The organism is Mesorhizobium montanum, assembly GCF_033977145.1.
GTDB classification, from domain to species: Bacteria; Pseudomonadota; Alphaproteobacteria; order Rhizobiales; family Rhizobiaceae; genus Mesorhizobium; species Mesorhizobium montanum.
Genome location: NZ_JAVIJF010000008.1, coordinates 113,996 through 167,996, shown reverse-complemented (window position 1 = coordinate 167,996; position 54,001 = coordinate 113,996). Strand labels below are relative to the sequence as shown.

Here is a 54,001-nt window from a genome sequence, read left to right as displayed (position 1 = left end):
CCAATACCGGCAGGCCCGATCTCGGATTGACGATCGAAGCCATCTTGCGGGCGGTGATGGAACTTGTCGGAACGATCGAACCGACCGCTTTCGGCTTGTCGATCCAGCCTTTGAAGAACTTCAGCTCGTCGTCGAACTTTTCCGCCAGCGCTTTGCGCAACCCGGGACTACGTGCCATGCGAGCTCTCCTCAACGCTCCCCGACCCGCTACTTAGCAGGTAGGTGGGACAAGGCAAGGCGTCAATCTGGCATAAGGTGTTGATGACGCTTGGGAAGTGCGCCAGCGGGCGCTGCCAGCCAATGCTCTTTGTTCAACAGGCGGCGGGATCAGCCCTCGCCGAACGACTCGAAAAAGTCCTTCATGCGCGCGAAAAAGCCGCTCGACTGGGGCGAGTTGTCCTTCGAGGACAGCTGCTCGAACTCTTCCAGCAGCTCGCGCTGCCGGCGCGTCAGGTTCTGCGGCGTCTCGACCGCCGTCTGGATATAGAGGTCGCCGACATTGGGCTGGCGCAGCACCGGCATGCCCTTGCCCTTGAGGCGGAACTGGCGGCCGTTCTGCGTGCCTTCCGTCACCTTGACCTTGGTCTGGGTGCCGTCGAGCGTGGCGACCTCGAAGGAGCCGCCAAGGGCTGCCGTCGTCATCGAGATCGGCACTTTGCAATAGAGATCGGCGCCGTCGCGCTGGAAGAATTCATGCGGCTTCACCGCCAGGAAGATGTAGAGGTCGCCGGACGGTCCGCCGCGCAGGCCGGCCTCGCCCTCATTGGCAAGCCGGATGCGGGTGCCGTCCTCGATGCCGGCCGGAATGTTGACCGACAGCGAGCGCTCCTCGGTGACGCGACCCTGTCCGGCGCATTTCGGGCAAGGGTCCTTGATCGTCTGGCCGCGGCCCTGGCATTGCGGGCAGGTGCGCTCGATCGAGAAGAAGCCCTGCGTTGCGCGCACCTTGCCGTGGCCGTGGCACATCGAGCAGGTCGCCGGCTGCGTTCCGGGTTTGGCGCCGCTGCCGGAGCATTCCGAGCATGAGATCGAGGCCGGCACGCGGATCTGCGCCGTCTTGCCGGAGAACGCTTCTTCCAGCGTGATTTCCATGTTGTAGCGCAAGTCGGCGCCGCGTTCGCGGCCGCCGGAAGAACGGCGCTGCCGGCCGCCCATCATGTCGCCGAAAATATCCTCGAAGATATCGGCGAAACCGCCGGCGCCAAAGCCGTGCGCGGCGCCGTTCATGCCGCCCTGCTCGAAGGCGGCGTGGCCGAAGCGGTCATAGGCGGCGCGCTTCTGCGGATCCTTCAGCGTCTCGTAGGCTTCGTTGATTTCCTTGAACTTGTGCTCGCAGGCACCGTCGCCGGGGTTGCGGTCGGGATGGAACTGCATGGCGAGCTTGCGGAAAGCGCTCTTGAGTTCCTTTTCGTCGGCGCCTTTTTGCACGCCCAGCGTTTCGTAGAAATCAGCTTTCATTTTTTCCCGCTGTCCGGATGCTCAATGTCTTCAAGCATTGTTGGCGACGTTGCCGGCACGTTCTTGGATTTAGGAGCGATGCTTCCCGGATGCTAGTACTAAGCCGGGCTCGCTCCGCGTTTTTCCGTCACTTTTTCGGACAGGCCCGTACTTTTTCAACGAAGGTTGCAAAAAAGCCCGGCTTTGTGCCGGGCTTTTGCACTTATACGCCGCCAGCCGGCTCAGGCCGACTTCTTCTTGTCGTCGTCTTCGTCGATTTCCTCGAAGTCGGCGTCGACCACGTCCGAATCCTTGGCGGCATCCGCCTTGGCGTCGGCTTCGGCCGCTTCCTTCTGCGAGGCCTCGTACATGGCCTGGCCGAGCTTCATCGAAGCTTCGGCAAGCGACTGCGACTTGGCCTCGATATCGGCCGCGTCGTCGCCTTCGGCCGCGGCCTTCAGCGCGGCGATGGCGTCGGCGATCGCGGCGCGGTCAGCCTCCGAGACCTTGTCGCCATACTCTTTGAGCGACTTCTCGGACGAATGCACCAGCGCTTCCGCCTGGTTGCGTGCCTCGACGAGGCCACGGCGCTTCTTGTCCGCCTCGGCATTGGCCTCGGCGTCCTTCACCATCTTCTCGATGTCGGCGTCGGACAGACCGCCCGAAGCCTGGATGCGGATCTGGTGCTCCTTGCCGGTGCCCTTGTCCTTGGCCGAGACGTTGACGATGCCGTTGGCGTCGATGTCGAAGGTGACCTCGATCTGCGGCACGCCGCGCGGCGCCGGCGGGATGCCGACCAGGTCGAACTGGCCGAGCATCTTGTTGTCGGCCGCCATTTCGCGCTCGCCCTGGAAGACGCGGATCGTCACCGCCGACTGACTGTCCTCGGCGGTCGAGAAGGTCTGGCTCTTCTTGGTCGGGATCGTCGTGTTGCGCTCGATCAGCCTGGTGAACACGCCACCCAGCGTCTCGATGCCCAGCGACAGCGGCGTCACGTCGAGCAGCAGGACGTCCTTGACGTCGCCCTGCAGCACGCCGGCCTGGATGGCGGCGCCGAGTGCCACGACCTCATCCGGGTTGACGCCCTTGTGCGGCTCCTTGCCGAAGAACTGCTTCACGATCTCCTGGATCTTGGGCATGCGGGTCATGCCGCCGACCAGAACCACTTCGTCGATCTCGGCGGCCTTCAGGCCGGCATCCTTGAGCGCCGCCTTGCAGGGCTCGATGGTGCGCTGGACGAGGTCGTCGACCAACTGCTCGAACTTGGCCCGGGTCAGCTTCATCGTCAGGTGCTTCGGGCCGCTGGCGTCGGCGGTAATGAAGGGCAGGTTGATCTCGGTCTGCGTCGTCGACGACAGCTCGATCTTGGCCTTTTCCGCGGCTTCCTTGAGGCGCTGCAAGGCAAGCTTGTCGTTCTTCAGGTCGATGCCCTGTTCCTTCTTGAACTCGGCCGCCAGGTACTCGACGAGGCGCATGTCGAAGTCTTCGCCGCCGAGGAAGGTGTCGCCATTGGTCGACTTCACCTCGAACACGCCGTCGCCGATTTCGAGCACCGAAATATCGAAGGTGCCGCCGCCAAGGTCATAGACGGCGATGGTCTTGCCGTCCTTCTTCTCCAGGCCATAGGCGAGTGCCGCGGCCGTCGGCTCGTTGATGATGCGCAACACCTCGAGGCCGGCGATCCTGCCGGCGTCCTTGGTCGCCTGGCGCTGGGCGTCGTTGAAATAGGCCGGAACGGTGATCACCGCCTTCTCGACCTTCTCGCCGAGATAGGCTTCCGCCGTTTCCTTCATCTTCTGCAGGATCATGGCCGAGATCTGGCTGGGCGACTGCTTCTTGCCGCCGGCCTCGACCCACGCGTCGCCGTTGTCGCCCTTGACGATCTTGTAAGGGACAAGCTTCTTGTCCTTCTCCGTCACCGGGTCGTCATAGCGGCGGCCAATCAGGCGCTTGACCGCGAAGATGGTGTTTTCCGGATTGGTGACCGCCTGGCGCTTGGCCGGCTGGCCGACGAGACGTTCGCCGTCATTCGAGATGGCGACGATGGAAGGCGTCGTGCGCGCGCCTTCAGCGTTCTCGATTACCTTGGGGTCCTTACCATCCATGATGGCGATACAGGAATTGGTAGTGCCGAGATCGATACCGATAACTTTTGCCATTGTTCTAGTCTCTCCTCTAAGCAGGCTCTCAGGACCCTGAAAAGGCGTTCCGACGAAAGCCCCTGTTCATAAGAAATCCCGTCCCGGTCCCGCTTTTCGGGGCCGAACGGCTTGGCGCGTATATAAGAACAGCCGACACGGGGCGCAAGCATTCTGCGCAAGCTGTCCATTGTCTCGACTGGAGTCGGGAAGCGACCACCGCCGGTTGCGGCGGGATCGGCGTGAGACGGCGCTATCGCCTTGTTCCGGCTCGTTTTTTCAAAATCGATGCCGCCGGCGACGCGCGGATTTTCCGTCCGGCAGGGGCAAGGTGTGCCCCGGCGGACGTGACTTTCGGTCGCGAAAGAACGGAAAATCAGCGCTGCCGCCCTGGCGACAAGAGTTGAGGAGCGCCCGGCGCTCGAGGAGAATCCCCCTCCCGGACTCGTTCGCCCGGTAGGGGGATTCCGCGCTTAGAGCCCGTTGTCCTTGAGGATCTTGGCGGCATTTTCCTTGGTGATCTTTTCCGTCGGCAGCGTGATGGTCTTTTCGACCTTCTCGCCGTTCAGGAACTTGATTGCCTGGCGCAGACCCTCGGCGCCCGGCGTGACATAGGTGAAGGTCGCCGTCAGTTCGCCCTTGTTCACCATCTGCACGCCTTCGTTGGGCAGGCCGTCGATGCCGATGAACTTGATGTCCTTCTCGCGGCCGACATCCTTGGCGGCGAGATAGGCGCCGTAGGCCATTGGGTCGTTGTGCCCGTAGACGAGATCGATCTTCTCGTTGGTCTTCAGCGCGTTGGCCATGATGTTATAGGCCTGGTCCTGCTTCCAGTCGCCCGACTGCTGGTCGAGCAGGTACTTGATGCCCGGCTCCTTGTCGGTGAATTCATGGAAACCGTCATGGCGGTCATGCGCCGGCTGCGTGCCCATGCCGCCCCAGATCTCGACGACATTACCGGCCGCCTTGCCCTTGCCGCCGAGAAGCTCGACGGCATATTCGCCCGCCGCCCGGCCGATCAGCGCGTTGTCGCCGCCGACGAACTGGGTGTAGTCCTTGGTTTCGACATTGCGGTCGAGCACGAAGACCGGGATCTTGGCGTCGATCGCCTGCTGCACCACGCCAGTGAGACCTGCCGATTCCTTCGGTGACACCAGCAGCGCGTCGACTTCCTGGCGGATCAGGTTCTCGACATCGGCGACCTGCTTTTCGGTCTTGTCCTCGCCATCGGTGATGATCAGCTCGACTTCGGGGTGCTTGGCGGCTTCCGCGATGATGTCCTTGTTGAACTGGGCGCGCCAGGGTTCGATGGTCGTCACCTGCGAGAAGCCGATCTTCCACTTCTTGTTCTGGGCAAAGGCATGGTTGCCGGAAAAGAGCGCGGTGGTCGTCAGAAGTGCCGCCGCGAAGGTGGCGAGCTTCAGCATATCACGTCGTTTCATGGTCCTGTTTCCTCCGGATTATAGAGACGAGGTCTCCTGTGACGGCCGCTTGGCTGCGGCCGTTTCCTTTTGCGCCGTCCGTCCGCCGGGCAGGCGCAGATAGCTTAGAAGGTCGCCGGCGTTGCGCTCCTGCACGAGCACGGTGCCGATGATGATCGCCCCCTTCAGCACCAGCTGAAGGTTCGAATTGATGTTGTGCAGCTGCAGGATGTTGGAGAGCAGCCCGAAGATCAGCACGCCGCAGAAGGTGCCGATCAGGCTGCCGCGCCCGCCCATCAGGCTGGTGCCGCCGATGACCACGGCGGCGATGGCGTCGAGCTCCAGCCCGGCGCCGGCATCCGGCTTGCCCTGCCGGTATTGCGCCACGTAGAGCACCGCCGCGATGCCGGCGAGCAGGCCCGACACGGCATAGGTGACGATCTTGACGCGCCCGGCGGCGATGCCCGAAAGCCGTGCCGCCTCCTCATTGCCGCCGATCGCATAGACATAGCGGCCGAAGGGCGTGAAGCGCAGCACCGCGCCGTAGATCACGATCGCGCCGAGGAAGAACAGGCCGGGCATCGGCACGATGCCGAACACCAGCGAGCGCAGGACCTCGAATTCGGCGGTGGCGTTGGAGCCGGTATAGACCGGCAGCACGGCGTTGTTCTGGCCGGCCGTCAGCCTGGCGATGCCAAGCGCCGTCACCATCATCGCAAGCGTGACGATGAACGGCTGCAACCGCCCGGCGACGATGATGAAGCCGTTGATGGTGCCGAACAAAAGGCCGACGCAGGGCGCCGCCAGAAGCACGCCGAGCACGCCGAACTTGGTCTCGACCTGCGGCAGCAGGTACCACAGCGAGAGGCAGCACAGGATCACGCCGACGACGCCCGGAATGACCAGTCCGCGCGCCTTGTCCAGCCGCACGTCGCGGCCGGCTTCCGCGCCGGCGCGGGACTTCTCGATGTTGAGCAGGATGAAGCGCGTGGCGAGGGCGCCGAGGCACAGAGCGACCAGCGCGACCGTCGGCACGCCGAGCGCCGCAGACGGCGTGAAGCCTGGCACGGTCAAAAGCATGGCGCAGACGACCGAGCAGATCGCCATCAGCGAGCCGACGGAAAGATCGATGCCGCCGGTCAGGATCACCGCGGTCATCCCGGTGGCGATCAGGCCGGTGGTCGACACTTGGCGCAGCACGTCGAGCAGATTGCCGTAGGACAGAAAGATGTTGTTGCCCTTGGAGCTGATCGGCGATCCGAACACGCCGATCAGGAAGATGGCGATCAGCCCCCAGTAAAGCTTGGTTCGGGAGAGAAGGCTGATGAGGTTCATGCGGCAGGTCTCGCTGAGCGTCTTGGCGCGGCAAGCCGCATGATCGCCTCCTCGCTGGCTTCCGCGCGGGAAAGAATTCCGCGCTGGCGGCCCTCCGCCATGACCAGGATGCGGTCGGCGAGATGCAGAAGCTCGGGCAGTTCGGAGCTGATCACGGCAATCGCCAGCCCGTCGCCTGCCAGCTTGAAGATCAGGTCGTAGATTTCGCGCTTGGCGCCGACATCGATGCCGCGCGTCGGCTCGTCGAGCAGAAGCACGCGCGGCCGCGTCGCGAGCCACTTGCCGATCACCACCTTCTGCTGGTTGCCGCCGGACAGCGTGCCGGCCGCCTGCTCGATGCTTTCGCAGCGTATGCCGAGCGCGCTCACCGCCTCTCGCGCCAGGCCCTGCTCGCCCGAGCGCGAGCGCAGCCCGAAGCGCGCCAACGCGCCGACCAGCGGCAAGGCGACATTGTCGGTGATCGAGGCCTTGAGATGCAGGCCCTGCGTCTTGCGGTCTTCGGTCACCAAAGCGATGCCGAGCCGGCGGGCATCGCGCGGCGAGCCGATGTCGACCGGCGCGCCGTCGAGCCGGATCTCGCCGCCGGTGCGGCCATCGCTGGAGCCGAAGATCGCCTCCAGGATTTCGGTGCGGCCCGAGCCGAGCAGCCCGCCGATGCCGAGGATCTCGCCGGCGGCGAGGTCGAAACCGACGCCATCGATCACCGTGCGCCAGCCATGCCGGTCGGGCTTCGAAAGCGACAGATCCCTGACCGAGAGCGCCACATTGCCGCCGGGGCCGCGTTCGTGGCCGGAGGAAGCCAGAAGGTCGCGCCCGACCATGGCCGAGATGATGGCGTCTTCGTCCAGTCCTGTCATGTCCCGCGTCAGCACATGGCGTCCGTCGCGCAGAACCGTCACCCGGCTCGCCAGATGCATCACCTCGTCGATGCGATGCGAGATGTAGACGATCGCGACGCCGCTTGTCGCGAGCTGGCGGATGATACGGAACAGCCTCTCGCATTCGGCCGGCGAAAGCGCCGAGGTCGGCTCGTCCATGATCAGGATGCGCGCCGACTTCGACAGCGCCTTGGCGATCTCCACCAGTTGCTGCTCGCCCACCCTCAGCGTGCCGACGCGCGCTTCCGGATCGAGCTCGATGCCCAGCCGCTGCAGCAGCGCGCTGGCAGTGCGGCTGCTCGCCTTGCGGTCGACGACCAGCCCGGCGATCAGCTTCTCGCGGCCGAGGAAGATGTTGTCGGCGACGCTGAGCTCGGGGACGAGGTTGAGCTCCTGGTGGATGATGGCGATGCCGGAATCCTCGGCGTCGCGAACGCCGGTAAAATGGACCGGCCGGCCGTCGATGGCGACTCCGCCTTCGTAATCGGTATAGACGCCCGAGAGGATTTTCATCAGCGTCGACTTGCCGGCGCCGTTCTCGCCCATCAGCGCATGCACTTCGCCGCGCCGCAGCTCCAGGCCGACGTCGGACAGCGCCGTGATGCCGCCGAATCGCTTGGAAATACCGGTCGCGCTCAGAACGACGGCCGGACCGTCGGCCGCCACATTCCCCGTCGTGATGGGCCCTGTCGTGTTGGGGTCAGCGCGCTGCATGACAAAAGACGGCCTCCCTCCGTCGTCGTCGACTGCTCGAACGCTAATCGAAACGTTTCGAATGTGTCAAGCGCATATCTGGTAACCGAGGATTGATGCATTTCAATTCTTGCGAGAAACGCCGGATTTACGTAGGCTTAGCCAAACAGGGGCGACTAAACGTTTCGAAAATGACAGTACCCGGGCAGAAAAAGCAGCGGAAATCCACGGCGCCGACCATGCTGCACGTAGCGGAGGCGGCGCGCGTGTCGGTGGCCACCGTGTCGGCGCTGATCAACGGCACCGCGACCGTCAGTCCCGAGCTCAGTCAGCGTATCGCGCAGGCGATCCGCGACATCGGCTACAAGCGCAACGCCATTGCCCGCAGCCTGAAGATGGGCACTACGCGGACCATCGGCCTGACCGTGCCACATATCACCAACCCGTTCTTCACCGATGTCGTCTCGGTCATCCAGCAGGCGTTCGACCGCGCCGGCTATGCCGTCATGCTGTGCTGCACGGATGAGGACCTGAACACGCAGGACGAGCAGATCCGCCTGCTGCTCGACCGCATGGTCGACGGGCTGATCGTGGCGCGCGTCGGCGACGGCGGCATTTTGAAGCGCATCGTCGAGGACGCCAATGTGCCGGTGGTGCTGCTCGATCGCCTCTGCGAAGGCGTCGACACCGATGCGGTGGTGCTGGACAACCAGCGCGCCGTGTTCGACGCCATCACCTATCTGGTCCACCTCGGCCACCGGCGTATCGGCTACATCACCGGAACATCCGACATATCCCCCATGCATGGCCGCATGACCGGCTACCGCGAGGCGCTGCAGGCCGCCGGCCTGCCATTCGAGAGCGAGCTGGTTCGTCACGGCAATTTCCACGAGGTCGACGGCTACAACGCGTCGATGCAACTCCTGTCGCTCCACGACCGGCCGACCGCCGTCTTCTCGGCCAACAACCCGATGGTGATCGGCACCATGAAGGCGATCCGCGATATCGGCCTGTCCTGCCCCGAGGACATTTCGGTCGCCTGTTTCGACGATTTTCCGTGGTCGGATGTGTTCGTGCCGCAATTGACCACCGTGGCGCAGCCGGTCCAGGCGATCGGCGAGCAGGCGGCGAACCTTTTGCTCGACCGGCTGGCCGGCAACCGCGACGCGCCGCCACGCAAGCTTGTCCTCAAGGGCCGACTGATGATCCGCAATTCCTGCCGGCCGCTGGGCGCGATCGTGCAGACCGTCAGCGCGTAGGTCCGAACGAGGTCTCGCAGAGCAGTTGCAGCCTGGGGAAAATGTGCTTGCCGCCGGTGATCACCTGGGTGCCCTTGCCGATCACGGTCTTGGGGTCCGCTTTCATCACCGTGCCGCCGGCCTCTTCGACCAGCAGCATGCCGGCGAGACAATCCCAGGCGTTCATGTGCTCCTCGAGATAGCCGAGCAGCCGGCCGGAAGCCGCATAGGCAAGCATCAGCGCGCCCGAGGCATTGCGGTAGAAGACGCCGCCCTCGGCCATGATCAGGGTGATGAGCACGACGACATTCTTAGTCGAGGCGCGGTTGGAAAGCCCGGTGCCGACCGAGCCCTCGGAAAGCGAGGCCGCATTGCTGGCCTTGATCGGCTTACCGTTGACGAAGGCGCCGCCGCCGCGGCGGCCGTAAAACGTCTCGTCGGTCGAGGGCTCATGGGTGACGCCCACGATCGTCTCGCCATCCCTGGCGCAGGCAATCACCACGCACCAAGCGGGAATGCCGCGCACGAAGTTTGCGGTGCCGTCGATCGGGTCGATCACCCAGACATGACCGGTTGTTCCGGTCACGGCCGCGTGCTCCTCGCCGACGATGCCGTCGTCCGGATAGGCTTCGGCGATTGCCGCGCGGATGAACAGCTCGACCTCGCGGTCGCCCTCGGAAACCAGGTCCTGATGGCCCTTGCTCTCGACGGTCAAATTGTCGAGGTCGCGAAAATATTTCAGCGCCAGCTCGCCGGCGCGCCGCGCCAGGTCGATGGCAAAATGCATGCGGTCGTCGAGATCGTCGGTCACGTGAAGGCTCTCGCTGGGGACGGGCGCCCGCCCTTAGCAGAGGAATATGTCAGGCAAAAGCCGTGGTTCGGATCAGGCCGCCTTCGACATCGCTTTATGCACGTCGGCGAGAATCTCGAAGGAACGCACGCGCGCCGCGTGATCGAAGCACTGCGCGGTCACCATCAATTCGTCGGCGCCGGTGCGGCGAATGAAGGCGTCGATGCCCTGGCGCACCGTTTCCGGCGAGCCGACGACGGCGCAGGACAGCGCCTGGGCAAGCATGCTTTTCGCCATCGGGTCGAGATCGCGGTCGTAATTCTCGACCGGCGGCGGCAACTGGCCGGGCCGGCCGCTGCGCAGGTTGACAAAGGCCTGCTGCAACGAGGTGAACAGCAGCTTCGCCTCGGCGTCCGTCGGTGCGGCAAAGACGTTGAGGCCGAGCATGACATAGGGCTTGTCGAGCTCAGCCGAGGGCTGGAAGCGCGTGCGGTAGACCTCCAGCGCTTGGTCTAGCTCGGCCGGCGCGAAATGCGAGGCGAAAGCGTAGGGCAGGCCGAGCAGCGCGGCGAGTTGCGCGCCGTAGAGGCTGGAGCCAAGGATCCAGACCGGAACCGTCTGGCCTTCGCCGGGCACGGCGCGGATGCGCTGGCCTTCTTCTGCCGGCTGGAAATAGCCCATCAGCTCGACCACGTCCTGCGGGAAATTGTCGGCGCTTTCGAGGTTACGGCGCAGCGCCCGCGCCGTCAGCATGTCGGTGCCGGGCGCACGACCAAGGCCGAGGTCGATGCGGCCGGGAAAAAGCGCCGCCAGCGTGCCGAACTGCTCGGCGATCACCAGCGGCGCATGGTTGGGCAACATGATGCCGCCGGCGCCGACGCGGATCGTCTTGGTGCCGCCGGCGACATGCGCGATCACCACGGACGTCGCGGCGCTCGCAATGCCCGGCATGTTGTGATGCTCGGCCAGCCAGTAGCGCGTATAGCCCAGCCGCTCGGCATGGCGGGCAAGATCGAGCGAATTGGCCAGCGACTGCGAAGCGGTGCTGCCTTGCGTGATCGGCGACAGGTCGAGAACCGAAAGGGCCGTCATTGATCAGGTCTCCACGATGTGTTTTCCCGCAGCCTCACCTCGAAGGCGGCGCGGTCGGGAATGACGATGGCGAGCTTGGTGCTCCAGCACGTCGGCGAGCTCGGTGGCCGTCGCGATCTCGCGCTGTTCGCTGGGCCGCCGGCATGATGCGTCGACAGCCGGTTGTTGCGCAGCGCGAAGCGCATCGAGGTCGAAGGTGGCTTTGGCCACGGGGGAGATGGGGGTCATAAGGAAGTCCGGCTTGACCGGTCCGATATAGGCACTGCCCACTGAGGTCGCAAACAATGGCCAAGCCTTGCGATTGGGCCACACGCTAGGATGGTTTGTGATTGTTTTCGGCAGGTTCCTCCTCAACGGCCATGGACTGCTGTGCCGCGAGGAAGTTGCCGACATGGCTCAAGCCGTCGAAGTGGTCGCAGAACACCTTGATGACGACCAGCAGCGGCACCGCCATCAGCGCGCCGACGAAGCCCCACAGCCATGACCAGAAGGCGATGGCGATGAAGATCGCCACCGCGTTGATCTCGAGGCGTCGCCCGACCACCATCGGCGTCACGAACTGGCCTTCGACGATGTCGCACAACATCACGAAGGCCGGCGCCAGCAGCGCAAAGGAGATCGTGTCGAAGCTGATCAGCGCGATGACGGCAACGAGCAGGAAGGTCATCAGCGCGCCGACATAGGGCAGGAAATTGAGCAGCGCCGCCGCCGCGCCCCAGACCAGCGGATTGGGCATGCCTAACCCCCAGAGACCGAGGCCGATCACTGTGCCGAGGCCGGCATTGATGACGGAGACCGTGAGCAGATAGTGCGAAATCTCGCGCTCCACGTCGTAGACGACACGCAGCGCCCGCTTTTTCTGGGTCATGCTGGTGAAGGACTGGACGATCTTCTCGTAAAACAGCGTGCCCGAGGCGAGCAGGAACAGCGACAGCACGAAGACGATGGTGATCGAGGTGCCCGCCTCCAGGATATTGCTGGCGGCCGTGGACAAGATGCCGGACGGCGCCACCGCGACCTTCTGCACGCCAGGCTCCTGCGAGGTCTCGGTCAGCGCTTCCAGCTGATGCGCGAGATCCATCACCCGTTCCAGCGGCCGTCTGAACGGCGCCAGCCGCTCGGTGAGTTGCTGGCCGATCGAATAGCTGTTGTTGATGAGGTCGATGACCGGACCGCTGAGCAGATAGCCGGCACTGACGAAGATGAAGATCGACAGCAGCACCAGCAGCGTCGCCGAAACCACTTCCGGAATGCCACGCTTGCGCAGAAAGCGCACGATCGGCGTCAGCGTCAGTGCCAGCAGGAAGGCGAGGATCACCGGCATGAAGAAGGAGCGGGCGAAATAGAGCGCGGCGATCGTCATCAGAATGAAAATCCCGACCACCAGCGATCGCATCAGGCGCATGTCCGCCCGCGCACCGGCGCGCGGATCGGCGGTCTCGGCTACGCTAGCACCCGAAGCGATCGGTTCGGCTTTCATCGGTTCCCTCGGGCACCGCAACCGGTGCAATCGACGGGGAAACGTGCTTGCCGCGCCAAGGTTCCGTTAGCCGGCGATCATGCAAGGCCCTCGGCGACCGCCGCTCAGACGAGCGGTGCTGCCACTGCTTGTGCCGCCTTTGCCGTCTCCTTGCGCACGATCGGCGCCACCTTGGTGCCGTAGAGCTCGATCGCCTTCATGATCTTGGCGTGCGGCATGGTGCCTATGGCCATCTGCAAGAGGAAGCGGTCGTTGTTGAAGATCTTGTGTTGGGCAACGATCTTTTCCGCCACCTGCTCCGGACTGCCGACGAACAGCGCGCCGTTCGGGCCGCGCGCGTGGTCGAAATGCGCGCGCGAGGTCGGGCCCCAGCCGCGCTCGCGGCCGATGCGGTTCATCACTTCGGCCTGCGGTCCGTAGAAGTCGTCGGCCGCCTGCTCCGTCGTCTCGGCAATGAAGCCATGCACGTTGATGCTGGTGGCAAGCGAAGCCGGATCGGTGCCGGCGCGGCGCGCCGCCTCGCGGTAGACCTCGAACAGCGGCGCGAACCGCGCCGGCTCGCCGCCGATGATGGCAAGCGCCAGCGGCAGGCCGAGCACCCCGGCGCGGGCGGCGGACTGCGGCGTGCCGCCGATGGCGATCCAGATCGGCAGTTTTTCCTGGAATGGACGCGGATAGACGCCGCGGCCGTTGATCGGCGCGCGCAGCTTGCCCTGCCACGTCACTTCCACCTGGTCGCGGATGGCAAGCAGCAGGTCGAGCTTCTCGGCGAAGAGCTCATCATAGTCCTCGAGATTGTAACCGAACAGCGGGAAGGATTCGATGAAGGAGCCACGTCCGGCCATGATCTCCGCGCGGCCGCCGGACAACAGGTCGAGCGTCGCGAACTGCTGGAAGACGCGCACCGGATCGTCGGAGGAGAGCACGGTGACTGCGCTGGTAAGGCGGATGCGTTTGGTCCGCTCGGCCGCGGCAGCCAACGCCACGACCGGCGCTGAAGCCGCGTAGTCGGGGCGGTGATGCTCGCCGAGGCCGAACACGTCGAGGCCGACCTGGTCGGCCAGCTCGATTTCCTCGATGAGGTTGCGCAGCCGCTCATGCGGGCCGATGGCGCCGGGACCGGGCTCCGGGCTGACGTCCGCGAAAGTATAGAGACCGAGTTCCATGTTGCTGTCCTGGGTTGGTTTCGGCGCTAGAAGTAGCGATCGGCCTTGCCGCCCGCCAGTGGCATCGATTGTGAACAGTCCATCGCGATGCCCGGCCGTATCCTTGCGGCAACAGCGCAGATTTTCATGGCTGGCATACCGTTTTGGCGCTTGAACTCTCGGTTTTCGCGCGTATGTAAGCGTCGCGAATTGACTTCAGGGAAGTGGACTTGGCTATCTACAGGGAAAAAGACATTTTCGAGCGGCGCAATGCCGCGAACGAGGCAAAGAAGGCGCTTCTGGAGCGCTTCAAGTCAAAGCCGGCGGCGGACGATCCCGCGGTGCAGGCCAGACAGGCCGAGCGCAAGGCGATCCTCGAGGCTCGCGCTGTCCGTGAGGCCGAAAAGGCTAGGCTGAAGCAGGAAAAGCTGGCACGAGAAGCGGCCGAGAGGGCCGAGCGCGAAGCGATTGCCGAGGCTGCACGGCTTGCGGCGGAAGCGGCGGCGGCCGAAGAGGCCAGGCGCCGCGAGGCCGAGGAAGCCGAGCGCATCGCGGTCAGCCTTGCCGACGAGGCCGCGCGCAAGGCCAAGCGTGATGCACGCTACGCCGCGCGCAAGTCGCGCGTCGGCAGAACGCCTCCGGGCTTCTCCGCTCGCTAGAGCAATTCCAGGAAAACTGCGTTGCGGTTTTCCGTCCGGAATTGCTGGAAAATGATTCAGGGTCGCCCCAAGCGGCCCTGAACGCGTATGTACTCAGGCGACCAGTTTCAGGCCGACGATGCCGCAGACGACCAGGCCGATGCAGGCGAGCCGCACGATGGTCGCCGGTTCGCCGAGCAGCCAGATGCCAAGCAGCGCCGTGCCGACAGTGCCGATGCCGGTCCATACCGCATAGGCCGTGCCGACAGGCAGCGTCTTCAGCGCCAGACCGAGCAGGCCGAGGCTGACGATCATCGAGGCAACCGTGAGCACGGTCGGCAGCGGCTTCGAGAAGCCGTCCGTATATTTGAGACCGATCGCCCAGCCGATCTCGAACAGGCCGGCAAAGAAAAGAAAAATCCACGACATCGCAAACGCTCCACATCGGATGTCCGATGTTCGAAGTGGCGGGTCGTCCCAGCCGGTTTTTCGGGGAGGCGAGGTCGTCCTCGCCGCGTAAATATACGCGGGTCCTGGTTCCCCGATCAACAATTGACCGGCAGCATTGTCATGCCACCGGTCCAGATCTGCGCCGAAACGGCGGCCGAGCTCTACTTTTCCTTGATGCGCATCGCCTTGACCGGCGGCGCCTTGAGGGCCGGGGCCGCGGCTGGTTTCTTCGCGTCCTTCTTCGGCTTGCGGGCTTCCTTGCCCGCCTTCATCGCACCTTTAGCCATGATTCGCTCCTCCGATTTGTGGGCAGCCTGAGTGAAACAAGAGAAACGCGGAATCGCAAGAGGTTAATGCCTGCCGTTATCGTCTGCCGGCCGCCTTCAACCGGTTTCTAATCTGCTCGTAAATCCTGGCGGTACGTGCCATGGTTATCTTCGCACTGCAGCATCGGCATGCTTTCGCCTGGCGATGGCCGGGCAGGCCGGTCAGGACGACAAATGCGAATCCACATCGGCTGCGAGATGAGTTTCGACTTCCCGCAGGAAACGTCGCTGATCGCGATGCTCAACGTCCATTATTCCCGCGCCTCCGATCTCGAGCGTCCGGATTTTTTGACGTCAAACCCGCCAGTGCCAATTCAAAGCTATCGCGACAGTTTCGGCAACTGGTGCAATCGCTTCGTCGCCCCGCCCGGCCGTTTCACCTTCGGCACCGACGCGGTGATCCGCGACTCTGGAACCTTCGAGATGGGCGACTTGATGGCCTGGCAGCATGAGGTGCGCGACTTGCCGGCCGACACACTGCTGTTCCTTCTGCCCAGCCGCTATTGCGAAAGCGATCTGTTGGCGAGCGAGGCGTGGCGGTTGTTCGGCCAGACGCCGCTCGGAATTCCGCGCGTCCAGGCGGTCTGCGATTTCGTCCACAATCATATCGTCTTCAACTACGGCAATGCGCGGCCGACACGCACTGCCGCCGAAGCCTATCGCGAGCAGAGCGGCGTCTGCCGCGACTTCGCACATCTTGCCGTCACCTTCTGCCGGGCGCTCAACATCCCGACGCGCTACTGCACCGGCTACATCAGCGACATCGGCCTGCCAAAACCATGGGCAAGCATGGATTTCGCCGCCTGGATGGAGGTCTATCTCGGCGGCCGCTGGCATGCCTTCGACCCCCGCAACAACGCCCCTCGCATCGGCCGCATCCTGATTGCCTCCGGCCGTGACGCGGCGGATGTGCCGCTGACCCATATTTTCGGTCCGGGCACGCTTGCCGGCTTCAAGGTGTGGACGGACGAGATCGTGGCGTAACCGGGTTTTTGCCGGTTTGTCCTGAACGACCCGGCAGCTCAGGCGTTGCCATACCTTGTGGAGCATCGGCTGTTCGGCCGTTAGACTGGTTTGCTGAACGGGACAACACATCATGGCCGGGCATGGCGGGTCGAAAAGGGTGATCTACGCCGCGCTCGCCGGCAACCTCGCGATCGCGCTGACCAAATTCGCCGCCGCCTTCTTCACCGGTAGCTCGGCCATGCTGTCGGAAGGTGTGCATTCTCTGGTCGACACCGGCAACGGCACGCTCCTGCTCTATGGCATGCACCGCGCCGCGCGGCCGCCCGACCGCACCCATCCGCTCGGCCATGGCCGCGAACTCTATTTCTGGAGCTTTATCGTAGCGCTTCTGGTGTTCGCGCTCGGCGCCGGCATTTCCTTCTATGAAGGCGTCATCCACATCATGGCACCGGAACCGGTCGTCAATGTCAGGGTCAACTACATCGTGCTCGGCCTGTCGTTCCTGTTCGAAGGCAGCTCCTGGCTCGTGGCATTGAGGGAATTTCGCCGGCAGAAGGGCAGCCAGGGCTGGTTCGAGGCCATCCACCGAAGCAAGGATCCCAGCGTCTTTACCGTGCTGTTCGAGGACAGCGCCGCCCTTCTTGGCCTGATTGTCGCCTTCGCCGGCATACTGGCGGCCGAAATCCTGGACATGCCCGCGCTCGACGGTGTCGCTTCGATCGGCATCGCGCTGATCCTGGGCACCACGGCGATCTTCCTGGCGCGGGAAAGCAAGAGCCTGCTGCTGGGCGAGCCGGCCTCGCCGGAGGTCCAGGAGCAGGTGCTGGCCATCGCCCAGCAGGATCCGGCCGTGCAGCGGGCGAACGGCATATTGAGCGTCCATATCGGCCCGGAAGAGATCGTTGCGGGCTTGAGCATCGAGTTCGAGGACCATCTCACCGCGCCCGAGATCGAAGCCTGTGTCGAGCGCCTGGAAGCACGGTTGAAGAAGGAGATGCCGCAGATCATCAGGCTTTTCGTCAAGCCGCAGACCACTGGCACATGGGAGCAGCGGCGCAAGGCCATCGCCGAGGCTTCCGAGGAGGATTAGGTTCTGAAGCAGCGAAATTGTCAGGAGGAAGACCGATGAAGATCGACGGCGGATGCCATTGCGACGCTATCACATACGAGGCGGAGGTCGATCCGGAAAAGACCTCGATCTGCCACTGCACGGATTGCCAGCAACTGACCGGGACGGCGTTTCGCGTCTCGGTGCGGGTGCCGGAGGAGGACTACCGCATCACCAAAGGCGAGCCGAAGGTCTATATCAAGACCGGATCGACCGGCGCGAAGCGGGCGCAGGGCTTTTGCGGCGATTGCGGCTCACACCTCTACGCCACCTCGGTCGGCGACGGGCCGAAGGTCTATGGCATCAGGGTCGGTACGGCGCGGCAGCGCGACCAGTTGGTGCCGAGGACGCAGTACTGGCACCGCTCGGCGCTGCACTGGCTGCCGGAGTTCGAGGGGACGAGGATCGTCGAGGAGCAGTAGGGATCGCTCGCCGGTAGTCCGTAGAGCAACCGCGAAGATTGGCGACGCCTCCCCTCCCTTCGTCATCCTCGGGCTTGACCCGAGGATCCATGCCGTGACTGATGCCAAAGGATGCGGCGGAGCAAAATTCTGAGCCCCCGCATCGCCTTAGCCTCACGGAATGGATCCTAGGGTCTGCGCGCGTCGCTTCGCTCCTTGCTCCGCCCTAGGATGATGAAGGCGAAGCTTCGGTCAATCGCTGATGCGCGAGAACCGGCCTAGTCGTCGCCCTCAACAACCCGCAATCGTAACTGGCCCGTCTTCGAATCGGCCACGCGCGCTTCGGCCTTGGCCGCACCATCGCGTGGCGGCTCGGCCTCACCCTCCGCGAATTCCAGCGCCTCGATCTTCTGGCCGCGTTTGGTCACCTTCGACGTCGAGACGAGGATGTCGTCGATGTCCTTGGTCGCCTGGCCGAAATGCGTCTGCAGCCGGCGCACCCGCTCGTCGACCCGCGCCACATCCTCCATCAGCCGGATGACCTCGCCCTGGATCAGATGCGCCTGCTCGCGCATGCGGGCATCCTTGAGGATCGCCTGGATGACCTGGATCGACAGCATCAGCAGCGACGGCGAGACGATGATGACCCGCGCCCGGTGCGCCTTCTGCACCACCGCCTCGAAATTCTCGTGGATCTCGGCGAATACCGATTCCGACGGCACGAACATGAAGGCGGTGTCCTGCGTCTCGCCCTGGATCAGGTATTTCTCGGCGATATCGCGCACATGCACCTCGATGTCGCGCCGGAAAGCCTGTGCCGCCGCCTTCTGCATGTCGGCGCCCTCGGCGGCGCGGATGGCGTTCCAGGCTTCCAGCGGGAACTTGGCGTCGATGGCAAGCGAAGGCGCGCTATTGGGCATCCGTACCAGGCAGTCGGGCCGGCTGCCGTTCGAAAGGCCTGCCTGGAATTCATAGGCGCCGTGCGGCAGGCCGTCGGCGATGATTGCCTCCATGCGCGACTGGCCGAAGGCGCCGCGCGTCTGCTTGTTGGAGAGGATCGCCTGCAGCTGCACGACCTGGCCGGCTAGCGACTGGATGTTGCCCTGCGCGGTGTCGATCACCGCCAGCCGCTCCTGCAGCTTGGCCAGGCTTTCGTGCGTCGACTTGGTCTGCTCGGTCATCGTCTGGCCGAGGCGGCCGGTCATGGCATCGAGCCGTTGTCCCAGCGACTGGGTGAGCTCGGCCTGCCTGGCGCCGAACACTTCGGCGATCGCGCCCATGCGCCCCTGCATCTCGGCCTGGCTTTGCAGGATATCGGCCATCCGCGCCTCGGTGTCGCGGGCATGATCAGCCGCCTCGGCCGCGGCCACCGCGCGCCCATTGGCCGCGCGCCACAAGGCGACGGCCAACGCCAGAAACAGCGCCACCAGCAACATTGCGCCGAAACCCAGCGCCTGGCCGAGCGTGATCGTGGTGGCGCCGAGCCGCGCGACCGGTTGCGAAAGGATGGAGGTCATGTCGTTCATGAGGGGCAGCATAACCGATTCGGCCTCGTGGCACAGATCAAAACGTGAACAGGTCAATTCCGCACTGGTTGACGCTTTTCCAACGACGTCTTAGGTGAGACGCCATGTCGATCAAGCCGCTCATCATCCTTCCCGATCCCATCCTGCGCCAGGTTTCCAAGCCGGTGGAGCGCGTCGATGCCGACCTGCGCAAGCTTGCCGACGACATGCTGGAAACCATGTATGACGCGCCGGGCATCGGCCTTGCGGCGATCCAGGTCGGCGAGCCGCGGCGGCTATTGGTCATCGACCTTGCCAAGGAAGGCGAACCGCCTCAGCCGCATGTCGTCATCAATCCGGAGATTCTCGAAAGCGCCGACCAGCGTTCGGTCTATGAGGAAGGCTGCCTGTCGATCCCCGACTATTATGCCGAGGTCGAGCGCCCGGCTTCCGTGCGGGTGAAATATCTCGACCGCGACGGCAAATTGCAGGAGATGCAGGCGGAAGGCCTGATGGCCACCTGCCTGCAGCACGAGATCGATCATCTCAACGGCGTGCTGTTCATCGACCACATCTCGAAGCTGAAGCGCGACATGGTGGTGAGGAAGTTCAAGAAGCTCGCCAAGGACAAGGCGCCGGGCAAGATGGTAGGCTGACATCCGCCTGAACTCGCTGCCTTGAGCGCAAGCTCTTAGTATGATATCGCTGATATCAAAGGCGGAGAAACGCTAATGGGCGACATGCTGATCCGAGGCATTCCCGAACCTTTGAAGCGGGAAATTGAGCAAGCTGCTCGCAAGGGCGGCCAGAGCCTGTCAGGCAAAGCCATCGATCTTTTGCGCAAAGGTATCGTTGCGGAAAAAGAGGCTACGCCTGAGCGGGGCGTTTCGGCTTGGGATGCGATCCGCTCGGCATTCGTCGCTGAAAACGCCACCGACGAGACGTTCGTAGCGATAATGGACGAAATCGAAGCGGAAAGGAAACGTGACTTTGGTCGCCCGGTCGAGGATTTCGAGTGATCGTCCTCGACACCAACGTAATTTCCGAAGCCGGCAAGCCGGCGCCCGATCCGGTTGTTGCCGAATGGCTTCGCAAACAGGACGTTCTCGAACTTTACGTGTGCGGCCCGGTTATCATGGAGCAATCTTTTGGCGCGGAAAGATTCCTGAACAGGACTGGGTCTGATCGTTACATCCGTGTCCTGGATCATCTGATCTCCCATCAGTTTGCCGGTCGCATTGCGGAGTTTGCTGGCTCCGCCCCTCGTCTCGCCAGCAAGCTACGGGCCATGCGCGAACGAATGGGCCGCCCAATGAGCCTGCCTGACGCGATGATCGCCGCGATCTGTCTGGCGCATGATGCGACGCTGGCGACGCGCAATGTTCGCGACTTCGACGGGCTCGAACTCAAACTCGTAAACCCGTTTGAAGCAGACGCCTGAGCGAACGAGCAGGGCACGGACAGATCGGAAGAAAAATGCCGCTTCGCGTCATCTTCATGGGCACCCCGGATTTTTCCGTGCCGATCTTGCGCGCCGTCGCCGGGGCCGGCCACGAGATCGTGGCCGTCTACACGCAGCCGCCGCGCGCCGCCGGCCGGCGCGGGCTGGAACTGACGCCCTCGCCGGTGCAGCGCGAGGCCGAGCGGCTTGGCCTCGAAGTGCGCACGCCGATATCGCTGAAGGGCGAGGCCGAGCAGCGGGCCTTCGCCGCCTTGCAGGCCGACGCCGCCGTGGTCGTCGCCTATGGCCTGCTCCTGCCGAAAGCGGTTCTCGAGGCGACAAGGCTCGGCTGTCTCAACGGCCATGCCTCGCTTTTGCCGCGCTGGCGCGGTGCTGCTCCCATCCAGCGCGCCATCATGGCCGGCGATGCCGAAACCGGCATGATGGTCATGAAGATGGAAGAGGGTTTGGACACCGGCCCGGTGGCAATGGTTGAAAAATGCGCCATCGCACCCGATATGACTGCCGGCGAATTGCATGACCGCTTGATGGGCATGGGCGCCTCCCTGATGGTGGAAGCGCTGACGCGGCTGGGGATAAATTGTCTGACATTTGCCCTGCAGGCGACGGAAGGGGTGACCTACGCCCGAAAGATCGATAAATCGGAGACACGCGTAGACTGGACGCGGCCTTCTGGCGAAGTCCACAATCACATTCGCGGCCTCTCGCCCTTTCCGGGCGCGTGGTGCGAGGTCGACATTGGCGGCCGCATAGAGCGGCTGAAACTGCTTCGCTCGACGCTCTTTGATGGCGTCGGCGAGTCGGGAGGAATTCTCGATGACCGGCTGACGGTCGCCTGCGGGGCAGGCGCGGTCAGGCTGGTCGAAGTTCAACGGGCGGGCGGAAAGCCAGCCGCCGCGCAGGAGTTTTTGCGCGGCGCCAAGATCGAAAAAGGAATGAAACTCAAATGAGCATGATGTCGATACGCGCGGCGACGCCGCGGGATCGCGAGGCGATCCGTCTCGTCGAAGAACATGCCTTTGGCCAGCAGGCGGAAGCCGGCCTGGTCGACGCGCTGGTCACCGGCGGCGATGCCGTCGTCGAACTGGTTGCCGAGGAAGACGGCCAGGTCGTCGGCCACATCCTGTTTTCCAGGCTTTACGTGCAGAATGGCGGCAAGAGTTTCGGGGCAGTCGCGCTGGCGCCGCTCGCGGTCGAGCCGTCCTTCCATGGCACGGGCATCGGCGGCGCACTGATCCGCGAGGCGCATGTCCGCCTCAAGGGAGCCGGCGAGACGCTGGCCGTGGTTCTGGGCGATCCGGTCTATTACGGCCGCTTCGGCTATACCCATGCCCGCGCGGCAAGGTACGAGAGCGAGTATCAGGGCGAGGCGCTGCAGGCTCTGGCCTGGGGCGACGTGCCCGAGACCGGCAAGCTGGTCTACGCCTCGGCCTTCACCGCGCTCGCCGCCTAGGCGAGCGCGAACCAACCGCAGAACATGCCGCGTTTTCGGCTCGATATCGAATATGACGGCAGCCAGTTCGCCGGCTGGCAGCATCAGGCCGACCAGCCCTCGGTGCAGCAGGCGATCGAGCAGGCGATCGAAAAATTCTGCGGCGAAGCGGTAAGGTTGCGTGCCGCCGGCCGCACCGATGCCGGCGTGCACGCCACCGCCCAGGTGGCGCATGTCGACCTGGCCAGGGACTGGCCGGGCGACAAGGTGCGCGACGCCGTGAACGCGCATCTGCAGGCGGCCGGCGCGCGTGTCGCCATCCTCAAGGCGGGCGTCGTCGCCGACGGCTTCGACGCGCGCTTTTCCGCCACCGGCCGTCACTATCTCTACCGCATCCTCAACCGTCGCGGGCCTTCGGCGCTGGAGAAGGGCAAGGTGTGGTGGGTGCCGAAGCATCTCGATGCCGAGGCCATGCACGAGGCGGCCAAAGTGCTGCTCGGGCGGCATGACTTCACCACCTTCCGCTCCACCCAGTGCCAGGCCGAAAGCCCGGTCCGCACGCTGGATCGCCTCGACGTCAGCCGCAATGGCGACCTCATCGAGGTGCGGACCTCGGCGCGCTCTTTCCTGCACAACCAGGTGCGCTCGATGGTGGGCTCCTTGCGGCGCGTCGGCGACGGCTCCTGGGGCGCAGCCGATCTCAAGGCGGCGCTCGAAGCACGCGACCGCGCCGCCTGCGGCCAGGTAGCCCCGCCGGATGGGTTGTTTCTTGTCGGGGTGGATTATCTGGAAGCCGTCTGAAGGACGCGTCGATCAGCTGGCGTCGTCTTCAGCAAGTTCCGACCAATTCGCTCCGCCATAGAACAGGCGCAGAATCACGACCCGCTCAGGCTCCACGACGAATGCAACGGTTACCCGGCGCTCAAATCCGACGACGCGAAGGTCCGGCCGCACATCATCACGGCGTGTGCCGCGCTCGGAACCATGTTCGAGGCGCTCGCAGAACGCCCGTACGCGACTGTCGTAGCGGTCCGCTATGGCGGGGCTGCTGGCTTCCGCAATGAAGGTGTGGATGCGATCGAGATCGTCGCCGGCATCCAGCGTGTAGATGACGGTCCGACGCTTCATGGTTTCTTCTACGAATGGGTCTCGTGGCGCTTACGTGCCCGTTCGGCCATTTCCTCTGGCGAAATGCCTTTGTCGGGATTTGCCTTCCACGCATCATAGGTCGGAGCGACCTCCTCGCGGAGCCAACGCTCTACCGCGGCGTCGCGCTCCTGCAGTGCGCGAAGCCCGGCGCGGATGACTTCGCTGCTGGTTGCATAGGTGCCCGAGCGGACGAGCCGGTCGATGAAGGCGGCTTGCTCCGCCGGCAGGCTGAACGTGCGTTTTTCGGTGGCGGACATGTCTTTCCCTGCGCGAAGAGAGGGTATGAAATTATCATACCATTCCGGCCACAACATACCATTCCGGCCACAAATTGAAAGAGGTCGTGAGTCGGGCAAGATCAGCCCGTCGATCTGTCCGGGAAGTCGATGCCGAGCAGCGCCTGCAGGCCGAACAGGACGAGCAGCGAGGTAATGAACATGCCGACAAAGACGGCGGTGCCCACGGCGGCGCCCTTGCCGATCGATGCATTGGTCATGCGCCAGGTCAGCACCATCGACAGCGCGAACAAAAGCAGCGACGCCAGGCTGCTGAACTGGCTGGTGGAGGGAAGGAAAAGTCTGAGCAGCGCCGAGGGCAGCATCAGCCAGGCTGTGATCGCCGAGGTCCAGTTGGAAGCAACGACATAGTGGACAAAGCGGCCGCCGATGCCGGCACGCGGGGCGACCAGCGCAAGCGCCACCAGCGGCAGCACCCAGGAGCCGATATCGACGGTTGCCAGCCGGATCAGCATGCCGAGGCGCCCGGCGAAGGCATCGGGGTCGCCGATCTCATTGGCAATCCCGACCCAGCCGACGATCAGCGCCGGCGCCGCCACGATAATGGCGAAGAAGGAATTCCAGAAACCGTCCGCCGAAAGGTCGAGCAGGCGCAGGCCGTCGGCCTTGCCGAACATCAGCCGCCAGGCGCCGGCCAGCGAAGCGTAGGTTTCGTCCGCCGAAAGCATGGTCACGAAAGGCCTTGTCCGAACCAGTCTTCGATAAAGCGTTCATAGATTTGCGTCAGCGTCTCGAGATCGGCAAGGGCGACGCGCTCGTCCACCATATGCATGGTCTTGCCGACCAGCCCGAACTCGACCACCGGGCAATAATCCTTGATGAAGCGCGCATCCGACGTGCCGCCGGAGGTGGAGAGCACCGGCGTCTTGCCGACCACCGCCTTGATCGAACTGCTCAGCGTATCGATCAGTCTGTCGTCGCGGGTAAGGAAGACGTGGCTCGGCCGGTCGCGCCAGACAAGCTCGTAGTCGACCGGCGTCTTCTTGCCCGGCCGGTATTTCTTGCGCCCTGCCGCCTGGTCGAGCCGGTTGTGGATCTCGGCCTGGACCGATTCTGCATCCCAGGTGTCGTTGAAGCGGATGTTGAAAATGGCCGTCGCCTTGGCCGGGATGACGTTGGTCGCCGGGTTGCCGACATCGATCGACGTCACTTCGAGGTTGGTCGGCTGGAAATCCTTCGTTCCCTTGTCGAACACCGGATAGAGCAGCGCATCGACCAGGCCCATCAGCCCGCGCACCGGGTTGTCGGCAAGCTGCGGATAGGCGGCATGGCCCTGGCGTCCGTTCACGGTCACGCTGCCCGACAGCGAGCCCCGCCGGCCGATCTTGATCATGTCGCCGAGCGCATCGGGATTGGTCGGCTCGCCGACGATCGAGGCGTCCCACTTCTCGCGCTTGGCCGCCGCCCAGTCGAGCAGCTTGGCGGTGCCGTTGATCGCCGGTCCCTCCTCGTCGCCGGTGATGAGGAGGGAGACAGAGCCTTTCGGACCGCCGTTTTTTTCGACATGGCGCGCCACCGCGGCGACGAAGCAGGCAATGCCGCCCTTCATGTCGACGGCGCCACGGCCATACATCTCGCCATTGGCGATTTCGGCGGCGAAGGGCGGATGCGTCCAGGCCGCCTCGTCGCCCACCGGCACGACATCGGTATGGCCGGCAAACATCAGATGCGGGCCGTTGCCCGAGCGACGCGCATGGAGGTTTTCGATGTCCGGCGTGCCGTCTTCCGAGAAGACCGGCCGTTCGACCGAAAAGCCGAGCGGCTTCAGCATGTCCTCCAGCGCGGCAAGCGCGCCGCCTTCGGCGGGCGTCACGGAAGGACAGCGGATCAGGGCGGCAAGGTTCGCGGCGGGGTCTGTCGGCAATGTCATGGGCAAAGCGATAGTCGAAAGCGTTTGTCGTGTCACGGTGGCAGATGATCGCCGGTCATGCCGCCGACAATATGGTTTTCATGGCGTATAAATGCATGTCGCCCGGAAGTGTGCAGCGGTTCCGGGAGAACGACGCGCACTATAGCAAGTTGCGAGGCAAGCAGGGACGAATGCATGGCCAGTGAAGCAAGGACCATTGCGATAGCCGGCGCCGGCAGCATCGGTTGCTATGTCGGCGGTTGCCTGGCGCTTGCCGGACGCAAGGTGGTTTTCCTCGGCCGCGGCCGCATCGTCGAGGCCATGCGCCAAGGCGGCCTCCGCGTCAGCGATCTCGACGGCCGCGACCGCCGCGTCGAGGCGCAAGCGATCGCGGCCACCGACGATCCGGTCACCGCGCTGCACGAGGCGGATGTCATCCTGGTGACCGTGAAAAGCGGCGGGACCGAGGACATGGCGAAGCTGGTCGCCGTTCACGGGCGTTCGGATGCCGTGGTTGTCAGCCTGCAGAACGGCGTCGACAATGCCGACCGGCTGCGCGCCGGGCTCCGCGGCCGCCGGGTGCTGACCGGCATGGTGATGTTCAACGTCGTCCAGTCGCCGGACGGCGAGGTGCCGTTTCGTGTGCATCGCGCCAGCCAGGGCGAGGTGATGATCGATGACGGCGTCGACGGCCTTGTCGATCTGCTCAACGTCGACGGGCTTGCCGTCGAAGCACGCGCCGACATGAAGGCGGTGCAGTGGAGCAAGCTCCTGATGAACCTCAACAACGCGCTGGTGGCGCTCTCCGACCTGCCGCTGGCGAGGCAACTGGCGAACCGAAGCTGGCGCCTCATCCTGGCCGCTCAGATCGACGAGGCGCTCGCCGCCATGAAGGCGGCGGGCATTGCGCCGGCGCGCATTACCGGCCTGCCGCCGGCGCTGCTGCCGAAAGTGCTGCGGCTCCCCGACTGGCTGTTCGACCTGTTGGCGCGGCGCATGCTGGCGATCGACCCCGAAGCGCGCTCGTCGATGTGGGACGACCTGAAGCGCGGCCGTCCGACCGAGATCGACGAATTGCAGGGCGCCGTCATTCGCCTGGCGAAGCAAACGGGCACCCCGACACCGATAAACCAACGCGTCACGGCGCTGGTGCGTCAGGCCGAAACGGAAAAGTGCGGTCCGCCGAAGCTGACGCCGGACAAGGTAGAAGCAATTGCGGGAAAAGTGTGAAGCGGTTGGGTTCGGCGACTTCGCCGTAGCCGCCGTTCGGAATTGCATCAAACGAAGAGAAAGGGCGGCTTGTCGTTTCCTTGAACGATGAACCGCTCTAACGGCGGTCCTCGATCAGCGTGATCTTCTGCCAGATCTTGCGCGACAGGTTGGAGGCCAGGTTCTCGATATCATTGACGCCATTGACGACGACATCGTCGTTGACCGACTGCGCGAACAGCGCCGCGATCTTGCCGGTGATCGACAGCATTTCCGAGCAATAGTCGAGATAGCGCGCGAGATCGGCCGCGTTGGTGATGCGGATCGGCGAGTGCGAGGTCGGCTTGAAATCGGCAGACAGCGTCGCCGGGTCCTTGGTCAGCTGATGCATGTCGATGACATGGATCAGCGAGCGCAGCCCGTGCAATTGCCGGAAGACCTTCTTGCGCTTGATCCGCTCCTCGGTGCGGATCAGCGCCAGCAGCCCGAGCACGGCGAGGATGACGGTGTTGATCGTCGCCTCGATGCCTTGCATCGACTGCACGGCGTCGTCGGCGCCCGAAATGCGGTCGAGCGGCAGGATGGTGCCGACGAACAGGAACATCGCCACGCCGGCGATGAAGGCCGCGGCGATGACACCGCGTAGCCACCAGATCGGCGCCTCCAGCTCCTTGGCGGCCTTCGCCAGATCGCGCGACAGCGACACCAGCTCGGCGGCGACGCCGCGCAGGTCGGCTTCCGGAAAACGATCGCCGACCCGCACCTCCAGCCTTTCGGCGGTCTCGATGATCAATTGCGGATCGAGCGTGCGGTAGCGCATGGCGGTTTCAGGAATCGCTCGGCGCGTTGGTGCGCCTGCCGAAGCGGTTCGGTCCGGGATCGCTGCGGAAACAGGCGAGGATGACGAGCAGGATGGGACCGATGACCAGCGAGATCAGCGCAAAATAGGTTGGCTTGCCGAAATCATGGAAGCGCTTTGCCGTCACCGCGAACGTGGCCCAGGCCGAGATCAGCAGCACGCCCCAGCATATCATGGCCCAGTTCTGGCTGGCCGAAGTGTTCAGTTCAACCCGCGCGAACTGGTAAAAAGGGAAAAACTGGACAAGCACAAGCAGGATCCCGGCCAGCGCATACGCGACCGGGCTCAGCCGCCCCGAAAGGCTGAAGAACAGCCAGAGGAATTGCGATCTTTCAGACAATGGCGTCCGCTCCGCTGTGGAGGATCAATCGCGCAGCAATTCGTTGATCGAGGTCTTGGAGCGGGTCTTGGCGTCGACCCGCTTGACGATGACGGCGCAGTAGAGGCCCGGGCCCGGCTCGTTGTTCGGAAAGGCCTTGCCCGGCATCGAGCCGGCGACGACGACGGAATTCGCCGGCACTTCGCCATAGAAGACCTCGCCCGTGGCGCGGTCGACGATCTTGGTCGACTGCCCGATGAAGACGCCCATGCCGAGCACCGAGCCTTCGCGCACGATGCAGCCTTCGACCACTTCCGAGCGCGCGCCGATGAAGCAATTGTCCTCGATGATGGTCGGGCCGGCCTGCATCGGCTCCAGCACGCCGCCGATGCCGACGCCGCCGGAAAGATGGACGTTCTTGCCAATCTGGGCGCAGGAGCCGACCGAGGCCCAGGTGTCGACCATGGTGCCCGAATCGACATAGGCGCCGACATTGACGAAGGACGGCATCAGCACGGCGCCCGGCGCGACATAGGCCGAGCGGCGCACGATCGACGAAGGCACGGCGCGGAAACCGGCCTTCTCGAAATCGACGGCGCTCCAGCCGTCGAACTTCGACGGCACCTTGTCCCACCATACCGCCTGACCGGGGCCGCCCTTGATGATCTCCATCGGATTCAGCCGGAAGGAGAGCAGCACCGCCTTCTTCAGCCATTGGTTGACGTGCCACTTGCCGTCATCGCGCCGCTCGGCGACACGCACGACACCGCGATCGAGCAGGTCGAGCGCCGACTGGATGGCCTCGCGCGTCTCGCCGCGCGTCGCGGTCGAAATCGTGTCGCGCTCCTCGAAGGCCTTCTCGACGGTCTTTTCGAGGCTCGCCAGATCGGGCTTCGACATGATTTCGCTCCATTACCAAGCTGTTAAGGGGCTGCGCCTTAACCTGTTTAAAAGTCGCGCGGACCCTATGTTAAGGCTCAATGGGGGTCAATCGCGCCTGCGTCACGGGACGGCGCAAGTAAGGGAATTGGACGGGTGGATTCGATGACTCCCATGGAAAAGGCAGGGTGGACGCCGCTGCCGCATTCGGACGAGGACCTGGAGCGCTCGAAAAGTGTGCCGGATACGCCGCAGACACGCGCCGAAACCTACCGGCTGGCCTGGAACGACCCCGACTTCATGACGCGGCGCGAATTGCGCGCCGTGCGGCTGCAGCTCGAACTGCTGAAGCCGGAAATGATCCTGGCCGAACGCGGCATCCGCTCGACCGTGATCCTGTTCGGCGGCGCCCGCCTGCCCGAGCCCGGCGGCGAGGCCTGGGCGGCCAAGAACGAGACGCAGAAGAAGAACCTCGAGGCCAACAGCAAATATTACGAGGAAGCGCGCAAATTCGCCCGGCTGTGCTCGTTGCAGTCGGCCACCTCCTATTACCGTGAGTACGTCGTCGTCACCGGCGGCGGGCCCGGCGTCATGGAGGCGGGTAACCGCGGCGCCGACGATGTCGGCGCGCCGTCGATAGGCTTGAACATCGTGCTGCCGCACGAGCAGGCGCCCAACGCCTATGTCACGCCGGAGCTCTGTTTCAACTTTCACTACTTTGCCATCCGCAAGATGCATTTCGTCATGCGCGCCAAGGCGGTCGCGGTGTTTCCGGGCGGCTTCGGCACAATGGACGAATTCTTCGAGACGCTGACGCTCATCCAGACGGGGCGGATGGAGCGCGTGCCGGTGATCCTGTTCGGCAAGGCGTTCTGGCAAAGGGCGATCGACCTCGATTTCCTCGCCGAGCAGGGCACGATCTCGCCCGGCGATCAGGACATCATCGATTTCGTCGATACCGCCGAGGAAGCCTGGGACATCATCCGACGCTTCTACAAGTTCTAGAGCCGGTCAGGCGACAGACCGGCCGCCTGCTCACACCGGCAGCTCGACCAGCCAGCCATTCGAGTGCGCGAAGCGCACGATGGCCGCCCGTGTGCGCAGCTCGAGCTTCTCGGTTGCCCTGGTGCGATAGGTTTCGATGGTCTTTATGCTGAGGTTGAGCCGGGACGAGATTTCCTTGTTGCTGTAGCCAAGCGCCACCAGCCGGATCACCGACCGCTCCCGTTCGCTGAGATTGCCTGGATCGCCCTGTGAGGCGCTGCGTGGGCTCAGCAGGCGTGCCGCAAGCGCCGGATCGACATAGTTGTCACCGGCCAGCACGCATCGGATGGCCTGCAGCAGATCCGTTGCGGTCGACCGCTTGACCACGAAGCCGCGCCCGCCGGCCGCAAGCACCTGGCGCAGGCAGCCGGGATCCTCATGCGCCGTCAGCGCGATGCAGCTGACTTCGGGAAAGCGCTCGCCGAGCCGTTCGATCAGCGTGACCCCGTTGACGCCCGGGAGCGATATGTCGATCACGGCGACATCGGGCAGCGTCTTGCCGATCCCTTCAAGGGCGTCGTCGGCATTCCCGGCCAGCCCGACAATTGTCAGATCGTCCTGGCTGTTGATCATCGCCCCGACCCCGGAAAGGATGATCGGGTGGTCGTCAACCACAAATATCCGCCTGCAGCACACCTTTAAAACCTCCATCAGTCGATGAAAAAGCCCTTCACCTGGAAGAGCCCCTCTTGTCCTTGATGGTCTAGGCAACTGCCCCGCCTCATGCGGGACGCCCGTCTGTCTCGGCAAGCCGTGAGGCGGCCGTAGCGGGCAAAGCCATCCCCCGCCTAACCCTGATGCCCGGACTGTAAGCCGGGACTAAAGTCCGGGATGTGCGGCGCTTCACTTAACCCTTACGTAACATGAAGACGCCGTTTCCAGTTTGTCACATTGCTGTAGGTGAGAACCCGTCAATCAGCCGGTCAGCGGCACATCGGCGTAAAGGGTGGTCCCCTTGCCCCCGGCGGTTTCAATCGACAATTTGCCACCCACCAGCGCAAGTCGCTCTTTCATTCCGGCAAGTCCCAAATGGCCCGGGCCAGGCTCGGCGGTGCCGTCGAAGCCGCTGCCATCATCCTCGATTGCCAGGCGCAACCGATCGTCCTGAACGTGCGCAGTCACGCTTACGCGGCTCGGCGCGGCATGCTTGCCGATGTTGGTGAGCGCCTCCTGCGCAATTCGGTAAAGCGTGAGCGCGATTTCGGCGGGCAGCGGGCTTGAAAGGGCTTCGAGATCCATCTCGCATGGAATACCGAGCTGGCCGCAAAGCACGCTGGCCAAGTCCTCGACCGAGGCTCGCAGGCCGAGACGATCGAGATCCGCTGGTCTAAGGCTCCAGGCGGCGTCATGCACCCTGGCGCTCAGTTGGTCGATAAGCATCGCGGCGCGCGCGAGACGAGTGTCCATCTCATGCGAGTCGGCGCGAACGATGTGCAATTCGAGCGCGATGCTGGCCAGTATCTGGCCCAGGTCGTCATGCAACTCGCGCGACCAGCGCAGGCGCTGCTCTTCTTGAACGACAATCAAACGCCGCGCCAGCCTACGGCGCAGGGCCTTATCGTCCTTGCCTGTGGTCATACCCACCCACATCAACCCTTCTCTTCCCATTGCCGTCGCGGGGGTCGCAAGTCACCTGCGGGTCGGCGAGAAAAGGCATGAATGTCTGCACAATATACACCCTGCTGATGCGGTTGTGCCTGTCAGTTTTTTCCCGATTACTTCAACTTTTCCTGACACGGGGATCAGCAAAAAAACCGACGACACCTGCCGATCAACCCGAATGTATCGGCGCTATTTCTGCGTGCATCCTTCAAGCGTCCTCCCGGTCATCTTGAACTGGCCGGGAAGCTCAACGCAAACCAAGGAGAACGTCATGAGAAAGATCATCCTGGCCGCGGCTGTCCTGGCGGCTCTGACTGGCACGGCATCCGCAGTGTCCATCGGTAGCGGTAACGGTAACGGCAACGGCAATGTCGGCGTCGGCAACGGCAATGGCAACGGCAATGCCAATACCGGCGCCTTCAACGGCAACTTCAACGGCAATGGCAATTTCGGGTTCGGCAACGGCAATGGCAACGGCAATGCCAACATGGGCGCCTTCAACGGCAACTATAACGGCAACCTCAATGCCGGCATCGCCAACGGCAACGCCAACGGCAACGGCAACTTCGGCCTCGGCAACGGCAACCTGAACGGCAACGGGAACTGGGGCGTCGGAAACGGCAATGTCAACGGTAACGGCAACGCTGGTATCGGCAACGGCAACGGCAATGGCAACGCCAACCAGTAGCACCGTCCAAACCGCCGGCGTCGCCAAGCTTTGACTTGAAAAGACGCTGACGTCTCTGGGACCGCCGAGCCACGCGCCCGTCCCCCGCGCAAGGCTATCGCGACATGCGTCGGCGGTCCCAGTCCTTTTCCAAGCAGAGAGAGTGCCTTTCCGAGCAGAAGTCCCTTTTCAAGCAAAAGCCATGGAAGGAGTTCGCACATGAAACGGTGTGTCATAGCGGCACTGTGCCTCGCGCTGTTGAGCGCAACCGCGGCGAGGGCCGACACCACGACGGGCAGCCAGGCCTTCAGCATGTCCCGCGTCCAGCAAACCGCCGGCCAGTACGGCCAGTATATCGGTTCGAACGTCAGGAGCATGAACCCGCTCGGCAGCCTGGGCGGCAATGTCGGCTACAAGAACAGCGGCAGCGGCAATGTAGGTGCCTTCAACAGCGGTACCGGCAATGTCGGCGCGTTCAACGGCAACGACAACACGTCTTCGACCAGCGGCAACGGCAATATCGGCTCGTTCAACGGCAACGGCAACACCGGCGAATATGACGGCAACGGCAACATCGGGGCCGGCAACGGCAATTTCAACGGCGGCTCGTTCAACGGCAACGGCAATGTCGGCGCCTTCAACGGCAACGGCAACGGCCTGGGAAACCACCGATGACCAGCCTGAAATCATCCGGGTCGCCTCGGCCCCGCAAGCGCCGGGCGGCCGCTAGGCTGCTTGACGGAAACGGCTTTGCGATCGGCACGCTGCTTGCAGCGATGCTGGTTGCCGACGCCTCGACCCTGGTCAGGGTTGCCGACCTGCCAATCGGTTCCGGTGTCGCCAATGGCCTTGGCAACTCCGGCAGTTTCAACGGCAACGGGAATTCCGGCAACTTCAACGGCAACGGCAATCGCGGCAATTTCAACGGCAACGGCAATGCCGGGAGCTTCAGCGGCAACTTCAATGGCGGCAACTTCAACGGCAACGCCAATTGCGGCAACGGCTTCGGCAACGGCTACTCGTCGGACGGCAACGGTAACGGCAAGGGAGCCGGAGGCACTCCGGCCTGGTGCCGGTTCCTGAAGGACTTGAATGGCCGGCTGCCGCCCGGCACGGTTCCGGACTTCGACTGAAGCGGCTCGGCGTTTCACACGATCGCCGAACCCTCCGGGTGGCGCGCCGGCAATCTGGAGTTGGTTCAGGCCATGACTTCGACGATCGCGGTCAGGAAACCGGCAAGATCATCAGTGACGAAATCGACGTCGTCCTCATTTGCCGGGTCGCGTTCCCAGATCTCCGAAAAGGTCGGTTCGAAATTGCGCGGCACCACCAGCACGGTCGTCATGCCGAGCGTTTTCGGCACGGCCAGATTGCGCGCCAGATCCTCGAACATCACCGCATTGTGGCCGGTCACGGAGTGCAATTCGGCGAAACGCTCATAGGTCTGGCGCTCCGGCTTGGGATTAAGTCCCGCCGCGACGATGTCGAAGATGGCGTCGAAATGCTCCAATATGCCGAGCTGGCGCGCGGTGCGTTCGGCATGCCTGCGGTCGCCGTTGGTGAAGATGAATTTGCGCCCGGGAAGCTGGCGGATCGCAGCGCCCAGCACCGGATCCGGCACCAGCCTCGAATAGTCGATATCGTGCACCTTCTCGAGAAAATCGTCGGGATCGATGCCGTGCCGCTTCATCAGCCCGTTCAGCGTCGTGCCGTATTCCAGGTAGAGCTCCTTCTGCAGCTTGCGCGCCTCATCGCGCGAAAGAGTCAGCAGCTCGCCGACATAGGCGGTCATCTTGACGTCGATCTGCGCGAACAGGTTCGAGTGGTGCGGATAGAGCGTGTTGTCGAGGTCGAACACCCAATCCGTGACATGGGCAAAGCGGGCGCGATCGGGTGTCGTTGTCATGGGTTTCTTATGGCATGCCGACGCAGAACTTATCCACAACTTATACGCGTCACGAAGTGCGAAAATGGCGTCTCACTTCAAATTTTAAAAGTCCCGGAAAGGTCGCCTTTAACGCTTGCTGGCACAGAGGCTATCCGTTGGGAGCAAGTGATGAGTCGCATATTCCTGAGAGCCGCTGCCGTAGCGTTCGCTTCGGTCGCCGCCTCGCTGTTGTTGACGCTGATTATAGTTCCGGCAATGGGCTTTCCGATGAGCCGCGCCGTCTGGCTGGCGTCGACGGTTTGCCCGCTGGTGCTCGCCTGGGCTGCCAGCGCCGGCAGCTTCTGGCATAGCGACCGGTTGCAGAATGCACATCGCCAGCTTGCCCGCGCCCACGCGCAACTCGCCGCCGCGCACAGGCGCCTGTCGGAAAAGGCGAGCCGCGACGACATGACCGGCATGCTCAACCGCGAAACCTTCTTTGCCGTGCTCGACGGTTCGCGGCGCAAGAGCGATCGCGGCGCGCTGCTCATCATCGACGCCGACCACTTCAAGAGGATCAATGACAGCTACGGTCATTTGACGGGAGACGAGGCGCTGCTTCTGATTGCCGGCGCCATCGAGCGCGGCATTCGCAGCGGTGACGTGCTTGGCCGCATCGGCGGCGAGGAATTCGCGGCTTTCCTGGTCGGCGCCGGCGAGCCGGAGGCCAAGCATATCGCCGAACGCATCCGCCGCGAGGTCGAGCTGATCCGTTTCCGCCCTGTCGATGAGCGCACCGTGCCGCTCACTGTCTCGATCGGCGGCATAACCTGCCGCGAGAGCGCCGCCGTTTCCGATTTGATGCGCGCCGCCGATCGCAGGCTCTACGAGGCGAAGAATCGCGGCCGCAATCTTTCGATCCTCGACCGCGAACTTCCGGAAGCGGCATGAAGCTCGCCGCGGGCGTTAGGAAAGCCTTAACCATGTCCATATTCAACCGCGCTAAACGTCCTCGTGTAACGCCGTTTTCACCTGGGTTTGGCACGGAATTGGCCTTCTCGGCGGCATGTGTGCCGTTCAGGGACGGCATGCGTGGATCGGGGTTCCTATCGAGAGACGTGTCATGAGCTTCATGAAAAGAATGTCGCGCCGCGCGATCGTGCAGGCGCTGATGGCCCTGCCCGCGCTGTCGCTGTTGCGCAACCAGCCAGCCGTGGTCGACGCCGATGAGATCGTCGAGATCAATGGCTGGATCCTGCGGCGGAGCGACCTTGCATGATCTTCGACAGCTACGAGGCCTATAAGCAGGTCGGCTTCAGACCCAGGGCCTGCATTCTCGGTTCCGGCCCGGCCGGCACGACGATCGCCAGGAAGCTCGGCGCCGCCGGCGTTCCGGTCGTCGTCATCGAGGCAGGCTCGCGCGAATTCAGCGACGAGTCGCAGGATTTCTACCGCGGCAAGACCGTCGGCGATTTCTATTTCGACCTCGACATCACCAGGTTGCGCTTCATGGGTGGCTCGTCCAACCACTGGGCCGGCTGGTGCCGCGTGCTCGACAGCCAGGATTTCGAGTCCAAGGCATGGGCTCCGGACACCGGCTGGCCGATCAGCCGCGCCGACATCGAGCCCTATCTCGGTGAAGTCCACGATATCCTCGAGCTTCCGGCCTTCCGCCCCGATGTGCCGGTTTCGGACGACATCCGCTGGGTCCAATTGATCAAGAGCCCCGCCGTGCGCTTCGGCGAGAAGTTCGCCGACGAGCTCGACAAGAGCACGAACATCGCCGTCGTGCTCAACACCTACGCAACCGAGCTCGCCGGCGACGGCAAGCGCGTCACCGGCGCGAAACTCTGGTCGAACGGGCAGGACGCCGGCACCTTCGCGGCGGACTATTTCGTCACCTGCACCGGCGGGCTGGAGAACTCGCGGCTGCTGTTGTGGTCGAACCAGCGTTCGAATGGCGGCGTGGTGCCGAACGCCACCGCGCTCGGCCGCTACTGGATGGAGCATCCGACCTTCGAGGGCGGCAACGCCATCCTCGCCAATTACTCGGAGTTCGAGGTCGACGCTTCGAACGAAGCCTTCTTCTCGCCGACGCCGGCGGCGATGGAGCGGCTGCAGATCATGAATTTCGGCATCCGCCTGATCGAGAGCCCTTATCCCAATGTCAAGAAGCTGATCGCCGACCTCGCCTGCACGGCGCCCAACATGGCGGAGTGGATGTCCTCCCAGTTGGACCAGAGGCTGCATTGCGCTGCTCAGCTTTACGTCGCCTGGGAGCAGGCGCCGCTTGCCTCCAACCGGATCCAGCTGTCGAAAGCCGATGTCGACCATGCCGGCGTGCCGCGCATCGAACTGCACTGGAAGAAGTCGCCGCTCGAGCGCCGCACGCTGCTCGAAGGCCTGAAGCTTTTCGGCACCACGCTGGCGCAGAAGAATCTCGGCCGCGTCCGCATCGACGACTGGATCGGCAATGGCGCCGATTACCCGACCAATGAGGAAACGGCCGGCCACCACCATATGGGCGGCACCCGCATGGGCAGCGATGTCTTGAAGAGCGTCGTCGACGCCAATTGCAAGGTGCATGGCATGGACAATCTCTATATCGGCGGCTCCTCGGTATTCTGCACTTCCGGCCAGTGCAACCCGACCACCACCATCACCGCGCTCGCCTGCCGGCTGGGCGAGCATCTCGGCAAGGTGATCACCGTCTGAACTCTCGAAAAGCAGACGGCGCCGGCACCTGGATTGGCCACCGCCGCCGTCATGGCGCGCCTTTGGGTGAAATTGCGAGGCTACAGCCCGTGGATGGCAATGCGCGCCAGAACGGCCGCGGCGGCCAGCGCCACCAGCAGGATGCCGAGGCCGATGGGCGAACCCCAGCCATACCATTCCATCGCCAGCTTGGCGTATTTGTACTCTTCGGCCGGGGTCATCGGCGCGCGGGTGGAGGTCTCGAACATTTGCATTTCTCCGGTGTGGCGGCCGCTGCTCCTGGCTCTTGCGTTGTGGGAGTCGCGGCCGCATATTGCTACTCTCGTCTTAATGTTAGACAGATTGATAATTAGATGGTCGAACTAAATTCGTCAAGCACGAAACGCGATGAGCTGACAAAGGCCGTCGGCCTCGCCGTCATGCGCTGGCAGGACGCGACACAGGCCTATGACGAAGCGGTGGGCGCACGGCTCGGGCTGATCGCGGCCGAGCGGCATTGCCTTGGCCTGCTCTATGCGGGGCCGCAATCGGCGGGCGCCGTGGCAACGGCAACCGGGCTGACGCCGGCCGCCGTCACCGCATTGATCGATCGGCTGGAGGCGCGCGGATACGTCACCCGGACGCGCAGCCTCGAGGACAGGCGCAAGGTGGTGATCGAGGCCACCGAGCGGACCAGAGAGCTGTCGGAGCGCTACTACGGCGCTATCGCACGGGAGGGCGAGAAGGTGGTGGCGAGCTTCAGCGATGCCGAGCTGGCGACCGTGCTGCGCTTCATCAACGCCGCGCTCGACCTGCAGGGCGAGCAGCTGGCCAGGATCAAGGCCGAGCCCGACAAAGCGTAACGATCCGCAAAAAGCTCAAAGCGGCCCAGCCGCCTGATTGCAGCTGAACCGCCCTGAGCGTCGGTTGGGCGAAAAACCGACCTCAGACCGTCGCCGGGTCGAGCGCCGGCTCGTCCTTGAACCGCGCCACGATGCCGGCAAGGTCGGCACCGCCGAAGGCATCGCGCAGCACGTCGAAGGACGGCAGCACGAAATAGGCGCGCTGGAACTTGTCGATCTCATAGCCGGTGCGCATCACTGTCTCGAGCTTGAACGGCACATGATGGGCGTCCTTGCTTTCGACCGCGAATTGCAGCTCGGTGAAGGACGACATCAGCCCGGCGCCGAAGGCCTTCAGCGGCTGGCCGGCTTCCTGGATGAGCCCGTATTCGGCGCTGTACCAGTAGAGCCGGGTGATCATCTCGTCGCCGCCAAGCGCAATCACATCCTCGGCCTTCTCGCCATACATCTGCATGAAATCGGCGAACACCGGCTGGGTCAGGATCGGCACATGGCCGTAGAAGTCGTGGAACATGTCCGGCTCGACGATGTAGTCGAGCTCTTCTTTCGTCCGCAGCCAGTTGGTGACCGGGAAGCGCCGATTGGCGAGATGATCGAAGAACGGGCCGGCAGGGATCAGGCCCGGCACGGCGACGATCTCCCACCCCGTCAGCCTGGTGAGCTTCTCGCTCACGTCGTCGAAATCGGGAATCCTGTCGAGCAGCCCGAGCGCGGCGACGCCGTCGAGATAGGAACGATGCGCGAGCTTCCGCGTCAGCTTCGTCTGGCGGTCGCACAACGTGCGCCAAACCGCCTGTTCCTCGGCTGAATAGTCGTATCCTTGAGCCACTGTGAAATCGGCGCGGCAGACCGAATAGTCGCCGCGAAGCCCCTGCGCCGCGCAGTCGCGGGCATAGTCGGCAACGCTCATCGTCGTCATGGTTCTTCTCCCTGCAAAGCATGAATGCGCATTGTGCCTTGAGGTTAACCGAATTCGGCGAGGGAAATCGGCTTTGATGATGGCCTGAATGAAGCAATCGAGATAGCATTCACTCAATCCGTGCCCAAGAGGAGTGAAAATGCCTCAACTCGATGATTTCGAAATAAGGATGCTCGACATCCTGCAACTTGACGGCCGCAAGCCGGTTTCCGAGCTGGCGCAGGAGATCGGCCTGTCGACCACGCCTTGCGCGCGCCGCTTCGAGGCGTTGCAGGAAGCCGGCATCATCAAGGGCTTTGCCGCCGTGCTCAGCCGCCGCGCCGTCGGCCTGACGGTCGAGGTGTTCGTCCAGGTGCGGCTGGTCAGCCACAGCGACGGCTCGCCGGAAAGCTTCATTGCCGCCGTGCAGCGTATGGACGAGGTCTCGTCGTGCTGGACGATGACCGGCGACTACGATTTCCTGCTGCATGTCATGGTGCCGTCTGTCGACGACCTCAACGCCTTCATCATGCACCGGCTGATGCGGCTGCCCGGCGTGCGCGACGTCCACACCCAACTCGTGCTGCAAAACATCAAGGGACCGGGCCACGTGCCGCTCAGCCACCTGCGGCGCTGACGCGTTCAAATCTCGCGAAAAGCTGCTTGGAAACTGCTGAACCGCGCCAAGGCGGCTTCGACATCGGCAACTAGCACAGGCGGACCAACCACCATGGAGGTCCGCCTTGAACATCGTGCTGATCAATCCGCCGCACACGGCCATCGGCAGCCGCGTGCCCGACGATCATCTGCCGCCGCTCGGCCTTTTGGCGATCGGCGGCCCGCTGATCGATTCCGGGCATCAGGTGCGCCTGGTCGACGCCGAATTCGGGCCGATGCCGCTTTCGGTGCTGGTCGATGACGCTCTCGGCGGCGATCCGGATTTCATCCTAATCGGCCATTCCGGCTCGACCTCGGCGCATCCGACTGCCTTGAAGATCGCCGAAATGATCAAAGACCGCGCGCCGGGCGTGATGGTCATCTATGGCGGCGTCTTCCCGACCTATCATTGGCGCGACATCCTCGCCGCGACCGACGTCTTCGACTTTATCGTGCGCGGCGAGGGCGAGGCGACCGCCACGGCGCTGGTCGAGGCCATCGAAATGCGCCAGCCGGTGGCAAGCGTTGCCGGTGTTGCCTATCGCGACGACCTCGGCCGCCCCGTCGCCACCCAGCCGGCCATGACGATTGCCGATCTCGATGCCTATCGCGTCGGCTGGGAGCTGATCGACCATCGCCGCTACTCCTATTGGGGCGGCAAGCGGGCCGTGGTCATGCAGTTCTCGCGCGGCTGCCCGCATCTGTGCAACTATTGCGGCCAGCGCGGCTTCTGGACCCGCTGGCGCCATCGCGATCCCGTCAAATTCGCCAGGGAGATCGCCTGGCTGCATCGCGAGCACGGCGTCGAGCTGATCAACCTGGCCGACGAAAACCCGACCTCCTCGAAGAAGGCCTGGCGCGCTTTTCTGGAGGCCATGATCGCCGAGAACGTGCCGGTGCTGATCGTCGGCTCGACTCGCGCCGACGACATCGTGCGCGACGCCGATAGCCTGCATCTCTTCCGCAGGGCCGGTGTCATCCGATGGCTGCTGGGCATGGAGAACACCGACGAGGAGACGCTGTCGCTGATCCGCAAGGGCGGCAGCACCAAGTCCGATCGCGAGGCGATCCGGCTGCTTCGGCAGCACGGCATCCTGTCGATGGCGACCTGGGTCGCCGGCTTCGAGGATGAAGGTTTTCGCGACCTTTGGCGCGGTTTTCGTCAGCTCATCGCCTATGACCCGGACCAGATCCAGGCACTTTACGTGACGCCGCATCGCTGGACGCCGTTCTTCCGCATCGCCAAGGACCGCAAGGTGATCCAGCAGGATGTCCGCCTCTGGGACTACAAGCATCAGGTTCTGCACATGACCAGGCTGAAGCCGTGGATGCTGTTCTTCGCCGTCAAGCTGATCGAAGTCGCCGTGCAGTCGCGCCCAAAGGCGCTGGCGCGCATCCTGTTCCATCCCGATCCCGAGCAGCGCCATTCGATGCGCTGGTACACCAGGATGGGCCGTCGCGTCTGGTTCCGCGAAGTCTGGGGTTTCCTGGCCCGCGACGGCCGCGTGACGGATGGGCCGACGCTCGCCGAGTTCTGGGGCGCGCCGCAGGACGCCGAGGAGGAATCGATGATCATCGGTCGGCCGGCCCGAAAGCCGGCCGTGGTCATTGAAGATCAGAGAAGATTAGCCGGCTGATCATGGCAGTTCACCGAACGGTGAACTTGCCCTTTCTAGGGAACGATCAGCGTACCGGCGCCATGCTCGGTGAACAGCTCGAGCAGCACCGAATGCGGCGTCTTGCCGTTGAGGATGACGACACCCTCGACGCCGCGCTCGATCGCCTCGATGCAGGTCTCGACCTTGGGGATCATGCCGCCCGACACCGTGCCGTCCTTGATCAGCGCCTTGGCTTCGGCGACCGTCAGCTCGTCGATCAGCTTCTTGTTCTTATCGAGCACGCCCGGCACGTCGGTAAGGAACAGCAGGCGCGAGGCGCGGCACGCGCCCGCGATCGCGCCGGCAAACGTGTCTGCGTTGATGTTGTAGGTGTGGCCGTCGCGGCCGGGCGCCACCGGCGCCAGCACCGGGATCATTTCCGAGCGCGCCAGCAGATCGAGCAGCGTGCGGTCGACCTCGACCGGCTCGCCGACGAAGCCGAGATCGAGCACCCGTTCGATATTGGAGTCCGGATCGATCATGGTCTTGCGCGCCTTTTCGGCGAACACCATGTTGCCATCCTTGCCGCAGAGCCCGATCGCCCATTCGCCCTCGGCGTTGATCAGCGCCACGATCTCCTTGTTGATCGAGCCGGCCAGCACCATTTCGACGATCTCGACCGTCTTCTGGTCGGTGACGCGCAACCCGCCCTCGAACTTGGATTCGATGCCCATCTTGGAGAGCATCGCGCCGATCTGCGGCCCGCCGCCATGCACGACGATCGGATTGACGCCGGATTGCTTCAACAGCGCGATGTCGCGGGCGAACGCCTTGCCGAGCTCATGGTCGCCCATGGCGTGGCCGCCATATTTCACCACCACCGTCTTGTTCTCGTAGCGCTGCATGTAAGGCAGCGCGCGCGAGAGCAGCGCGGCCTGCATTTCGGCGGTGGCGGCGATGTCCGTCATCGATGTCGATCCCAGCTGAAGCATGTCTCCCGAAAGTGGGAACCGGTTTCGGGACGAAGACATGCTTGAAATCAGAGGTTAAAGCGTGAACGGCGGCGTCTTAGCGGGAATTGCCGCTGGCCGCAAACGGCTTTGCGGTCACAATGACGAAATCGGCGGGTTTCAAGGTCTGTCGAGATTCAGGTCAGGCCGAGTCGAGAATGGCGGGTTTCGAGAACCGGAACGGAGCGTACTTTCTGGTACGTGAGTACCGGAAGCGCAGAAAGCCGTCGTTCGCAGGCCGGCATCACCTAAATATCGGCAGACCTATCCAGGCACCTTGAGCGGCGCCCGCCGCTGCAGCCAACCCGAAAGCTTCTCCATCTGCGCGGCGAAGGACAAAAGCGTCTCCTCGTCGCCGGGCCGGCCGGCGGCCTGGATGCCGAGCGGCAGGCCGTCCGCCGTGACATGCACCGGCAGCGCGATCGACGGCTGCCCGCTGACATTCTGGATCGCCGGCCAGTGGGTGAACCACAGGCTCTTGTCCATCAGTTGGCCGAACAACGCCTTGACCTTGAGCAGGCTGGTCAGATGCAATTTGTCGAGCAGGTTCTCGATGACTTCGTCGGCGCCCTTGGGGTCCATCGAACCGCAGGCTAAAGGCGGATGCGCGATGATCGGCATCAGCACGGCGTCGTAGCGCGCGGTCTCCTCGATCAGCTGGCGCGCGGTGGCGTTGAGCCGCTGCACGCCCTCATAGACCTCGCCGGCGGACAGCATTTCGCCGAGCCGGCCGAGCACGCGCGTCGCGCGCTCGACATCGCCGGTCACCGGACGGCCGATGCGCTGCGCCTCCGCCCGCATCGTGCCGGCAACGGCGGAAGCGACCGTCTTGCAGAAATCGGCGATGAAGTCGCGACCGATGAAAGGCAGGTCGATCTCCTCAACCGTGTGTCCGCCTTCGCGCGCCAGCGCCACCCCGGTGTCGAGCGCCTGGAGCGTTTCGGCCGAGATCAGCAGGCCGAGCGGCGACTTGCGGTAGACGGCGAGGCTGAGCTTGCCCGGATCGCGCGCCGCGGCGGCCGCGAAGAAACCCTTCGGCGCTCGTGCCGCATAAGGCGAGAGCGGATCGGCGCCGTGCGTCAGGTCGAGCAGCAGTGCGGTATCGCGCACCGAGCGGCTGACGGCATGGTCGACGACCATGCCGTACCAGCTTTCGCTGACAAGCGGCGTCAGCGGCACGCGGCCGCGCGAAGTCTTCAAGCCCACCAGCCCGCTGCAGGCCGAGGGCACGCGGATCGAGCCGCCGCCGTCGGAAGCATGCGCCGCCGGCACCACGCCGGCCGCCACCAGCGCGGCGGAGCCGCCGGACGAGCCGCCGGTCGTGTGGCTGGTGTTCCAGGGGTTGCGGGTGATGCCGAAGCAGGCGGACTCCGTCATCAGCTTGAGCCCGTGCTCGGGCGAGGTGCTGGTGGCGATCGGGATCAGGCCGGCGGCGAGATAACGCTCGACCATCACCGAGTTGAAATCGGCGGTGAAAGGCGGAATGCGGCTGCCGCCATGGATAGGCACGCCCTTAATGCCGAGGCCGAGATCCTTGAGCGCGAATGGCACGCCGGCCAGCGGCAGCGTGCGGTCGATGGTCTTGGCCCGTGCGCGCGCGTCGTCGTAAAGCGGCGTGGCAATGGCGTTGATATCGGGCCGGGTCGCCTCGGCGCGCGCGATCGCCGCGTCGACCAGTTCCTGCGGCGCGATTTCTCCCCGATGCACGAGCTCGCCCAGCCCGGTCGCATCCTGTTCCCAAAGTACGCGTTCGATCGACATCGCTGTTCCCCGCCCATGTTTGGCGAGGCTAGCGGTGCCCGGCTTGCTTGGCAACGGCTCGGCACCGAAGTGCGGAGCCTACCGGCAACCCTTTGGTGAACAAGGCTTTCGGTACCCGTTGCAATTAAATCGCAATCTTCTAATTTGCCGCCATGGCGCCGCAGGACATCAGCAAGCTGATCGTCCGGACTTCGATGAAGGACCGGGCTGCGTTCGATCTGCTCTACAGGCAGACAAGCGCGAAACTTTTGGGCGTCTGCCTTCGTGTATTGAGGGACAGGGGAGATGCGGAAGAAGCGCTGCAGGAGGTCTTCGTCAAAATCTGGACGAAGGCGGATCGTTTCGCGGTTTCCGATCTGAGCCCGATTTCCTGGCTGGTGGCCGTTGCGCGCAACCATGCGATCGATCGCATCAGGGCGCGGCGCGGTCCTTCCGCCGACATCGATGCAGCCCTCGACGTCGCCGACCCAGCGCCGGGACCCGAGGCCATGGCTGTGGCGGGCGGCGAGACCGAACGCATCCACCACTGCCTCGACGAACTGGAGAAAGACCGGGCGGCGGCCGTCCGGGGCGCCTATTTGAGCGGCGAAAGCTATGCCGAGCTGGCGGAGCGCTTCAAGGTTCCGCTGAACACGATGCGGACCTGGCTGCGGCGAAGCCTGCTCAAACTTAGAGAATGCCTGGAAAGATGACGCTGGCGGAAGACAACGGACCGGAACGTGGAGGCGACGACCTGCTCGCCGCCGAATACGTTCTCGGCGTTCTGGCAGCCGACGAACGCCAGATCGCCTCCCGAAGGATCGACACGGAAACGGCATTCGCCCATCTGGTCGATGCCTGGGAAGTCCGCTTCGCGCCGATGGCTGCCGCCTATGCCGCGGTCGAGCCTCCGGCCTCGGTCAAGGCGGCGATCGATCGGCGCCTGTTTGCATCGTCGGCTGCTACGTCCACGGCGCCCGGCAGCGGCCTGTGGTCGAGCCTTGCCTTCTGGCGCGTCCTTGCCGCCGCGGCCATTGCCGCTTTGGCCGTCTATGTCGCCCTGCCTTACGTCAATCCGCCGGTCCCGCAGCCCGGGACCAGGCTGGTCGCCTCGCTGGCCGCCGACAACAGCCCTGTCAAATACCTCGCCGTCTATGACGCTGCCCGCCACGAAGTCGGCCTTTCGCTGGTTTCGGGCGATCGCGGCGCCGGCAAGGACTTCGAGCTGTGGATGATCGAAGGCAAGAACGCGCCGGTGTCGATGGGCGTCATCCCAGCCGGCCAGACCGCGCGCATGGCGGTTACCCCGGCCGTCCAGCAGAAGCTGGCGCAAGGCGCCGTTCTCGCCGTCAGCCTCGAGCCTTCGGGCGGTTCGCCGACAGGCCAGCCGACCGGTCCGGTCGTCGCCGCGGGTGACCTGAAGGGCATCTGATCGCTTCTTCGGGTGAAGCGCATTTTCAAAGACTAATTAAAGGATGTCCGCTGCATTCGGCGGATCGAAAAAGTGTGCCGTCGCCACAATTGGAGTAGGCAAAATAAACCGGGTGGAGAAACAAATCTCGCGACGTTCGTGAAACTAACTTTTTCTTGGCCCGTATCTCCTCGCGTTCCCAAGAATGGGAAAAACAACCCGAGGAGACTGACACCATGCGTAAAATAGCCACCCTTTTGCTCGCCTCTACGCTCGGCCTTTCCGCGCTCGGCGCCGTTGCCTATGCCGCCAATCCGATGGTCGGCGGCGCGCCGATGTATGCCAAGAAAAACATCATCGAGAACGCCGTCAATTCGAAGGACCACACCACGCTGGTCGCCGCGGTCAAGGCCGCCGGCCTGGTCGACACGCTGCAGGGCGCCGGTCCGTTCACCGTCTTCGCGCCGACCAACGAAGCTTTCGCGGCACTGCCGGCAGGCACCGTCGACACGCTGCTCAAGCCTGAGAACAAGGACAAGCTGACCAAGGTCCTGACCTGTCATGTCGTCGCCGCCAAGGCGCTGGCCGCCGATGTCGCCAAGATGGCCAAGGCCGATGGCGGCGCGCACCAGGTCAAGACGGTCGGCGGCTGCGAACTGACGCTGAAGGCGGAGAAGGGCAAGGTCACGGTCACCGACGAGAACGGCAACGTCGCCCATGTCACCATCGCCGATGTTCGCCAGTCGAACGGCGTCATCCACGTCATCGACAAGGTTCTCTTGCCGAAGATGTAACAAAGCGGGCCTAGCCGGCGAAGACATGGCTGAGCGCCGGCCGCATCATTCAAGATCCGCGCCGCCGGCAAGAGAGTGTGCTCCGCGTCGTCCCGCCAGGGCGGCGCGGAGCAGCATGCTCAAAACAAGGATGGGGCGTCACCGGGTTTTGATTTCCGGGCGGTGCTCTATCTTGGCAAAATGCGTCAGGAGGAATGGCCATGAATCGTCGCGACTTTCTCTGGAGCGGGGCCGCCGGCGCCGCTCTTATCGTCGGATCCGCAGCGATGCTGCGCGTCGGCGGACCGAAGCCGGCTTTGGCCGCCGAGACCTTCGAGGTCACCAAGACCGACGCCGAATGGCACGCCATCCTTTCGGATGCCGCCTTCGACGTGCTGCGCAAGGAAGGCACGGAATATCCGGGCACGAGCCCGCTGCTCAACGAGCATCGCAAGGGCGTCTTCGCCTGCGCCGGCTGCGACCTGCCGGTCTATTCGTCGGAGACGAAATTCGATTCCGGCACCGGTTGGCCGAGTTTCTACCAGGAAATTGCCCACTCCATCGGCAAGACCGAGGATCGCTCGCTCGGCATGACGCGCACCGAAGTCCATTGCCGGCGCTGCGGCGGACATCTCGGCCATGTCTTCGACGACGGCCCGCCGCCCACCGGCCTGCGCCATTGCATCAACGGCGTGGCGCTGAGCTTCAAGCCCGCCGCTGCCTGATCGGGGGCGTCGAGATCGGCTTCAATTGAGGCCGAACATGCTGATGCTGGGCTTGGTCAGCATCAGCCAGAAGATGGCGATTACGGCGAGAAAAGCCGGAAAGCCGAAGGCGAACCAGATCCGATAGAGCCGGTCGAACCCGGGCGGTAGCGCGGATGCTTCGGCCGCCGCTTGCCTTGCCATGTTGCGCAGCCGGATCTGGATCCAGACCACTGGCAGCCAGAACAGGCCGACGACGACATAGAGGGCCAACGCCAGCAGGATCCATCCCTCGTTGAGCGGCCAGCCGATGCTGCGCGCCAAGCCGTAACCGGTCAGCGGCTGCATTACGACCGCGGTTGCCGTGAAGACCGTGTCGGCGATCACCACAATGCCGGTGACATGGGCGATGATCTGGGGATCGCGGGTTCTGACGGCCATCACCATGAAGAAGGCGATGGCGAGCCCGGTGCCGAACAGCACCGTCGCGCCGAGCACATGCAGAAGTCGAAGCACCTCTTCGATCGCCATCAGCGTTCGTCCAGGGTGGCAAGGGCCACCAGCGTCAGCATGATCGACGGGACCACTTTGACGAGGGGGCCTAACGGATCGAGCCAGAGCACGGGTTCGGCGAATGTCGCGGCAAGCAAGTAGGCGAACGTCAGCAGCAGCATGCCGATCAGAGCGCGCCGAGCCCAGGGGCGGAAAAGCACCGCGAGCCCCAGCCCGATATCGGCCAGACATGTCAGCGTCACCATGAGGCTCGCGGCACTGTCTGGCAGAAAACCTGCGAAATGACTGCGCGCCGCCGCGAAGGCCAGGAATGGCGCGAGGCCCGAGTACAACCAAAACAGCGCGAGCGTGACGATGACAGGCGCCTTCAACAGGTACAGGCGGGCAAACCACAAATCCTGCACGCCCGAAGGGGCGGCGGCGAGCGTCTCAGTCGCTGACGCGAGATGCTGGCCTTTGCTCGGCTGCGGCCGAACCTCGACTCCGCCCGACATCACCGCCATCGCCGTGGAGCGGAGCGGCGAGCGCCAGCCGAGCCGGCCGGCGAGATCGGCGAGCCATGTCACCGGCCTGGCGACCAGGGGCGGCACGTCGAGCACTGCAGCCGGAGGAAGGCCGAGCCAGCTGCGATGCAGGAGGGCGATGTCCTTCAGCCTCAGCCCGTCATCGCGGCCCAGCGCGATATCCGAGCCCAACGGCAGCGTGCCTTGGATGGCGGCGCTGACGGCGCTCGCGACATCATCGAGTGCAACCGTCATGATCGGGCTGTCGGCATAGGCCAGCGGGATCGCGAGGGGAAAGGCCGCAAGCGCCCGCAGCAGAGCGGATCCGCCATGGGCGTTGCGGCCGAGCACCAGCGCCGGGCGCAGGATGACCTGGCGCACGCCGCTTGCCGCGAGCGCCGCATCGGCTCGCCTCTTGGTATCGAGAAATGGCAGGTCGCGGCCGGTGCCGTCGGTTTCCGCCGATATCTGGACAATCAGCAAGTCCCGGTCGCGCGCAGCCTCGTAGAGGGCGAGCATCGCCAGTTCCTGGGTGGCGCGGAGGTCGTCGGCGTGCCCGTCCTGCAGCGCGCCGGCGCAATTGACGACAGCCTGCTGGCCATCCAGCACGCCCAGCCAGTCCTCGCGTCGCGTCATGCCGGCGAGATCAGTCTTCAGCCAGCGGCCATGCGGCATCTTCAGCACCGAACGCGCGGGGTCGCGACCAAGTCCAGTGACCTGATGGCCGTCTGCAACGAGTTTCCGTGTGACGGCCGATCCGATGAAGCCAGTGGCGCCGAGAATCAGGATGTTCATGCCGGAACTCTAGTGCATGTCGGCCAGAAGTCTGCAGCGTTGGGGACTCTGCAGCGTTGGGGACAACAACACGCATGGCTCTCGGCCACTGATTCAAAAACATAACCCCGGAAATCGCTGCCGATTTCCGGGGTTATGTATGAGGGCGCCAGGCGGGGGTTCCGGCTCCTCAATGGCCTCCGCCACCGCCGCCCTGCTGGGCTGGCTTGTTGATGAACAGCACGAAGAACCCGAGCGAAGCGAACAGCGCCGTCAGCATCAGGAACACGTCGATGAACGACAGCAACGCCGCCTGCTGATGCACCATGCCCGAGAGCTTGGAGATCGCCGCGCTTGTGGCATCGAGGCCGGCGGTCTGCTCGAAGTTCAGCGTCATGTTCTGCAGCTTGGTCTGCGCCGCGGCACTCCCCCACTCCACATGCTCGGCAAGCCTGGCGTAGTGAAAGGCGTTGCGGTCGATCAGCACCGTGTTGATGACGGCGAGGCCGACGGCGCCGCCGAGATTGCGGGTCAGGTTGAACAGGCCCGACGCATTCTTCAGCCGCTCCGGCGGCAGCGTGCCGAGCGCGATGTTGTTGATCGGCACCATGCACAGCATCATCGAGCAGCCGCGCAGGATCTGCGGGATCAAGAGCTCATAAAAATCCCAGTCGGCGGTGAGATGCGTCATCCACCAGGTGCCGGTGGCGAAGCCGAAAAAGCCGATCATCATCATCAGCCTGAGATCGATCTTGTTCGACAGGATGCCGGCAACGGGCGCGGTGAAGAACATCGCCAGGCCGCTGACGAACAGCGCCTCGCCGATCATCATCGAATCGTAACCGCGGATACGGCCGAGGAACACCGGATAGAGATAGGTGAGCCCGTAAAGGCCGATGCCGACGACGAAGGAGAACAGCGAGCCGAAGGCGAAGTTGACGTTGCTGAAGGCCCTGAGGTCGACGATCGGCTCCTCGGCGGTGAAGACGCGCCAGAAGAAGATGACGCCGCCGATGGTCATGATGACGGCGCAGGCAAAGACAGCCGGCTCCTGCAGCCAGTCGTGGTTCGGACCTTCCTCCAGCACATATTCCATGCAGCCGAGGAAGGCGGCCATGCCGGCGAGGCCCCACCAGTCGAACTTGCTGAACAGCTTGAGGTTCGGCTTGTCGAAATCGATCAGCGCCCAGGCCGCCGTCGCCACCAATATGCCCGGCACGACATTGATCAGGAACAGCCAGTGCCACGACATGGCATGGCTGATATAGCCGCCCACCGTCGGGCCGATGGTCGGTGCCAGCGTCGCCACCAGGCCGATCATCGGCGAGACCACGGCGCGGCGCGAGGGCGGAAAAATGGTGAAGGCGGCCGCGAAGACGCTGGGGATCATGCCGCCGCCGATGAAACCCTGGATGGCGCGGTAGACGATCATCTGGTCGATGTTGGTGGCGGTCGCGGCAAGCGCGCTGGCGGCGGTGAAGCCGGCCGCCGCGGCGGTGAACAGCACGCGCGTCGACAGCATGCGGCTGAGGAAGCCCGACAGCGGGATCATCACCACTTCGGCGATCAGGTAGGCGGTCTGCACCCATGGGATCTCGTCGGAGCTGGCGCTCAGGCCCGCCTGGATTTCCGAGAGCGAGGCCGAGACGATCTGGATGTCGAGGATCGCCATGAACATGCCGAACACCATCGCCAGGAAGGCGATGACGCGGCGGACCGGCATGTGATCCGCGGGCAGGGCGGGCGCGGCGGCAGCTGCCGGACGTCCCGGTACTGATCCTGCGGTAATGGTTGCGGTTGCCATGTCGTGGCCTCCCTAAGCAATTCCAGGAAAGGCGCGTAGCGGGTTTCCGTCCGGAATTGCGTCAAAACAGATATCTGGAGCGGACGCGCCGCTCTGAAGCAGGCTGGGCGGCTCGGCGCTCAATTGGCCGCCAGGCCGCCCCCCCATTGCTTAGTTGGTCGTCGAGGCCGGCGCGGTGCGGCTGTCGACCGCGACGACGACGCTCAGGCCGGCGCGCAGCTTGCCGGTCTTCAACACGTCGGCCGGCACGTCGATGCGCACGGGAACGCGCTGCACCACCTTGGTGAAGTTGCCGGTGGCGTTTTCCGGCGGCAGCAGCGAGAACACCGCGCCCGAAGCCGGTGCCAGCGAAGACACCGTGCCTTCGAAGGTCTGGCCGTCGATGGCGTCCACCGTGATGCGGACCTTCTCGCCTGGCACCATCCGGCCAAGCTGCGTCTCCTTGAAGTTGCCGACGATGTAGAGCTTGTCCATCGGCACGACGACGGCGAGCTTCTGGCCGGGGCTGACGAGGTCGCCCTGTTCGACCGAGCGGTTACCGACGACGCCGTCATAAGGAGCCTTCAGCACGGTGAAGGACAGGTCGCGCTGGGCCTTGTCGCGGGTGAGCTGCAGCGAGGCGAGCGTCGAGGCCTGCTCCGCGCGCTGGGCCTCCAGCACTCCGATATTGGCCTGTGCGGCGGCAATCTGCGCGTCGGCGCCGACAAGTGCCGCCTTGGCCTGGTCGAGCGCGGTCTGGGCGTCGTCGAGTTGCGCCTGCGAGCCGACACGGGTCTTGAGCAGCTGCGCTGCGCGCAACTGGGCGCGCGCCGCATTGTCGGCGGCGGCCTGGTCGGCGATCTTCTGCGCCTGAGCCTGCGACAGCGAGGCCTGGGCTGCCTTGGTCTGCGCGTCGATGCGGTCGAGCGTCTTTGCCAGCGTTGCGATCTGCGCTTCGGCCTGGGCGACAGCGATCTTGTAGTCGCCATTATCGATGACGAACAGCGGATCGCCGGCCTTGACCTGCTGGTTCTCGCTCACCAGCACCTTGTCGATGTAACCGGAGATTTTCGGCGACACGAACGACATATCGGCCTGGACATAGGCGTCGTCCGTGGAAATCATGAACCGGCCGTCGGTCCAGTAGTTATACCCATACCAGGAGCCGGCGCCGAGCAGGGCCAGGCCGATGATCGGCAAAAGGAAGGAGCGCACCGAACGCTTCTTCTTGGCCGGCGCTTCGGTTGCGGGAGGCGCAACCGGGGTGACGGGTTGGACAGGTGCTTCCGGCGCTTCGGTCGACGGTTGGACCTTGGCGTTGGGAAACGTGCGGACTTCGGCGGTGGCGGGCGCGTTGGAGGACATGGTATTCTCTCTGGATTGTCAGTCAGACTGAACCGTTCGGTTCGAATTGGAGATTGACATAGCGCGGAAACAGGACCATATCAAGAGGAAATCGAACCGGGCGGTTCGAATTATTTTCTAAGGAATGACTTCCATGGTCGACACGACAGCCGATAGCGATCTGCTCGACTTACGCAAGGGTCGTCCGGCGGCCGGGCAGGACCCGGTCAAGCGGGCCCAGATCATCGAAGGCGCGCGCCGCGTTTTCATAGACAAGGGCTTCGAGGCCGCCTCGATGAACGACATCACGCGCGAGGCCGGCGTCTCCAAGGGCACGATCTACGTCTATTTCGAAAACAAGGAAGAGCTGTTCGAGGCTCTCATCGAGGAAGAGCGCGGCACCATCTTCAAGAACATGTATGAGGTGCTCGATCATTTCGACGACCTGCGCAAGACGCTGGTGAAGTTCGGCATGGTCCTCTCCGCCAAAATCACCTCGGCCAAGGTCATCCAGGCCCAGCGCACGGTGGTCGGCGCGTCCGACAGGATACCCGAGCTTGGCGCGCGTTTTTACGAGCGCGGCCCGAAGCGCGGCCACGACAAGGTCATGACGTTCCTCAGTGAAGCCGTCGAACGCGGCCTGCTCAAGATCGACGATGTCGACCTTGCCGCCTATCAGTTCACAGAGCTCTGCCTCGCCGGCCTGTTCCGCCAGTGCATCTTTTCCTACCGCACCAAGGCGCCGAGCCTGGCGGAGATCGAGCATATCGTGACGTCCGGCGTCGATGTGTTTCTCAAGGCCTACGCCACGGAAAAATTCCTCGCCGAGGAAAAGGCGTTGACATCGGCCTGACTGTCCGGACAAACGAAACGTCGATCGGCATCGATCTGCGAGCGCCTTCGGAAGAACCTGTTAACCATCGCTTTCTATGTCTCGGGACACGTTCAATCGGCGAGTCTCGAGTATGACATTCATGCGCTTTCCCCGTGCCAATCATTCCGGCGATTCCGCCTACGGCAACGACGACGACCACCGTCGCGCGGAGGAAACCGGGCGTCGTGACGCGGTCCCGCGAACACAGGCGCAAGCGCGGCAGGTCGTGACGTTGCAGACCTCGGTTGAAGGCGAACCGAATGCCGCTCCCGGTACATCGTTCGATTCGGCCGATGGCGGTGAATTCAGCCGTCCGGCCTGGCAGGACTATTTCTTCCTTGCGCCGAACGTGCGTTTCACCCGCACGCCGGATACCGATCTCGCCAAGCGATCCGCCCAGCAGACGGAAGATGCCGCGCAGAGCAAGGCACCTGTCGGCGAGCCCCTCCGGCCCGCGCCGGCGGCCCCGGCGGCAGCCAGTCCAGCCCGGGCAAGCCCCGCCGCCGCTCGCGCCGTGCCGCCGACACAAACCAAACCGGTCCGCGCGCCTTCGGTCGTCACGCCCGCCGCTCCGGTTGCGCTCCAGGCCGCCGCCGCTCCGACGCCGAAGCCGCACCCGTCCGGATTGCGCTGGTCCTATCTTTCCGATCATGCCTTTTTCGAGTTCGGCATGCCCTTCCTCGCCGAGCGCCTGGCGCGGGCGCGCCTGAACGAGGCGGGACAAGTGCCCGCCGTTCCGGCGTCGCCGGCCGTCAAGCCAATGCCGGCGCATCGTCCGGTTGCACAGCCAACCCAGCCCCATGTCGCTTTCCTGGGCGAGGCGACGTCATTTTACCGCGTCATCGAATGGCGCAACACCGTGGACGCAAGCCCTGCCTCGACGCCAGGTCCGGCTCCGGCGGCCGCCCAACCCAAACCTGCAGCGGCCGTGCCGATTTCCGGCGCGGTAAGAAGGACCAACAGGCCGGCGCCTTCCCTGCCCGTTGCCGGTGCGGTCACGCCACCGTCCGCTTCGGCCGGCTACGCGCTTCCTTCCGAGGACCTTTTGCAGATGCCGCCGGAAGGCCAGGGCTTCTACATGTCGCAGGAGCGGATGGAGCAGAACGCCGACCTGCTTGAAAGCGTGCTGGAGGATTTCGGCGTCAAGGGCGAGATCATCCATGTCCGGCCGGGCCCGGTCGTCACCCTCTACGAGTTCGAGCCGGCGCCGGGCGTGAAGTCCAGCCGCGTCATCGGTCTCGCCGACGACATCGCCCGCTCCATGTCGGCGATTTCGGCGCGCGTCGCCGTGGTGCCGGGCCGCAATGTCATCGGCATCGAGCTGCCCAACGAAACCCGCGAAACGGTCTATTTCCGCGAGCTGATCGGATCGGCCGGCTTCCGCAACACCTCCTGCAAGCTGGCGCTCGGTCTCGGCAAGACGATCGGCGGCGAACCGGTCATCGCCGAGTTGGCCAAGATGCCTCATCTGCTGGTGGCGGGCACGACCGGCTCCGGCAAGTCGGTCGCCATCAACACCATGATCCTGTCGCTGCTCTACCGCATGAAGCCGGAGGAATGCCGCCTCATCATGGTCGACCCCAAGATGCTGGAACTCTCCGTCTATGATGGCATCCCGCATCTTTTGACGCCGGTCGTCACCGATCCCAAGAAGGCTGTCACCGCCCTGAAATGGGCGGTGCGCGAGATGGAGGACCGCTACCGCAAGATGGCGCGCCTCGGGGTACGCAACATCGACGGCTACAACCAGCGCGCGGCAGGCGCCCGTGACAAGGGCGAGGTCGTGACCATGCAGGTGCAGGCCGGCTTCGAGAAGGACACCGGCGAGCCGCTGTTCGAGGAACGAGCGATCGACCTCGCGCCCATGCCCTATATCGTCATCATCGTCGACGAGATGGCCGACCTGATGATGGTGGCCGGCAAGGAGATCGAAGGCGCGATCCAGCGGCTGGCGCAGATGGCGCGCGCTGCCGGCATCCATCTGATCATGGCTACGCAGCGTCCGTCCGTCGACGTCATCACCGGCACCATCAAGGCCAATTTCCCGACCCGCATCTCTTTCCAGGTGACGTCGAAGATCGACAGCCGCACCATCCTCGGCGAGCAGGGCGCCGAGCAGCTGCTCGGCCAGGGCGACATGCTGCACATGGCCGGCGGCGGGCGCATTTCGCGCGTGCACGGTCCTTT

Annotated in this window: 60 protein-coding genes (2 of these 60 cut by a window edge); 28 read left to right on the top strand and 32 right to left on the bottom strand. The window is 64.1% G+C overall.

Translation table 11 applies throughout. The features are described from left to right. The 6 genes from pmtA to RFM68_RS13190 all read right to left on the bottom strand — a co-directional run. Positions 1-178, bottom strand: partial view of a phospholipid N-methyltransferase PmtA gene (gene pmtA / locus RFM68_RS13215; RefSeq protein ID WP_320233414.1) — the start only. It extends 428 nt beyond the left edge of the window; 178 of the gene's 606 nt are visible here — the first part of the coding sequence; the start codon lies at positions 176-178; the stop codon falls past the left edge of the window. 149 nt (positions 179-327) lie between these two features. Further along, on the bottom strand, positions 328-1,458 hold the full coding sequence (gene dnaJ, locus RFM68_RS13210) for a molecular chaperone DnaJ (RefSeq protein WP_320233413.1): 1,131 nt from the start codon (positions 1,456-1,458) through the stop codon (positions 328-330). A gap of 221 nt (positions 1,459-1,679) precedes the next feature. Next, a complete protein-coding gene (dnaK, locus tag RFM68_RS13205; protein WP_320233412.1) occupies positions 1,680-3,596 on the bottom strand; it encodes a molecular chaperone DnaK in 1,917 nt (638 codons plus the stop codon). Between the two features lie 452 nt (positions 3,597-4,048). Then, positions 4,049-5,017: a substrate-binding domain-containing protein gene (locus RFM68_RS13200; protein WP_320233411.1), complete on the bottom strand. Its 969-nt coding sequence runs from the start codon at positions 5,015-5,017 to the stop codon at positions 4,049-4,051. An 18-nt stretch (positions 5,018-5,035) separates the two neighbouring features. Beyond that, positions 5,036-6,331, bottom strand: coding sequence for an ABC transporter permease (locus tag RFM68_RS13195; RefSeq protein ID WP_320233410.1), 1,296 nt, complete (start codon positions 6,329-6,331; stop codon positions 5,036-5,038). Next, positions 6,328-7,923 carry a sugar ABC transporter ATP-binding protein gene (locus RFM68_RS13190; RefSeq protein ID WP_320233409.1) on the bottom strand — a complete coding sequence of 532 codons (1,596 nt, stop codon included), beginning with the start codon at positions 7,921-7,923 and terminating at the stop codon, positions 6,328-6,330. Before RFM68_RS13190 ends, RFM68_RS13195 begins: the two co-directional genes overlap by 4 nt. 218 nt (positions 7,924-8,141) lie before the next feature. Between RFM68_RS13190 and RFM68_RS13185 the strand changes: the two genes are divergently transcribed. Next, positions 8,142-9,161, top strand: a complete 1,020-nt coding sequence (locus RFM68_RS13185) for a LacI family DNA-binding transcriptional regulator (RefSeq protein WP_320233408.1) — start codon at positions 8,142-8,144, stop codon at positions 9,159-9,161. On the opposite strand, the gene RFM68_RS13180 is transcribed toward RFM68_RS13185, so the two are convergent. From RFM68_RS13180 to RFM68_RS13160, 5 genes are all read right to left on the bottom strand, one after another. After that, positions 9,151-9,951 (bottom strand): inositol monophosphatase family protein, encoded by an 801-nt coding sequence (locus tag RFM68_RS13180; RefSeq protein ID WP_320233407.1) that lies wholly within the window; start codon positions 9,949-9,951, stop codon positions 9,151-9,153. The genes RFM68_RS13185 and RFM68_RS13180 overlap by 11 nt on opposite strands. Before the next feature lie 72 nt (positions 9,952-10,023). Continuing rightward, a complete protein-coding gene (locus tag RFM68_RS13175) occupies positions 10,024-11,022 on the bottom strand; it encodes an LLM class flavin-dependent oxidoreductase (RefSeq protein WP_320233406.1) in 999 nt (332 codons plus the stop codon). Between the two features lie 3 nt (positions 11,023-11,025). Beyond that, the gene (locus RFM68_RS13170) at positions 11,026-11,250 is read right to left on the bottom strand and encodes a hypothetical protein (protein ID WP_320233405.1); all 225 of its coding nucleotides are present in this window, start codon (positions 11,248-11,250) and stop codon (positions 11,026-11,028) included. 85 nt (positions 11,251-11,335) lie between these two features. Further along, positions 11,336-12,502 carry an AI-2E family transporter gene (locus tag RFM68_RS13165; protein ID WP_320233404.1) on the bottom strand — a complete coding sequence of 389 codons (1,167 nt, stop codon included), beginning with the start codon at positions 12,500-12,502 and terminating at the stop codon, positions 11,336-11,338. A gap of 104 nt (positions 12,503-12,606) precedes the next feature. Then, the gene (locus RFM68_RS13160; protein WP_320233403.1) at positions 12,607-13,668 is read right to left on the bottom strand and encodes an LLM class flavin-dependent oxidoreductase; all 1,062 of its coding nucleotides are present in this window, start codon (positions 13,666-13,668) and stop codon (positions 12,607-12,609) included. 209 nt (positions 13,669-13,877) lie between these two features. On the opposite strand from RFM68_RS13160, the gene RFM68_RS13155 reads away from it, so the two are divergent. After that, the gene (locus RFM68_RS13155; RefSeq protein WP_320233402.1) at positions 13,878-14,306 is read left to right on the top strand and encodes a DUF6481 family protein; all 429 of its coding nucleotides are present in this window, start codon (positions 13,878-13,880) and stop codon (positions 14,304-14,306) included. Between the two features lie 93 nt (positions 14,307-14,399). Here RFM68_RS13155 and sugE read toward each other — a convergent pair whose 3' ends face one another. Together sugE and RFM68_RS13145 are read right to left on the bottom strand one after the other, a co-directional pair. Further along, on the bottom strand, positions 14,400-14,714 hold the full coding sequence (gene sugE, locus RFM68_RS13150) for a quaternary ammonium compound efflux SMR transporter SugE (RefSeq protein ID WP_320233401.1): 315 nt from the start codon (positions 14,712-14,714) through the stop codon (positions 14,400-14,402). A gap of 182 nt (positions 14,715-14,896) precedes the next feature. Beyond that, positions 14,897-15,022: a hypothetical protein gene (locus RFM68_RS13145; protein ID WP_081294138.1), complete on the bottom strand. Its 126-nt coding sequence runs from the start codon at positions 15,020-15,022 to the stop codon at positions 14,897-14,899. A gap of 213 nt (positions 15,023-15,235) precedes the next feature. Between RFM68_RS13145 and RFM68_RS13140 the strand changes: the two genes are divergently transcribed. The 3 genes from RFM68_RS13140 (at position 15,236) to RFM68_RS13130 (ending at position 17,557) form a co-directional block, all read left to right on the top strand. Beyond that, on the top strand, positions 15,236-16,045 hold the full coding sequence (locus RFM68_RS13140) for a transglutaminase-like domain-containing protein (protein ID WP_320233400.1): 810 nt from the start codon (positions 15,236-15,238) through the stop codon (positions 16,043-16,045). Between the two features lie 112 nt (positions 16,046-16,157). Then, positions 16,158-17,117 carry a cation diffusion facilitator family transporter gene (locus RFM68_RS13135; protein ID WP_320233399.1) on the top strand — a complete coding sequence of 320 codons (960 nt, stop codon included), beginning with the start codon at positions 16,158-16,160 and terminating at the stop codon, positions 17,115-17,117. A 35-nt stretch (positions 17,118-17,152) separates the two neighbouring features. Next, positions 17,153-17,557: a GFA family protein gene (locus RFM68_RS13130; protein WP_320233398.1), complete on the top strand. Its 405-nt coding sequence runs from the start codon at positions 17,153-17,155 to the stop codon at positions 17,555-17,557. Positions 17,558-17,814: 257 nt separating this feature from the next. On the opposite strand, the gene RFM68_RS13125 is transcribed toward RFM68_RS13130, so the two are convergent. Then, a complete protein-coding gene (locus RFM68_RS13125) occupies positions 17,815-19,062 on the bottom strand; it encodes a DNA recombination protein RmuC (RefSeq protein ID WP_320233397.1) in 1,248 nt (415 codons plus the stop codon). A gap of 104 nt (positions 19,063-19,166) precedes the next feature. Between RFM68_RS13125 and def the strand changes: the two genes are divergently transcribed. The 6 genes from def to truA all read left to right on the top strand — a co-directional run bounded on the left by def (position 19,167) and on the right by truA (position 22,736). Further along, positions 19,167-19,697, top strand: coding sequence for a peptide deformylase (def, locus tag RFM68_RS13120; protein WP_320233396.1), 531 nt, complete (start codon positions 19,167-19,169; stop codon positions 19,695-19,697). Positions 19,698-19,772: 75 nt separating this feature from the next. Then, a complete protein-coding gene (locus RFM68_RS13115; RefSeq protein ID WP_320233395.1) occupies positions 19,773-20,060 on the top strand; it encodes a plasmid stabilization protein in 288 nt (95 codons plus the stop codon). Next, positions 20,057-20,482, top strand: a complete 426-nt coding sequence (locus RFM68_RS13110) for a type II toxin-antitoxin system VapC family toxin (RefSeq protein ID WP_320233394.1) — start codon at positions 20,057-20,059, stop codon at positions 20,480-20,482. Before RFM68_RS13115 ends, RFM68_RS13110 begins: the two co-directional genes overlap by 4 nt. Before the next feature lie 35 nt (positions 20,483-20,517). Further along, the gene (fmt, locus tag RFM68_RS13105; protein ID WP_320233393.1) at positions 20,518-21,453 is read left to right on the top strand and encodes a methionyl-tRNA formyltransferase; all 936 of its coding nucleotides are present in this window, start codon (positions 20,518-20,520) and stop codon (positions 21,451-21,453) included. After that, entirely contained in the window at positions 21,450-21,956 is a 507-nt protein-coding gene (locus RFM68_RS13100) for a GNAT family N-acetyltransferase (protein WP_320233392.1), read from the top strand. Before fmt ends, RFM68_RS13100 begins: the two co-directional genes overlap by 4 nt. Before the next feature lie 24 nt (positions 21,957-21,980). Further along, the gene (gene truA / locus RFM68_RS13095) at positions 21,981-22,736 is read left to right on the top strand and encodes a tRNA pseudouridine(38-40) synthase TruA (RefSeq protein ID WP_320233391.1); all 756 of its coding nucleotides are present in this window, start codon (positions 21,981-21,983) and stop codon (positions 22,734-22,736) included. A gap of 12 nt (positions 22,737-22,748) precedes the next feature. On the opposite strand, the gene RFM68_RS13090 is transcribed toward truA, so the two are convergent. From RFM68_RS13090 to dapE, 4 genes are all read right to left on the bottom strand, one after another. Further along, complete coding sequence (locus RFM68_RS13090; protein ID WP_320233390.1) at positions 22,749-23,063, bottom strand: type II toxin-antitoxin system RelE/ParE family toxin; 315 nt, start codon at positions 23,061-23,063, stop codon at positions 22,749-22,751. Between the two features lie 8 nt (positions 23,064-23,071). After that, positions 23,072-23,341 carry a type II toxin-antitoxin system ParD family antitoxin gene (locus tag RFM68_RS13085; protein WP_320233389.1) on the bottom strand — a complete coding sequence of 90 codons (270 nt, stop codon included), beginning with the start codon at positions 23,339-23,341 and terminating at the stop codon, positions 23,072-23,074. A gap of 101 nt (positions 23,342-23,442) precedes the next feature. Next, positions 23,443-24,048, bottom strand: a complete 606-nt coding sequence (locus RFM68_RS13080; protein WP_320233509.1) for a transporter — start codon at positions 24,046-24,048, stop codon at positions 23,443-23,445. Positions 24,049-24,050: 2 nt separating this feature from the next. Beyond that, positions 24,051-25,250: a succinyl-diaminopimelate desuccinylase gene (dapE, locus tag RFM68_RS13075; protein ID WP_320233388.1), complete on the bottom strand. Its 1,200-nt coding sequence runs from the start codon at positions 25,248-25,250 to the stop codon at positions 24,051-24,053. A gap of 174 nt (positions 25,251-25,424) precedes the next feature. Here dapE and RFM68_RS13070 point away from each other — a divergent pair, with 174 nt between their 5' ends. Then, positions 25,425-26,459: a 2-dehydropantoate 2-reductase gene (locus tag RFM68_RS13070; protein ID WP_320233387.1), complete on the top strand. Its 1,035-nt coding sequence runs from the start codon at positions 25,425-25,427 to the stop codon at positions 26,457-26,459. Between the two features lie 97 nt (positions 26,460-26,556). Here RFM68_RS13070 and RFM68_RS13065 read toward each other — a convergent pair whose 3' ends face one another. From RFM68_RS13065 to dapD, 3 genes are read right to left on the bottom strand one after another with little or no spacing between them, the layout of a single operon-like run. Continuing rightward, a complete protein-coding gene (locus RFM68_RS13065) occupies positions 26,557-27,258 on the bottom strand; it encodes a hypothetical protein (protein WP_320233386.1) in 702 nt (233 codons plus the stop codon). A gap of 7 nt (positions 27,259-27,265) precedes the next feature. After that, a complete protein-coding gene (locus RFM68_RS13060) occupies positions 27,266-27,637 on the bottom strand; it encodes a DUF805 domain-containing protein (protein ID WP_320233385.1) in 372 nt (123 codons plus the stop codon). Positions 27,638-27,661: 24 nt separating this feature from the next. Beyond that, entirely contained in the window at positions 27,662-28,516 is an 855-nt protein-coding gene (dapD, locus tag RFM68_RS13055; protein WP_320233384.1) for a 2,3,4,5-tetrahydropyridine-2,6-dicarboxylate N-succinyltransferase, read from the bottom strand. Between the two features lie 144 nt (positions 28,517-28,660). Between dapD and RFM68_RS13050 the strand changes: the two genes are divergently transcribed. After that, positions 28,661-29,500 (top strand): LOG family protein, encoded by an 840-nt coding sequence (locus RFM68_RS13050; RefSeq protein WP_320233383.1) that lies wholly within the window; start codon positions 28,661-28,663, stop codon positions 29,498-29,500. A gap of 30 nt (positions 29,501-29,530) precedes the next feature. On the opposite strand, the gene RFM68_RS13045 is transcribed toward RFM68_RS13050, so the two are convergent. Beyond that, on the bottom strand, positions 29,531-30,154 hold the full coding sequence (locus tag RFM68_RS13045) for a response regulator (protein WP_320233382.1): 624 nt from the start codon (positions 30,152-30,154) through the stop codon (positions 29,531-29,533). A 300-nt stretch (positions 30,155-30,454) separates the two neighbouring features. Then, entirely contained in the window at positions 30,455-31,117 is a 663-nt protein-coding gene (locus RFM68_RS13040) for a sensor histidine kinase (RefSeq protein WP_320233381.1), read from the bottom strand. Positions 31,118-31,412: 295 nt separating this feature from the next. Here RFM68_RS13040 and RFM68_RS13035 point away from each other — a divergent pair, with 295 nt between their 5' ends. The 3 genes from RFM68_RS13035 (at position 31,413) to RFM68_RS13025 (ending at position 32,941) form a co-directional block, all read left to right on the top strand. Next, positions 31,413-31,829, top strand: coding sequence for a hypothetical protein (locus RFM68_RS13035; protein WP_320233380.1), 417 nt, complete (start codon positions 31,413-31,415; stop codon positions 31,827-31,829). 198 nt (positions 31,830-32,027) lie between these two features. Further along, positions 32,028-32,483 carry a hypothetical protein gene (locus tag RFM68_RS13030; RefSeq protein ID WP_320233379.1) on the top strand — a complete coding sequence of 152 codons (456 nt, stop codon included), beginning with the start codon at positions 32,028-32,030 and terminating at the stop codon, positions 32,481-32,483. Further along, the gene (locus tag RFM68_RS13025) at positions 32,480-32,941 is read left to right on the top strand and encodes a hypothetical protein (RefSeq protein WP_320233378.1); all 462 of its coding nucleotides are present in this window, start codon (positions 32,480-32,482) and stop codon (positions 32,939-32,941) included. Before RFM68_RS13030 ends, RFM68_RS13025 begins: the two co-directional genes overlap by 4 nt. Before the next feature lie 65 nt (positions 32,942-33,006). Here the strand turns inward: RFM68_RS13025 and RFM68_RS13020 are convergent, their stop codons facing one another. After that, positions 33,007-33,714 carry a pyrimidine 5'-nucleotidase gene (locus RFM68_RS13020; RefSeq protein ID WP_320233377.1) on the bottom strand — a complete coding sequence of 236 codons (708 nt, stop codon included), beginning with the start codon at positions 33,712-33,714 and terminating at the stop codon, positions 33,007-33,009. 150 nt (positions 33,715-33,864) lie between these two features. Here RFM68_RS13020 and RFM68_RS13015 point away from each other — a divergent pair, with 150 nt between their 5' ends. The 3 genes from RFM68_RS13015 (at position 33,865) to RFM68_RS13005 (ending at position 36,390) form a co-directional block, all read left to right on the top strand. Next, the gene (locus RFM68_RS13015; RefSeq protein WP_320233376.1) at positions 33,865-34,626 is read left to right on the top strand and encodes a GGDEF domain-containing protein; all 762 of its coding nucleotides are present in this window, start codon (positions 33,865-33,867) and stop codon (positions 34,624-34,626) included. 172 nt (positions 34,627-34,798) lie between these two features. Beyond that, positions 34,799-34,954, top strand: a complete 156-nt coding sequence (locus RFM68_RS13010) for a hypothetical protein (protein WP_320233375.1) — start codon at positions 34,799-34,801, stop codon at positions 34,952-34,954. Then, entirely contained in the window at positions 34,951-36,390 is a 1,440-nt protein-coding gene (locus tag RFM68_RS13005) for a GMC oxidoreductase (RefSeq protein ID WP_320233374.1), read from the top strand. The genes RFM68_RS13010 and RFM68_RS13005 overlap by 4 nt, the downstream gene beginning before the upstream one ends. A gap of 80 nt (positions 36,391-36,470) precedes the next feature. Here the strand turns inward: RFM68_RS13005 and RFM68_RS13000 are convergent, their stop codons facing one another. Then, positions 36,471-36,638: a hypothetical protein gene (locus tag RFM68_RS13000; protein WP_320233373.1), complete on the bottom strand. Its 168-nt coding sequence runs from the start codon at positions 36,636-36,638 to the stop codon at positions 36,471-36,473. Positions 36,639-36,743: 105 nt separating this feature from the next. Here RFM68_RS13000 and RFM68_RS12995 point away from each other — a divergent pair, with 105 nt between their 5' ends. After that, positions 36,744-37,232 (top strand): MarR family winged helix-turn-helix transcriptional regulator, encoded by a 489-nt coding sequence (locus RFM68_RS12995; RefSeq protein WP_320233372.1) that lies wholly within the window; start codon positions 36,744-36,746, stop codon positions 37,230-37,232. Positions 37,233-37,314: 82 nt separating this feature from the next. Here RFM68_RS12995 and phhA read toward each other — a convergent pair whose 3' ends face one another. Then, positions 37,315-38,151 carry a phenylalanine 4-monooxygenase gene (gene phhA, locus RFM68_RS12990; protein ID WP_320233371.1) on the bottom strand — a complete coding sequence of 279 codons (837 nt, stop codon included), beginning with the start codon at positions 38,149-38,151 and terminating at the stop codon, positions 37,315-37,317. 139 nt (positions 38,152-38,290) lie between these two features. On the opposite strand from phhA, the gene RFM68_RS12985 reads away from it, so the two are divergent. Continuing rightward, positions 38,291-38,767: an Lrp/AsnC family transcriptional regulator gene (locus RFM68_RS12985; RefSeq protein ID WP_320233370.1), complete on the top strand. Its 477-nt coding sequence runs from the start codon at positions 38,291-38,293 to the stop codon at positions 38,765-38,767. 106 nt (positions 38,768-38,873) lie between these two features. Then, positions 38,874-40,424 (top strand): magnesium-protoporphyrin IX monomethyl ester anaerobic oxidative cyclase, encoded by a 1,551-nt coding sequence (bchE, locus tag RFM68_RS12980; protein WP_320233369.1) that lies wholly within the window; start codon positions 38,874-38,876, stop codon positions 40,422-40,424. Positions 40,425-40,459: 35 nt separating this feature from the next. On the opposite strand, the gene argB is transcribed toward bchE, so the two are convergent. After that, on the bottom strand, positions 40,460-41,353 hold the full coding sequence (gene argB / locus RFM68_RS12975) for an acetylglutamate kinase (RefSeq protein ID WP_320233368.1): 894 nt from the start codon (positions 41,351-41,353) through the stop codon (positions 40,460-40,462). Between the two features lie 306 nt (positions 41,354-41,659). Beyond that, positions 41,660-43,156 (bottom strand): amidase, encoded by a 1,497-nt coding sequence (locus tag RFM68_RS12970; RefSeq protein ID WP_320233367.1) that lies wholly within the window; start codon positions 43,154-43,156, stop codon positions 41,660-41,662. Positions 43,157-43,308: 152 nt separating this feature from the next. Between RFM68_RS12970 and RFM68_RS12965 the strand changes: the two genes are divergently transcribed. The 4 genes from RFM68_RS12965 to msrB all read left to right on the top strand — a co-directional run bounded on the left by RFM68_RS12965 (position 43,309) and on the right by msrB (position 46,044). Then, on the top strand, positions 43,309-43,848 hold the full coding sequence (locus tag RFM68_RS12965) for a sigma-70 family RNA polymerase sigma factor (protein ID WP_320233366.1): 540 nt from the start codon (positions 43,309-43,311) through the stop codon (positions 43,846-43,848). Then, the gene (locus tag RFM68_RS12960) at positions 43,845-44,567 is read left to right on the top strand and encodes an anti-sigma factor (protein ID WP_320233365.1); all 723 of its coding nucleotides are present in this window, start codon (positions 43,845-43,847) and stop codon (positions 44,565-44,567) included. The genes RFM68_RS12965 and RFM68_RS12960 overlap by 4 nt, the downstream gene beginning before the upstream one ends. A gap of 215 nt (positions 44,568-44,782) precedes the next feature. After that, complete coding sequence (locus RFM68_RS12955; protein WP_320233364.1) at positions 44,783-45,340, top strand: fasciclin domain-containing protein; 558 nt, start codon at positions 44,783-44,785, stop codon at positions 45,338-45,340. A gap of 200 nt (positions 45,341-45,540) precedes the next feature. Next, complete coding sequence (msrB, locus tag RFM68_RS12950; protein ID WP_320233363.1) at positions 45,541-46,044, top strand: peptide-methionine (R)-S-oxide reductase MsrB; 504 nt, start codon at positions 45,541-45,543, stop codon at positions 46,042-46,044. Between the two features lie 21 nt (positions 46,045-46,065). On the opposite strand, the gene RFM68_RS12945 is transcribed toward msrB, so the two are convergent. From RFM68_RS12945 to RFM68_RS12930, 4 genes are all read right to left on the bottom strand, one after another. Further along, positions 46,066-46,554, bottom strand: a complete 489-nt coding sequence (locus RFM68_RS12945) for a DUF2269 family protein (RefSeq protein ID WP_320233362.1) — start codon at positions 46,552-46,554, stop codon at positions 46,066-46,068. Beyond that, on the bottom strand, positions 46,554-47,834 hold the full coding sequence (locus RFM68_RS12940; RefSeq protein ID WP_320233361.1) for an SDR family oxidoreductase: 1,281 nt from the start codon (positions 47,832-47,834) through the stop codon (positions 46,554-46,556). Before RFM68_RS12940 ends, RFM68_RS12945 begins: the two co-directional genes overlap by 1 nt. Positions 47,835-48,003: 169 nt before the next feature. Further along, positions 48,004-49,617, bottom strand: coding sequence for a DHA2 family efflux MFS transporter permease subunit (locus RFM68_RS12935; protein WP_320233360.1), 1,614 nt, complete (start codon positions 49,615-49,617; stop codon positions 48,004-48,006). Between the two features lie 150 nt (positions 49,618-49,767). Then, positions 49,768-50,961 carry an HlyD family secretion protein gene (locus tag RFM68_RS12930; protein WP_320233359.1) on the bottom strand — a complete coding sequence of 398 codons (1,194 nt, stop codon included), beginning with the start codon at positions 50,959-50,961 and terminating at the stop codon, positions 49,768-49,770. A 133-nt stretch (positions 50,962-51,094) separates the two neighbouring features. Between RFM68_RS12930 and RFM68_RS12925 the strand changes: the two genes are divergently transcribed. Beyond that, positions 51,095-51,793: a TetR/AcrR family transcriptional regulator gene (locus tag RFM68_RS12925; protein ID WP_320233358.1), complete on the top strand. Its 699-nt coding sequence runs from the start codon at positions 51,095-51,097 to the stop codon at positions 51,791-51,793. Between the two features lie 121 nt (positions 51,794-51,914). After that, positions 51,915-54,001, top strand: partial view of a DNA translocase FtsK gene (locus RFM68_RS12920; RefSeq protein ID WP_320233357.1) — the 5' portion only. The gene runs 376 nt beyond the window's last position; only the first 2,087 of its 2,463 coding nucleotides appear in the window; the start codon lies at positions 51,915-51,917; the stop codon falls past the right edge of the window.

Excerpts from the sequence above, each read along its gene's own strand:
- dnaJ (WP_320233413.1), bottom strand. The coding sequence starts at position 1,458 with ATGAAAGCTGATTTCTACGAAACGCTGGGCGTGCAAAAAGGCGCCGAC.
- dnaK (WP_320233412.1), bottom strand. The coding sequence starts at position 3,596 with ATGGCAAAAGTTATCGGTATCGATCTCGGCACTACCAATTCCTGTATC.
- RFM68_RS13200 (WP_320233411.1), bottom strand. The coding sequence starts at position 5,017 with ATGAAACGACGTGATATGCTGAAGCTCGCCACCTTCGCGGCGGCACTT.
- RFM68_RS13195 (WP_320233410.1), bottom strand. The coding sequence starts at position 6,331 with ATGAACCTCATCAGCCTTCTCTCCCGAACCAAGCTTTACTGGGGGCTG.
- RFM68_RS13190 (WP_320233409.1), bottom strand. The coding sequence starts at position 7,923 with ATGCAGCGCGCTGACCCCAACACGACAGGGCCCATCACGACGGGGAAT.
- RFM68_RS13185 (WP_320233408.1), top strand. The coding sequence starts at position 8,142 with ATGCTGCACGTAGCGGAGGCGGCGCGCGTGTCGGTGGCCACCGTGTCG.
- RFM68_RS13175 (WP_320233406.1), bottom strand. The coding sequence starts at position 11,022 with ATGACGGCCCTTTCGGTTCTCGACCTGTCGCCGATCACGCAAGGCAGC.
- RFM68_RS13170 (WP_320233405.1), bottom strand. The coding sequence starts at position 11,250 with ATGACCCCCATCTCCCCCGTGGCCAAAGCCACCTTCGACCTCGATGCG.
- RFM68_RS13165 (WP_320233404.1), bottom strand. The coding sequence starts at position 12,502 with ATGAAAGCCGAACCGATCGCTTCGGGTGCTAGCGTAGCCGAGACCGCC.
- RFM68_RS13160 (WP_320233403.1), bottom strand. The coding sequence starts at position 13,668 with ATGGAACTCGGTCTCTATACTTTCGCGGACGTCAGCCCGGAGCCCGGT.
- sugE (WP_320233401.1), bottom strand. The coding sequence starts at position 14,714 with ATGTCGTGGATTTTTCTTTTCTTTGCCGGCCTGTTCGAGATCGGCTGG.
- RFM68_RS13145 (WP_081294138.1), bottom strand. The coding sequence starts at position 15,022 with ATGGCTAAAGGTGCGATGAAGGCGGGCAAGGAAGCCCGCAAGCCGAAG.
- RFM68_RS13140 (WP_320233400.1), top strand. The coding sequence starts at position 15,236 with ATGCGAATCCACATCGGCTGCGAGATGAGTTTCGACTTCCCGCAGGAA.
- RFM68_RS13135 (WP_320233399.1), top strand. The coding sequence starts at position 16,158 with ATGGCCGGGCATGGCGGGTCGAAAAGGGTGATCTACGCCGCGCTCGCC.
- RFM68_RS13130 (WP_320233398.1), top strand. The coding sequence starts at position 17,153 with ATGAAGATCGACGGCGGATGCCATTGCGACGCTATCACATACGAGGCG.
- RFM68_RS13125 (WP_320233397.1), bottom strand. The coding sequence starts at position 19,062 with ATGAACGACATGACCTCCATCCTTTCGCAACCGGTCGCGCGGCTCGGC.
- def (WP_320233396.1), top strand. The coding sequence starts at position 19,167 with ATGTCGATCAAGCCGCTCATCATCCTTCCCGATCCCATCCTGCGCCAG.
- RFM68_RS13115 (WP_320233395.1), top strand. The coding sequence starts at position 19,773 with ATGGGCGACATGCTGATCCGAGGCATTCCCGAACCTTTGAAGCGGGAA.
- fmt (WP_320233393.1), top strand. The coding sequence starts at position 20,518 with ATGCCGCTTCGCGTCATCTTCATGGGCACCCCGGATTTTTCCGTGCCG.
- RFM68_RS13100 (WP_320233392.1), top strand. The coding sequence starts at position 21,450 with ATGAGCATGATGTCGATACGCGCGGCGACGCCGCGGGATCGCGAGGCG.
- truA (WP_320233391.1), top strand. The coding sequence starts at position 21,981 with ATGCCGCGTTTTCGGCTCGATATCGAATATGACGGCAGCCAGTTCGCC.
- RFM68_RS13090 (WP_320233390.1), bottom strand. The coding sequence starts at position 23,063 with ATGAAGCGTCGGACCGTCATCTACACGCTGGATGCCGGCGACGATCTC.
- RFM68_RS13085 (WP_320233389.1), bottom strand. The coding sequence starts at position 23,341 with ATGTCCGCCACCGAAAAACGCACGTTCAGCCTGCCGGCGGAGCAAGCC.
- RFM68_RS13080 (WP_320233509.1), bottom strand. The coding sequence starts at position 24,048 with ATGCTTTCGGCGGACGAAACCTACGCTTCGCTGGCCGGCGCCTGGCGG.
- dapE (WP_320233388.1), bottom strand. The coding sequence starts at position 25,250 with ATGACATTGCCGACAGACCCCGCCGCGAACCTTGCCGCCCTGATCCGC.
- RFM68_RS13070 (WP_320233387.1), top strand. The coding sequence starts at position 25,425 with ATGGCCAGTGAAGCAAGGACCATTGCGATAGCCGGCGCCGGCAGCATC.
- RFM68_RS13065 (WP_320233386.1), bottom strand. The coding sequence starts at position 27,258 with ATGCGCTACCGCACGCTCGATCCGCAATTGATCATCGAGACCGCCGAA.
- dapD (WP_320233384.1), bottom strand. The coding sequence starts at position 28,516 with ATGTCGAAGCCCGATCTGGCGAGCCTCGAAAAGACCGTCGAGAAGGCC.
- RFM68_RS13050 (WP_320233383.1), top strand. The coding sequence starts at position 28,661 with ATGACTCCCATGGAAAAGGCAGGGTGGACGCCGCTGCCGCATTCGGAC.
- RFM68_RS13040 (WP_320233381.1), bottom strand. The coding sequence starts at position 31,117 with ATGACCACAGGCAAGGACGATAAGGCCCTGCGCCGTAGGCTGGCGCGG.
- RFM68_RS13035 (WP_320233380.1), top strand. The coding sequence starts at position 31,413 with ATGAGAAAGATCATCCTGGCCGCGGCTGTCCTGGCGGCTCTGACTGGC.
- RFM68_RS13030 (WP_320233379.1), top strand. The coding sequence starts at position 32,028 with ATGAAACGGTGTGTCATAGCGGCACTGTGCCTCGCGCTGTTGAGCGCA.
- RFM68_RS13025 (WP_320233378.1), top strand. The coding sequence starts at position 32,480 with ATGACCAGCCTGAAATCATCCGGGTCGCCTCGGCCCCGCAAGCGCCGG.
- RFM68_RS13020 (WP_320233377.1), bottom strand. The coding sequence starts at position 33,714 with ATGACAACGACACCCGATCGCGCCCGCTTTGCCCATGTCACGGATTGG.
- RFM68_RS13015 (WP_320233376.1), top strand. The coding sequence starts at position 33,865 with ATGAGTCGCATATTCCTGAGAGCCGCTGCCGTAGCGTTCGCTTCGGTC.
- RFM68_RS13010 (WP_320233375.1), top strand. The coding sequence starts at position 34,799 with ATGAGCTTCATGAAAAGAATGTCGCGCCGCGCGATCGTGCAGGCGCTG.
- RFM68_RS13005 (WP_320233374.1), top strand. The coding sequence starts at position 34,951 with ATGATCTTCGACAGCTACGAGGCCTATAAGCAGGTCGGCTTCAGACCC.
- RFM68_RS13000 (WP_320233373.1), bottom strand. The coding sequence starts at position 36,638 with ATGTTCGAGACCTCCACCCGCGCGCCGATGACCCCGGCCGAAGAGTAC.
- RFM68_RS12995 (WP_320233372.1), top strand. The coding sequence starts at position 36,744 with ATGGTCGAACTAAATTCGTCAAGCACGAAACGCGATGAGCTGACAAAG.
- phhA (WP_320233371.1), bottom strand. The coding sequence starts at position 38,151 with ATGACGACGATGAGCGTTGCCGACTATGCCCGCGACTGCGCGGCGCAG.
- RFM68_RS12985 (WP_320233370.1), top strand. The coding sequence starts at position 38,291 with ATGCCTCAACTCGATGATTTCGAAATAAGGATGCTCGACATCCTGCAA.
- argB (WP_320233368.1), bottom strand. The coding sequence starts at position 41,353 with ATGACGGACATCGCCGCCACCGCCGAAATGCAGGCCGCGCTGCTCTCG.
- RFM68_RS12970 (WP_320233367.1), bottom strand. The coding sequence starts at position 43,156 with ATGTCGATCGAACGCGTACTTTGGGAACAGGATGCGACCGGGCTGGGC.
- RFM68_RS12965 (WP_320233366.1), top strand. The coding sequence starts at position 43,309 with ATGGCGCCGCAGGACATCAGCAAGCTGATCGTCCGGACTTCGATGAAG.
- RFM68_RS12960 (WP_320233365.1), top strand. The coding sequence starts at position 43,845 with ATGACGCTGGCGGAAGACAACGGACCGGAACGTGGAGGCGACGACCTG.
- RFM68_RS12955 (WP_320233364.1), top strand. The coding sequence starts at position 44,783 with ATGCGTAAAATAGCCACCCTTTTGCTCGCCTCTACGCTCGGCCTTTCC.
- msrB (WP_320233363.1), top strand. The coding sequence starts at position 45,541 with ATGAATCGTCGCGACTTTCTCTGGAGCGGGGCCGCCGGCGCCGCTCTT.
- RFM68_RS12945 (WP_320233362.1), bottom strand. The coding sequence starts at position 46,554 with ATGGCGATCGAAGAGGTGCTTCGACTTCTGCATGTGCTCGGCGCGACG.
- RFM68_RS12940 (WP_320233361.1), bottom strand. The coding sequence starts at position 47,834 with ATGAACATCCTGATTCTCGGCGCCACTGGCTTCATCGGATCGGCCGTC.
- RFM68_RS12935 (WP_320233360.1), bottom strand. The coding sequence starts at position 49,617 with ATGGCAACCGCAACCATTACCGCAGGATCAGTACCGGGACGTCCGGCA.
- RFM68_RS12930 (WP_320233359.1), bottom strand. The coding sequence starts at position 50,961 with ATGTCCTCCAACGCGCCCGCCACCGCCGAAGTCCGCACGTTTCCCAAC.
- RFM68_RS12925 (WP_320233358.1), top strand. The coding sequence starts at position 51,095 with ATGGTCGACACGACAGCCGATAGCGATCTGCTCGACTTACGCAAGGGT.